Here is a 57,671-nt window from a genome sequence, read left to right on the forward strand (position 1 = left end):
AAAGCTGGTGACAGCATAGTCGAGTAATACTAATCATCCGAAGCTTTCAAAAGCAGAATACTGTTGTTTGTTCTTCAAAACTAACTTCTTTCAATAATATGTCATTGTTATAAGATTGAAACATAAAATATCGAGAGATAGAATCTTAAATAACATTAAAAATATTTAGGTGCCTATATCGGTGGTGTCCACCTCTTCCCATTCCGAACAGAGAAGTTAAGCCCACCAGAGCCGATGGTACTGCGGTAACACGTGGGAGAGTAGGTCGGTGCCAAATCTTAAAGAAAGCCTGTAAGTTAAACCTTGCAGGCTTTTCTTGTTTATACGGGTTTTGCTAAAATTAGCTATTGAGTTCACAGTTCCGATCTAAACATCTACCGGTGATCAGCGCATAATTATCACGGGCTATTCCTAAAATATTCAGATTTATTCTATCTGTTATTCGGAAATATTTCATTTAACAAATAATCTTTGGAAATCAGGGCATGTTATTTGCTTTTTCTTCATTATACAAGCAGAAAACCGGTTTTTGTGATTCCGGTTCTTCTCAGATAGGCAGATATTTGTTTATCTTTACACACAAATAAATTAGATATATAATGAGGTTTTTTGTAGAAAGAAGAAGGGAAGTAATGTTACATATCGAGAACTATATGCTCGAAGTAATGGACACTTACCTGAAACCAATTGATACAAACTGGCAGCCTTCAGATTTTCTGCCTGATTCTACGAGTGAGACTTTTTTCCAGGATTTGAAGTACTTGCGTGAGAACGCAGAAGGACTTTCTTACGATCTTGTTGCTGTTCTTATCGGCGATACCATTACAGAAGAGGCTTTGCCTACATATGAGTCCTGGCTATCCATGGTAGACGGTGTAAACAGGGACGAACAAGGTGGTTGGATGAAATGGGTTAGACATTGGACTGCCGAAGAAAACCGTCATGGTGATCTTCTAAATAAATATTTGTATTTATCGGGCAGGGTTGATATGCGTCAAATGGAGATCTCTACGCAGTATCTTATTGCAGACGGTTTTGATATCGGCACCGGAAACGATCCATATCGTAACTTCATCTATACAAGCTTCCAGGAACTTGCTACTAATATTTCACATAGACGCGTAGCTTCCTTAGCTAAGCAGAATGGTGATACCTCATTATCTAAGATGTGTGGTGTAATTGCTTCAGATGAGGCCCGCCATGCCAAAGCCTATAAAGATTTCATGAGCAAGATCTTCGCGGTTGATCCCAACGAAGCAATGCTGGCCTTTGAGGATATGATGCGTCATAAGATCGTTATGCCTGCACACTTCCTACGAGAAATGGGACTGAAGATCGGTCAGACTTTTGGTCACTTTACAGATGCCGCACAACGACTTGGCGTTTATACTGCCGTTGACTATGTGGAGATTATGCAGCAGTTGATCGAAGAGTGGAAGGTTGAGAGTATGGTTGACCTGAATGAGGCTGGTGAAAAGGCTAGAGATTACTTGATGGCTTTGCCGAACCGCTTACTTCGCGTGGCTGAACGTATGAAAAATCCATCAATGGAATATAAATTTAGCTGGATACACTCCTAATTTGTAGTTATCCATCCAGCCTAAACTTACTTTCCCAGTACCTTCTTTATTCGTTGGTAAATCTCCGAATTCTGACCTTTAGTGCAGGGTTGCCCTGATAAACAACATACGCATCCAGATTTTTAACTGCAGTTGAACCTGCAGTTAAAACTGCATGTGATGCAGCCCTTACTCCTGGGGTAACTAACGATTTTGCACCAATCCATACCCCATCTTCTAACACGATCGGCTTTGTGACCAAATCAAAGGTGCTTGATTTATAGTCGTGATTTCCAGTCATCAGCATTGCTTGTTGCGAGATGCACACATTTTTCCCGATACATACAAAATCAAGGTTGTCTATATAACAATCAGCCAACCAGGAATGATCTCCCAATTGTAGTTTCCAGGGATAGCGGATGTGAATGCCGGGTTTGATACGCACATCCTTCCCGATCTCGGCTCCGAATACCCTCAGAATTCCCACCAGAATACTACTAAATGGAACAAGCCCGGATTTAAAGCATAGTACATGAACGAGGTACCAGCAGTAAACCTTGGTACTTGATGCGCCGACTTTGAATTCCTTTTTATTGAATTTCTTCCTTAATGTTGTGTTCGACATGGCTGTTCGTATTAGGCTTAGCGTTCGTCCATGCATAAAGTATTATTACGACAATCAGGTAAATGCTAATGTTAAACATGGTATGGTGATCTATCCAGCTGTTTTTGCAGCTAGGTTTCCAGTAGATGCTGATTAGTACTAGTCTGGCAATATTGGTCGCCTGAATCATCATTAAACCGCTTATTAACATATAGAGCCTGCTTGCCAATCGCTTGGGATAGCTTATCACAAAAGCTGCGAAGAAGCTCATGATTCCATAACCGAGGCAACTATAAACCAGCTTGAACCCGCTAAAACCGATTACCCTCAGACTCAGTTCCGTCAGCTTAGTGCGGAAACCCAATATATCGAGCAGCGAGGCAGTTGTTTGAAGGGTAAATGCACGCCATTGCTGTATGTAGTTTGCGTGCTGCTCTAACCCAGGTACATAAATTCCATCTGGAGTTGTTAGTCCGATGAATAAAATATTGAAGCCATAAAGAATAAAGAATGATAGCAGGAATTTAATGATGAAAATACCCTCAGCCGGTAAGCTGACCTTCCGTGGTTTGATATTCTCCGCTTTTAGAATTTCCTCAATCTTGAGGTCAACGATTAAGCGAAACCAGAATCCTTGCAGGAAGTGAAAGATTATACCGGTACGTCCATCGAGAAACCCGCATTGGATGGTCATACGATAGCTGAAATACAGCAGGGGACGAAGGAACCTCGGTAGCTTCCACCACAGCATTTTTAAAATGGCCTTTCGCTCATCGGGGTTTCCTAACAACCTCGGTTTTAGGACCTGCGATCTAATCTTCATCATTCGATCTACCTCTTCCCGTGCAAGCAGGTCGCTATAACGGCCGTGCTTATCCAACCAGAACTGTATTTTACTTTCTTTAAGGTTCTCTTCAATGAGATAGCCTCGCTTCCATATTATGGTCTTGCCTGGTACAAGGAAGCGATGATCCATGTTTTCATTCAGGTCAGAGCAGCCCAGGCTTCGACGGAACATTTTGAGCATGTAGAGGGGATAGTAGCCACCATGACGTATCCACCTGCCTTGGTAATAGTTCTTCCGGTTGAAATAGATGCCATTTAAGTCAGGATCTTCGTCCGGATCGAAGTGTTCGAGCAGGTTCAGGAGTTCTGGGGAGAGTACCTGATCTGCATCAAGGGCCACAATCCAGGGCGTCGTAATTTCAAAGCAATGGAGTGCTTTATTCCATTGTTTGGGATGATTTTCAAATGGATGATATTGAAAGGTTGCTCCGTGAGCAAGGGAAACGTTCAAGGTGTTGTCGGTACTTCCAGAATCAAGGATAAACACTTCCGCTCCAAGGGGTCTGATGGACTCCAGTAGCCGGCCGATGTGCATTTCATCGTTGAACGATAATATTAAGAAAGAGAAAGCCGGGCTTGCTTTGAACATATTTAGTTGATTAGGTTTAGGGCAACTTCAAGACCTGAGCCTAAGGATGTTGCTGATCAGACTAGTTCTAATTCATCCTTGATAAGACCTTTTTATATAAGCTTAGGTAGTTTTCCATAATATCGGCGGTATTGAAATCTTTTCTGATTTGTTGGGGCGCCATGCATTTTATCCTTGACCGTTTGTCCTGATCGAGGTTTATGAGCGATAGCGTGCTTGCAATTTCCTTAGGTTCAGCTTTGCAAATCCAGCCTAGATCTGCTTCCTGAATGTAGTGTGCTAATCCGACCTGGTCTGAAAGCAATACGGATGTACCGGCAAGGAGGGCTTCAAGTACGACATTCCCGAAATTTTCATTGCTGGAGGTAAGGGTCAGCAGGTCATGCCTGTTCAGGAGTTCAAACTTGTCTACATCTTCTACCTGTCCTATCCAGCTGATGTTACTGCTGATCTTCAGGCTTCCTGATAGTTGTTTCAAGTAACGCAGGTAAGCGGCTTTGCCCATTCCTGCAATCGTAAGAGTCCATGGGAAATTCGTGATTGCCAGCGCTTCAAATAAAACTTCCAAACCTTTCTTAGGATCTATTCTGGAAAGAAAAATTAGCCTCAGTTGCTGCTCGTTCGGCTTTGATATAACGATTTCCGGGATCCTTTTGGTTAAGCCATTAATCGGGTTGCTAAAGGATTGGCAACGGTTTTCTACAGTGTCGAAGGTGAGGAGGTTTGGGATGATGCTGATATTGCCTGTCGGAAGGTATTGCAGCAGGTTCTTTGCTTCCAATGCCGTTGTTGCATGTAAATGTGCAGTCTGAAGGAGCAGGCGGCCGACTATGGAATGGACCAGATACTTAGCTGCTTTATGCCTGAATGATAGGGTGTAAGGCGTGATCATCCCCCTTGGCGATATTACCATGGGCATGCGATGGCATACCGCGAGTGCCGCAGAGAGTATAGCCACAAGGTTCCACCAGGAATGAATGTGGATGATCAGCTCTTGTTTATTTCGTCTTACGCTTTGTAGAAAGCGGTGTAGTGCAAAGAGGAGCGCTGGGGAGAAGTGTGTGTGATCCTTGCTGAGTCTGGAGTAATAATAAACATCAACACCATCAACATTCTGTTTGACTCCTGATTTAAAGTCTAATTCCCTGTTGCCGTTTGCAGTTGTTGTAAATACAAGAGCTTCAATTTTAGCACTCGGGACATTTGCGGCTTCGCAGAGCATGGCAATTGATCGTGTAGGTCCACCATAACAATAAGCGGGTTTATATGATGGTGTAATGTGCAGCACGGTAATTCTTTTGTTCAGCATCTTGAATAATTTAACAACTCAGCTATTATTAGGAGATCTTTGTATGATGATTGTAGCTGGGTATCAGCAAGCCCAGATACCTAAGGATATTGAAGATTATGAGCATCAGGATGCATCCATAGAGGATGTTATTCAGAATGAACTCAAAGTTGTTACCCCGCCATAACTGCTGAAACATTCCATTGAAAACGACGATGCAACCACCTTCATAGCCACCGAAAAGTCGTTCAGCCATATTGCACAAAGCCTGGCAGATACTACCATAGCAGATCATCGTGATTAAAATTCCAAGCAATCCAGCGCTGAGATAGCCATCTACAACGGTTCTCGTTTTTGCGGATGCATCCGAGTTGTTGCTTATTACACCGGCATCATAAACACGTTCCATCGATTTCTCCTCGGTATTAGGTTTTGAGGGCCAAAGTGCGCGGGGAATTAGCGCGTACAGCGCGTTCTGCAGGATTTCTGTATGGTAGAAAGGCCGGTGTTCAGGTACATGGGATACATATTTGCTAAACATATTGATTTCACTAAATCTGTTGGTCAGGAAGTCCCAGCTGTTCTGCTTCACTGCTTCCTGATGCTGATCTTCAACCATCTGGCTGTAAGCGTAGTTTGCTGCTTTTTCTATCGGTAGCTCAGCTTGCCAGGATTCTGCGCGGATGGTATTGGTCCAGATGGGCAGAAAATAGATGAAAACCAGGAGTAAGGGGAGGCCGAATCCGACGACAATGGATCTGTAATAAGGGTAAAGAATGAATGCCATTAAGATCAGATGAACAAAGAGGGCTTCCTTGTAGCCGGAATAAACTGCTTGATACAAAGTGAAACAAAAGAAGCAAATGCCGCATGCAGTAATTTTTGGTAGATGTTGTCGCAGGCCTATCAGGATCATGATTCCGGCAAGGAAGCTTGGAACCGGCGCCAGGAGTACTGAAAATTGATTCAGCGCCGCAAAAAAGGAGAGGCAATACACTGCCGATAGTATTACCACCAGGATCGGAATTAAGTGTTCTTTGATATCCGGGATCCAGATATAGGCAGCTGGGTTCCTTGGTTTCATTGCTATGATCATCCCCAGCACAAGGGAGGCATGCGCAAAAACGTACAACCTTTGACAATAGGCTAGCTGCAGGGTATGCTCGTTGACATTAAAGCCATCGTTTTGTATAGCTGACCAGAAGTAAAAACCTAGATGATCAAGAAAGTAAAATATTGAACTTACTGACATTAAACCTGCAAAGACCACTTGAATAAGAATCATGGGGCGCATGACCTGTATGCCTGCTGGAAGGTCTGAAGCCAGCGTTTTTACAGGGCCACGTAAGGAATAGAAAAAGATAAAGAACGAGCCGAGCCAGGCAAGTGCATAGGAGCACAAGGGGTTATGGCTGATGATGCAGGATAGGGCCCAGGGAAAATACAAGGGCAAGATCGTCTTCAGTTTATACGTCGCAAGGCCTTGATAATTAAGATATCCCATATATGGCTTCTATTTGATGTTGGAAGTTCCAGTACTTTATCCTTTCACTTGAGGCCTGTCCCATGTGCTCCAGTGTCCTTTTACTTGCGAGCATGATCTGCAGTTTAATGGTGAGGTCCCTAAGATCGCCGCTGGTAAATATCCGGCCATTGTTGTCATCGATCAGGTCCGCTGCTCCGCCTACCTTGTCTGAAGATAGGATTGCTTTTCCGGCAGCCATTGCCTCGTTTATCGCGAGTCCCCAACTCTCACCAGGACCGCTGGAGGGGATGCAGAATAGGTCGCAGGATTGATAAATTACTGGCATTCGTTGTTGGTTTTGAAAAGAGAGAAAGTGTATGCAAGCCTGGTTTGGAAGTACCAAAACATCTTTCTTTAAGGAATCTTCCAGGATTCCATTGCCCACAAAAAGCAGGTGTGCACCTGGAGGCGTAAGGCTTCCAAAGGCTTCTAGTAGCATTTCGGGTCTCTTTTTCGGAATCAGCTTGCCTGCAAAGAGTACTAATACCTCCGTGTTGGCGATACCCAGTGATGTTCTCAGTTTGACTGCCTGCAGTTGTCGGTTGGCAGCAAATCGCGTATTATCGACAGCATGCCGGGCGTAAATCAGTTGCTTACTTTTTAATCCGTAGTGTTCAAAGTAAGCCTTGTTGTTACTGCCAACATATAGCGCAAAATCAATCCTGGTATATACTTTTCTTAATAGGTATGACTTCAAAATCGAACGCCAAGGGCTTATCGGGTCCAAAATCGTAGAATCTCCTCTAAACAATACAGTGATCCTTTTGCTAAAATGCAGGATGATTTTCATGTGGCTTGTGTACGCCCAGCCGTATATCAAGATTGCTGTTGGACAGTAATCGTTAATGTCTTTTAACCGATGGCTGAAAAGATGCTCGTAGCCCTGCAGCATTGGGATATCCCAGTTGATGTTACGCCCGAAACCTTCATCAAACTTGTTTCCTGTAGCTATTGGAGCATAAAACACCTTTATATCCTGCTGTTGAGCCATCACCTGGAACAGGGGCGCATAGTATTGCACAGGGTGCTGACAGATTATGGCTAGCTTGCTTATTTTTGGAGTTTGCATACCTGGTTAAATAGTTGGGTTTGAAGCCGGGTTAAATGTTCTGACGTAAATTCCCTGAGCTCTGGAATTGAAATCTCTGTCGTAGATGCAGGTAGCGTCATAGCATTTTGCAAATACGCTTTGATACCTTGCACGATCTGCAAGTCGTCCTGATCTAAGCTGACGATCTTTACCTGAGAAAGTCCCGTCAGCAAGGAAGTGGTAGCAGAGGCTCGGTGGACAACAGCGAGTATTGGTCTTTGCGCCAGCAGGTATGGGAAGATTTTACTTGCCGTGTATTCGGCTTGCACTGAACCTGGAATAAACAACAAACTAGCCTTTCGAAGTGTATTCAGGCTATGATAATAGGGCAGACGATCTGTAGATTCGCTAAAAATATGGTTTAGGCCCTGTTTTTCAACTTCATTCTTAAGGGTTGATTTTCCTGTACCGTTAGCTGCATAGCTTGTCCCAAAGAGCCGGACCCGTAAGTTCTTAAATAGATCAGGATCCGATTGCAGACCCAAATCGATGGCCTGAAAGAGATGCTTAAAAGCCGGAAGAAGGTCATAGCCTCCACGGCCAACGTAAACCAGATGGAAGTTATTACCCTTACTCACAACAGCTGAATGCGCTTTGGCATTCTTCTTTGCAATTTCTAAGTCCATACGGTGCAATCCGAAAGGAATAACAACCGCAGGTACGTGTTTTAACCAGGGATATCTTTTCTGCAGCGTGGTGATGTAGCTGGAGGAGACGCTGATGATACCATCAGCAGCGCGCATTGCGATAGGCTCTAAAAATTTATTCAGCTGATAGGAAAACCAGAACTTCTTTGGGCGTTCCTGCTTCGGGCGATGTTTGTAATAGTCCGTATGCCAGGGATCCTGCAAATCAAACAAAATCTTAACTTTGAACTTCGACTTCCATCGGGCTGCAAGAACCAGAACTGGAAACTGGGTTGTGGAAAAGAAGATGATATCATAGTGCTTCTCCCGCAAAAGTTTGTTCGCGGCAAAAAGGTAATATAACATCGACCGGAGTGCAATGCTGCCAAGCCCAAGTTTTGATGTCCAGCGTTTATTCAAAGCTTTTACATAGTGAATCACCGTACCCTTCGGTAAGCTTTGCATCAATAGATTATCCGTTATAAAATCGGTATAACATGGGTATACCGCCAGGACTTCAGCATCCCAGCCATATTGTGCATAATAGGGCATGCTGGTCCTAATCCTATGAATGTCTGCTGCATTGATGGGAGCGAAATATGGCGAGATAATTAGCAGTTGCTTGTTCAATTGATGGTTTGTCTAATTTTGTTGATGAAATGCTGGCTTTCCCGGTCCCAGTTCAAGGTATGTTGCCCAAGCAGGAAGTTCGCTCGCTTGGTATGCCGCAGTTCCACATCATTATCTATATAGTACTGAATGGCCTGACCTAAGTCAACGGCGCAATCCTTTTTGTAACATATTCCGATTTGTGGGTATTGATCGTAAAATGTTTTCTGAGCCTTGGTGTCACTTAGCAGTACCGCCAGTCCAGCCTGTATGTAGGTGAATAACTTGTTGCTTAATGCAGCATCGTTGTTTGTGCAGTGTCCAGGCTCCGATGCTAACCCAATGTCGAACTTGCAGCAATACCGGAACAACCTACCTGGAGGTACAGGGGGATGAAAATGCAGTTTAGTTGGAGGTATACCATGCGTTGCTGCAAGATCAACGATTTGTTTGAGGTATCCGGTCCGGGGTTCCCCGAGCAAGTGTAACTCATAGCGTGGTGTTTTCAGGTATTTGAGTGCTTCAATGATCAGTTCAATGCCCCGGTTCGGTCCGATGGTTTGTGAGAACCAGAAAAGCTTTAATGTTTTTGGGCCATCAGGCAGCTCCTTTTTAAATGGCAGTGGCTCTAAGGGTAAAAGATTCCTCAGCACCATTGGCTGATATTGATAATGCGATTTATATAAGTCAGCTATTGCCGTACTACTTGTGCTGAAATAATCCAGCTGGGGAATGTAGCGGTCTTCCAGCATGACTTTGAGTTGGCGGATTAAACTTGAGGGGTTGGCCTCTGTTTCACCACGATGGTAGTCTTCAGCATCAAAGCCGGCCACTGCCTGCTGCGCCCTGGAAGCTTCAACTGCTGCCGGAAGAGCGGCTAAATTATGCGCAAGATAGAAATCGCCGATCGTTTTCTTAGCCGCTTGTACTAAGGGGAAAGTAGCCCTTGAGAGCGCATAAACTCCCACCTTGTTGTTCGAAGAAATTCTGGATAGGCAAAAGGCAAGTTTTTGAATTAACTTTGAAGTCATGTATGTTAACGGACTTTCTGTAGGGGAACCACCTACACGAATGATTTTCCATTTTCGTCCTTGCATGATGGCAACATCTGCAAGGCTGGCCCATTTATTCCAATAGCAGCAGAGTACGGTGACACGATACCCCTGAGCAGTTAAGCAATCCGCCTCTTTCACGAGCCGGGGATTTGTTGCAGGTTGACCACTAGTGATCAACACAATATGTTTGTAATACATAGATCCGCTTTGTAGTTTGGTTATCTTGTGGTTATTGTGATTTGACCTTTAATGGTGTGATTCTGCTAAAGCTAGGTACTGACCGGTAATCACAGAGATGTCGAACTTTGCCATGGCAGTATACCGGCAGTCTAGACGATTTATTCGTTGAAGCTTCTGGATGGCACTGCACATTTCGCCGGCGCCATTTACAATAAAGCCTGTTTCGCCTGGGGTCACAACTTCTGGTACGGAGCCTCTGTTAAAGGCGATCACCGGTGTACCGCATGCCATGGCCTCGATCATTACGATGCCGAAAGGTTCATCCCAATCTATGGGAAACAGCAATGCGGCTGATCTAGCCAGGTAATGGTTTTTCTGCTGGTCGTCAAGTTCACCGAGATAGATGATTTGAATACCGTCAATATGCTTGGCAATTTGGTTTTGAAAGTAGCGGATTGCATCTAGACTATCCGGAATATTTCCGGCGATCCACAACTCTCTGTTGGTGGTTTTAGCGACCTCGATGGCTATGTGTACACCTTTGATTTGCTCTAGTCTACCTAGGAACATTAGCGGCGCATCATCATCAACCGTATAGCTGGGCTCGTATTTAGAAAAGTCCACTGCGTTGTAGATTGTTCGCCAGTTGTTGAACTTGCTGGAACTAGTTGATATACTGCCATGGTTCTGCATGTTTAAATCTTTGGAGAAGCCGCGGTTTTGATCGCTGCAGGCAGTAAACCAGAAGTTTTTCGGGCTCATTAGGCGGAGCAGCTTGATGTTCCTCAGGGTAATTTTCCGCTGGTAGCTCATAATTTTTACAACTCGCTGTTGTAGCATCGGCAATAGGTAGAGCAGTCTGCCGAAGTTGTGTATTACATCATATCTGCCCTTAGCTGGAGTATGGTATATTCTATTTTCGATTATATGCTTCCAGACGTAAAGGACTTCTTTCCAGATCACCCATTTTGAACGATTGAGTTTGTTCGCTCCAAAATGGATGGTTTTTCCAGTGCAGCTGGAACCAGGACCGGCCAGTAAAGTGACCGCATGTCCACTGGCTTGATAGGCATTCGCCAGTAGGTACACAATGCGTTCTATACCGCCATATTTGACAGGGGGCACGGGTATTCCAGGATCCATGATGATGAGAATGTTCATGTCTTTACTTGCTTAGATGTGTTTATCCGGTTTAATAATTCCTCGACCTCAGCTGTATATTTTGAAAATGAAAATCGCCGGGTTACACGATCCTGCTGAAGGGTAGCTGCAGTATCATTGTACGTTTGTGTAAGATGCTTTCGTAGCGCAGCGGTTAGCTCCAGTTTGGAACCAGGATCTATAAGGGTGGCAAGTGCACCCTCCATGACAGCATCCATGGTACCGTCTTTATTGCCTGCAATGATGCTACTGCCGCAAGCTGCTGCCTCCAGGAAAACCAACCCAAAGCCTTCTTTACTGCTGGGCAGCACGAAGGTGTCCGCTAGTAGATGATGATCTGTGAGTTCTTCTTGGGTAATAAACCCTGGCATTATGACGACCCCCGTAAGTTGTAAAGCATCTACTTTCGAACGAAGACGTTGCTGCTCTGCCGCAGAGGGCCGCCCCGCCAGAATATATATCGTGCTTGGAAACTGTTCCAGTAGCGTCGGAAGGATCTCGAGCACCAGATCATAGCCCTTATCGTGTTCATAGCGATCTAATCTGGTTAGGGTAAGCAATACCTGGTGGTGTTGCTTCAGGCCATAGCGATCTAGCAGATAGCCTGGCTTATCAAAATGGGGTGGCACCTGGAAGAAGGGGTCAAGGCAGTTATTCAATACTTGTATCCTATTTAGGCTAACCTGATGTTTTGTCACAAACATCTTTTTTGTAAACCTGCTCACTGCCCAAACCTCGGTCTTTCGGTTTATGAAGCGGGCTTTCCAACGCGGCATCTTGCCCCAGACTTCTTTTCCATGTGCAAGTAGAACTATCCTTGTACGCGGCCAAAGGCGTTTGATTAACCAGGCTATGGGTAGCAAATTGGCATGGCCAAGCAAAACGACTTCGCTTGAAGCTGCATGCCGTAAAGCGTAAGCACAGAATCGCAAGCGCTGGTATGAAAAGCCTTTAAATGCACTTGCAGGTACATATTTGTCGTTGGAATTGTGCGGGCTATCACACAGTGAAAGCACCTGAAATAACCCAGCTTTCTTCATTTGAATATCATGAAGGGCTCTGGCCATCGATCTGCAGACCATCTGTACACCACCGGTTTGGCTGAATGTTGCGAGTGTAAGAAAAAGCATATCAGTTCGTTTTTGACTTGATCCTGTGCCACCATTTCTTCCTGCCAGTACCTTCTAGATAGCCCTGTAAGGTTTCTGGTATTTCTGAATCTTTGTAGCGGTTGTAGCTGTAGTACGGGCTATGCAGCTTGTCCTGATTAAACGCGTTTAGTACGATGTGAAAGTTCTTCAAGCCCAGTTCCTGTGAAAGTCGTTCAGGCACTTTCGCAGCATGATACCTGGACACGCCCGCGCGGATGATGAACAAGTTTACATCAGCAGCTTTGATCATTGGCATAGCATCTGATACCAATCCGATCGGCGCAGAGTCTATAATTATGAAGTCGTAAGTTAATTTGATCGTTGCCAGCAGGTTTGACATGCGCTGCCCATATAGTAATTCTGAGGGATTAGGTGGCACAGGTCCGCCGCTGATAAAGGAGAGTGTGTCTGAGTGCTGGATGATGATTTCTGCTATCTCGGCTTGATTGGATAGGTAGTTGCTGAGTCCAAGCTGATTATCCGCATTAAATGCACGATGTAGAATTGATTTTCTAAGGTCCGCGGCAATTACAATTACACGTTTGTCAATCAGGGAAAGTGCGTGCGCCAGGTTCAAGGCATTAAAGGATTTACCTTCACCGGATGTTTCTGAAGTGATACAAATGACTTTTCTTTGGACATCAGGTGCCAGAAAGCTGATGTTACTACGAAAGGAACGGACAGATTCTGCAAACATGGTATCGCCGTATGGCAAGAGAAGCTTTTCCGCGGAAGGCAGTGCGGCAGGATATTTCCGGATGATGCCAATGATCGGGATGTCTGTGAGCTGCGCCAGCGTTTCACGGTCGAATATGTATGGGTTTAATGCCCGGACAAGGAAGATTAACATAATTCCAGCAAGTAAACCAAGCAAAACCGCCATCTTATAGACATTGCGATCTATAGGTGCAATCGGTTTGAACTGGGCGGTCGCTTTATTGACAATTGTCGCGGCTGGTGTGATGGAGGCCCGACTTATCTGTGCTTCTAACTTTTTTTGGTTGAGATAGGCGTATACTTTTTGATTAACTTCAAATGTAGATTGTAGGTTGACAAAATCTTTTTCCGCGTTCGGCAGCCGAGTTAAGTCGGAGCCGTTCCTCGCAAGCTGTTTTTGCAAGAACAACTTCGCTTCCGTATTCTTTTGCTGTTGGGCCTCCAGGTTGCTTATCAGCGATTGCCGAATAATCCTAAGCTGCGCTTCCGTATCTGCCACCGTTTCTGAACCGGCCTTATAGGTACCCAGTTGACCTTGTTTTTTTAACAATAGCGCATTAAACTGGGTTAGGAGGTTACTGAGGAAGGGGTCTTTAAGATCCTGAAGATCAAAGCTGATCATAGCAGATTGGTCCTTTGAAGCCAGTTGTTTAACAAGCAGGTTTGTTTTTAGTGATTGAAAATCAAGATCAGCCTTCTGCCGTTCTGATGTCTCCAATCGTTCCAAAGCCTGGTTTGTAACGCTTGAAACATTTATCATTTTTGAACTCGTCTTAAACCGCTCCAATGCTGTTCCGGATGTGCCAACTACTTGCGCTAATCTGTGCTGTAGGGTATCAATAAACGAGATTGTCTGATTAGCGGATTGCGTCTTTTGTCGCTGATCATAATTGATATAGGATTTTAGGGTAGCATTTAATATGTCTGCCGCAAAGGCAGGATTTTTATCGGTCTGGGTAAAACTTAGGATATTGGTGTTTTTGTTTTCTGTCATCGCCAGTCCATTGTTAATCCTGGTTAGTAACTCATCTGGACTGTTGAAATGTAAGTTGTAGTGAACGCCAATTTGTGAGGGTTTAAACCGATCTGTTATCATGAATTCGACATTCCCGATTGCTAAGGTTCTATTGATCCTGTAGGTCCTTTTAAAATGCTTGTCATGGTGTCGAAAAGTCAAAACAAAGCGGTCGCTTTCAGTTGGTGTAACACGGTAATCACGTATTGACAGATCTCCTTCATGGGACTTCAGAACAATAACTTTAAAGGGAATCAAGGGATACAGTTCAATATGATTGATATAACCCTGTTTGTAAAAGGCTAAAGGATAGTTCAAGCTCGAGGCCGCATTCAGCAGGACTTCACGGGAGCGAATGACAAATTGCTCCGACTGTAACTTGTTGCTTCTTTCATAGACGTTTCTAACATTAATCAGCTCTGATATTTCCGACCGCTTTTCTTCAAACTTTAATGTTGCCTCCGTTGCGTATGATTTAGGTGTTAAGTTCAGGTAAATATAGCTCAGGGTCAAGCCTAACAGTACCATTGCAAGGAGCCAATACCAACGACTATAAATAATCGTAAATATTCGCCTGTAGCTGAACCTCAGGGTATTCTCATGCCATATCTTTCCTCCAGCTTCCATTATTTCGATAAGTTAATAATCAGTAGTATGGTGTTAAGCAGTACAAAACCGATTTGGAAAAAGGTCGTATATGCCTGTGCATTGTGCGCCTTTAAAGCCGCTGACCGGGGCTCCACATAGATGATATCTCTTGATTTCAGCCTTAGCTTTTGATCTTTTAAAAAGGCATAATTCGCCAGATCTACGATGATAACTTCCGGGTTTATCCGGTCCCCTCGGATGATCTTGACCAGATGTTTGTTTGCAATAGGCGTTAAACCACCTGCTTCTCCCAGTAAATCGATAAGCTCGTAATCTTCCCTGTTGATGATGTATTTCCCTTGTTTAGCTACTTCGCCGAGTAGCACCACGTACAGGTTGTTTATTCTTACGTCGATCAAGGGTTTTTTCAATTCCTTTTCTTTGTACTTAAGCTCAATCAACTCCGCAGCCTGCACCCGGTTTAACCCAGCTACCATCACCTTCCCAATTAAAGGCAGATTGATTTCACCAGATGCATTTACTTTGAAGGTGGCGTAGCTGTCGTTTTTTAGATCGTTCCTCAGGTTCTCCTTTCTAACTAGAATTGTAATGTCCTGCAAGTCCACAATAGCAAGTTCGTCCTCGGGTTTGATCAGGTTATAGTAATCCTCCGGACTGGGAGTAATTGGAACTACATAAGCTTTTCTGCTGGTATCTGCATCAAATGGTGTCTTGAGTATCACGTCCCGATTGACAAACCCACATGATGTTAGTAATGGCAAGAGAAGACAAATAATGCAAGTGACCTGGTAAGGTTGAGCGTGTTTTGATTGCATACTATTTGGTTAGTAATATAATACAATGTAAAAATATTATTTAATAAAAAACTATATTACATAGAAATTAATATTTTAACCGATATGAAAGTAAGTTTGATTACTGTTGTATTCAATTGTGAAGACTTTATTGAACAATGTATCCAGTCGGTACTTGCTCAAGATTACCAGGAATTAGAGTACATTATCATAGACGGAAAGTCTTCCGACCGTACGCCGTTGATCATTAAAAAATATGAAGATCAAGTCTCACACTATGTGTCAGAGCCTGATACCGGTATGTATCATGCCTTAAACAAAGGCATTGCCTGGGCAACTGGCGAATTGGTAGGCGTTCTAAATGCTGATGATTATCTCGCTGGTCCCACAGTTATTTCGCAAATGGTACTTTTTCTTAGCCGGCATAATGCCGATGCGGTTTATGGCAATCTGAATTACGTGAATCGACATAATACCAGGATTATCGATAGAAAATGGCGTTCAAATGCATTAAGCCGGCTAGATTTAAAGCTTGGTTGGATGCCTGCACATCCGACTTTATTTATTAGAAAAATATACTTCATGCGCTATGGAGGATACTCGCTTCAGCTCGGCACTGCGGCAGATTACGATCTCGTACTCAGATTTTTCTTTAAACATCGGCTAAGGGCTGTTTTCCTGGATCAGCTCATTGTGCATATGAGAACGGGTGGAATGAGCAACCGGAATGTACGAAATGTGCTGAGCGCAATTGGGAACGACTATCGGGCAATGGTTTACAATCAACTGCCATTTCCGGCTGCTGCCCTAGTTTTTAAGAAGCTTAGGAAGCTTAAACAATTCATCTAATTATCTTCTTATCGTTAATAATACAGAAAACCACCCGTACAAAGAGATGAATAGGAGAAAATGGGGTAATTTTACCACCTAGAATTTTGAATATGAATATCTCAATAAATGGTTTCGGCAGAATCGGACGCAACTTCCTGCGAGCTGCAATTGAACGTAACCTGAATGTTGTTGCAATTAATGACCTTACCGATCCCGCCACTTTAGCGCATCTTTTTAAATATGACACCGTACACCGTGGCTTCAAGGGGGAGGTTACTTATGATGACCAAGCCATAATTATAAACGATAAACGAATCCTGATCTTTGCGGAAAAAAATCCTGAGCAGCTGCCCTGGAAAGCCCTGCAAATTGATCTCGTGATAGAATCGACCGGGAAGTTCACGAACCAGGCCGGCGCTACACGTCACCTCAAGGCAGGGGCAAAACAGGTGATCATATCTGCGCCTGCATCCGATAAAGATATTCCTATGGTTGTACTAGGGGTGAATGACCACCTGGTGGATCTGCAGTCTCCGGTACTTTCAAACGCTTCATGTACTACAAACAATGTTGCCCCGATGATCAAGATCCTTGACGATAATTGGGGCATCTTAGACGGCTACATCACCACCATCCATTCCATGACCGGTGACCAAAGTTTGCATGACGCTCCGCATAAAGACCTCAGGAGAGCTAGGGCAGCTTCAGCATCGATTATTCCAACGACTACCGGAGCAGCGAAGGCAATCACAAACATTTTTCCGCACCTTGACGGTAAGCTGGGCGGGGCGGGTGTGCGCGTTCCTGTTTTAAATGGTTCATTGACAGACCTCACCTGCATACTTAAAAGCCCAACAACAATAGAAGCAATAAATGCTGCTTTCAAACAGGCTGCAGCTAATGAGCTAAAGCATATTATGGAATATACAGAAGATCCCATTGTATCGGTAGATATTCTTGATAATACGCATTCATGTATCTTTGATGCACAGTTAACCTCTATCGTAGGTGACCTGGTTAAGGTTGTTGGCTGGTATGATAATGAGTCTGGATACTCCGCCAGACTGGTTGATCTCATCCAAAAAATCGAAGAGTATGATAAAGTTTATCAAAGCTGAGAAAACACTTCCGCTGAGGAGTAAAGTGTTGAAAGGGAACATGCCTTTCGAACAATGCATTTTCCCGACAGATCACCATGGCTTCCACCTCGGCTATTTCCTAGATGAAAATATCGTCACAGTTGCTACGATTTTCGAGGAAGATTTCCCAGCCCTTGGGCCAGGCGGCTATCGCCTAAGAGGTATGGCAACTGAACCACAGCATGCCGGCAAAGGATATGGCGCTGCGGTAATAAAGTTTGCAATAGATGAATTGAAAAAGCGGGGTGCTGCTTATATTTGGTGCAACGCCAGGAGTTCGGCACTAGGTTTTTACCGGAAACTGAACTTCGAGATCCTCTCAGAAGAAAATGAGCTCTCCGGAATTGGAGCACATTATAATATGTCACTACAACTAAACAACATATGAATACAGTAGATCAATGTAATTTTAAAGATAAAAAGGCACTAGTAAGGGTCGATTTTAATGTTCCTTTGGATAAGGACTACAATATTACCGATGATAAAAGGATGCGCGCTGCTTTGCCAACCATCCACAAGATCATCAATGATGGTGGTTCCGTGATTCTGATGTCGCACTTAGGGCGTCCAAAAGGTGGACCTGAAGAGAAATATTCGCTTAAACATATTTTAGGTGACCTTTCGAGGATGCTGGATATCGAAGTTAAATTTGCAGATGATTGTATTGGTGAACAGGCTGTAAACAAAGCTAAAAACCTTAGCCCTGGACAAGTGTTGCTTTTAGAGAACCTCAGATTTTACAAGGAAGAGGAGAAAGGTGAACGTGCCTTCGCTGAAAAGCTTGCGAAGCTTGGAAATGTTTATGTAAATGATGCATTCGGAACAGCACACCGTGCACACGCTTCAACTGCGATTGTTGCGGAGTTTTTCCCTACAGCGAAGTATTTCGGTTACTTAATGGCTGAAGAGCTAAAAAATGCGGAGAAAGTTAATGAAGGTGCAGATAAACCATTTACTGCAATAATGGGCGGTGCAAAGGTTTCTGACAAGATCCTACTTATTGAGAGCTTGCTGAACAAAGTGGATAACTTGATTATCGGCGGTGGAATGGCTTACACCTTTGCAAAAGCACAAGGTGGTGAAATTGGTACCTCGCTGCTGGAAGAAGACCTAATGCCGCTTTGTCTTGAACTTGTTGATAAAGCTAAAAGTAAAGGTGTTAACCTGATCCTGCCGATCGACACAGTTATTGCTGATAAATTTGATAACAATGCTGCCAAAGATACTGTGGACTCCGGACAAATTCCTGCAGAATGGATGGGCCTTGATATTGGTCCAAAGACCGTAGCACTTTTTACGGAAACCATCAAGAATTCTAAGACGCTACTTTGGAATGGTCCAATGGGCGTGTTTGAGATGGATAACTTCGCTGTCGGAACTCGCGCTATCGCTGATGCCGTTGTTGCTGCAACGAAAGAAAATGCCGCTTTCTCGCTTATCGGAGGCGGTGATTCTGCTGCTGCAATCGCGAAGTTCGGTCTTGAAGATCAGGTTAGTTTCGTATCAACCGGTGGTGGTGCACTTCTGGAATATATGGAAGGAAAAGAATTGCCAGGTGTTAAAGCGATAAATGCATAACGAACACCGCTAAGAAGACTTCATTAAATGCACAAGCCCGACGATTTCGCCGGGCTTTTTTTGTGCAATTCTGAGAATCTTTGTGTGTGAACATCTGTGATTAGAAAAAACTATGCCAGTTCCTGATTACTTGGACAAGAATTCGCAATTATACGTTTTGTTTCTATTAAATAGATAGGCAGAAAACGCCACGATGTTCATAACTGAAACGATAAAATCATGTTCAATGGTTAATGATCTAAACTATCTGAAGATCACTTCAATATCAGCGCCTCATCAGCTGCAATTTTTTGTTTTTGCATCCTAACAATAAACTTACAGTAGTTGTTGTATTCGTTATATTGTTTGTAATTTCGTTGCGAAATATGAGGAAAAAACTACCCGCATTAGTCGTTCTGTTGTTATCATTTTTTCCCATGTTGGGAATCGCACAAGTTAACACTGAGCAAGTTGATCCCGGACCTTATGGAAGGGGAAGTAATATCACCGTTCCGAACCCACTTTCCGCAGGAACGACCAATTTTCAATCAAACAATACCTTCACTTTATATCTTTCTGATGCCACAGGTAACTTCCAGAATGAAAAGTTGATTGGGTCTTATGAAGGTTTTTTTTCCAGGTTTATCAATGGTGTTATTCCCACAGATGCTACACCGGGAACTGCTTACCGGCTGAGAATCAAAAGCAGCAGTCCTGAACTCATACATGAGTTTTCAACGCCTGTTCAGGTGCTGGCTGCACAGGGACCCATTGCGGGCGTCACTGCGCCTGCTAATCTTACCCTGGGGCAAGATGCATTTGGCTGGTGTACCGCCGCTAATAATAATAACGACAGGTCAATAATACTGAACGTCGCTCCAAATGCAGCGCCTAACCAAACGCTAACGTATAAAAATGAGGTCACCGGGGAGCAAGGGCCAACGCTATCACAGGAGACCGTCGGCTACAGGCTTAACGAAATCAAACGCGGGTATTACACCGTTCTTGTAACATCAACCCGCACTGAGGCTGGCCAAACCCTAAAATCTCAAAGATCTTATTTACTTTTAAATCAGCCTTCCAGCATCAGTTTCGGGGGAGAAGGTGTTGTTGCCTGTATAGATCCGGCGCTTGGCGTCGGCGTAGATGTTAACTTTAGCATTGGTACTGCAGGTATTCAGAACAACTACCCCGGTTCACTTTACAACGTAACCTGGGGCGACGGCGAAAATAATCTTTATACCCATGCTGATGTCATCAAGGCAAATGGGGTGCTTAAACACAATTACAAGAACTCCTCTTGTGGCGAGCCGCCTATTGATCTTGGAAATAGTGGTACACGATACAACTCCTTCAAAGTATCCGTAACTACTGGTACTACTTTTTGCCAGGCTGATCCGGTTTCGGTAACCATGTACGCGCAAGTCTTCACCAAACCCATTGCTAAAATTGACCCTGCAACGGTGACCGCAGCATGCATCAATACGCCCATTGTGCTAACCAATAGAAGCACTACAGGCAACTGCTCTAGCACCAGCTATGAATGGTATGTGGATGGTGAACTTACTTCTAATCAGGAATCTTTCGTGTATCCTGGATTTAGTAAAACAGGTAACCACACCATTCGATTGGTTGCGATTAACGATGCCGGAGCTTGTGACGCCACTGACGCTACCTGGACCATCTGTGTGCAAAACCCGCCAAAGCCAAGCTTCAACATCGACGGGAAAGTTGGTGCTACAGCATGTGTCGGCACCGTATTCAAACCGAACAACACCTCTTCTATTGATGAAAGCTGCAATACAAACAACAGCTTCAGATGGGAGATCACCGGAGGTCCTGTAAGCTATTTGAATGGTACATCAGCCACAAGCAAATCGCCTGAATTCAGCTTTAACGCAGCAGGCATTTACAAAATAAAGCTAGTTGCACTTACCGCATCCTGCGGAGAAGTTGCTACCGAAGAGCAGACCATTGTTGTGAATAGTACACCTATTGCGACGCTCTCGCCAGATGTTCAGCTTTGCAGTCTGGGTACCTATAAGTTCTGCGACTGTGTAACAGGACCTACCTTAACCAAATTCTCCGGCACACAACAAGAAACTGAAGGAACCTACACATGGACGGTTACCGGGGGTGAACATGAATTTGAGGCTTCCACTCCAAACACAAAGTTCCCCAACATCAAATTTCTGGAATATGCGACCTACACCGTGTCGGTAACCCACACAAACAGTTGTGGCTCTGTCACCAAAACTCAGAAAATCTCCTTTATTCCATCCCCAACAATAGAGATACAACCAATCAATGAGATCTGCTACGATGATCCGATTGCTTTAAATGCAGTGATTACGGGTGATGTAAGTACCCACACCTGGGTTGGTGGCAACGGTACCTTCAGTGTTGGTCGTAATGCATTGGTCACCAATTATATCCCAACTGCCCAGGAACGGGCAGCCGGCAGGGTAGAACTGATCCTTCGCGCTACAACAACCCTGGCCGCACCATGCGCAGTGATTGAACGTAGCATCGCGGTGATCATCAGACCAAAAGCAAGCATCACCAGCCCGGCCGCTATTGCAAACTGTAACAACGCGCCCTTGAACTATACCATCACGTCAAACCTGCCGGGAACAACCTACAGCTGGACCGCCACAGGCCCTGCAAGCGTTACTGGCTTTACCTCCGGAACGGGAAACGTGATTAACGATGTGCTGATTAGCGCCAATCCAAATGTAGATGCCGTGGTAACTTACACCATCACCCCGGTAAACAACGGTTGTCCCGGTGTTCCTTTCACCCTGAGCGCCACTGTTGGAAACATTCAAAATACAATTGCCAGCACTACAACCACCATCTGCAGTGGACAGGAGATCACCATTACCGGAAATGATCTATCTACATTGGTAGGGTACAGCTACGTTTGGGAACGTAGTATGGATAATGGGGCTACCTGGGCCGTGGTTCCAAATCAGACCCAGAGAGACCTTAAACTTACACTCACAGACACGCAGCTATTCAGACGTTATGTAGCGGGTGGGAACTGCTCGTCCATAAGCGAGCCGATTAAAATCACCGTATTACCTCCACTTGAAAACAATATCCTCAAAAACGTGCCAGCAGTTTGCGAGGGTTTTGCCCCGATGCAATTGACTGGTTCTGTACCTACCGGAGGAGATGGAAGATTCAACTACCAATGGCAGTCGAGCATTGATGGTGGCAGGACCTGGAACAACATCGATGCCGCAGTATTGCCGGCCTACCAGCCTGGAATACTTCCGGTGTCAACCTCGTTCAGGCGTCTGGTAAGTACCAATATCTGTTCCGGGCCTTTCCAAAGCATCAGTAATCCAGTTACCGTAACGGTCAATCCCAAGCCCAAAGCAGAGTTTACCTTTGTTGCCGATAAAAGCTGTGCACCTTTTCTGATCAACGCTCAGAACGTTGTTGCCAAGGCCTATCCAGACCGTAATGATGTATATTCCTGGTATGCAAATGATGTGCTGATTGGTACAGGCATCAGCTTTCCAAACTATACCATTACCACCGACAACACTTTCATCAACATCAAACTGGTGGTAAGTAGTCCCTTCGGTTGTACAACCGATAGCATGACCCATGTATTCAGCACACAGCAAACTGTCAAAGCTTCCTTCACGCAAAACCTTAAAGAATCCTGCGGCCCAGCGCAGGTAACTTTCCGTAATACCACACCTGCGTTGACAGGTTCCAGCTTTGAATGGGATTTTGGCAACGGGCAGAAATCGAATGCTGCTAATCCAACAGCAGCGGTATCATACCCGGAACATCCAGCAGGGCGGGACACTACCTACACGGTAAAACTTACGGTAAAAACAGCTTGCGGCGAGAACACCTTTACCTCAGAGGTTCTCGTGAAAGCATTGCCCCGGGCGGTATTTTCACCTAGCAAAACAAGCGGTTGTTCGCCGATGGTTGTGACATTTACGAATACCTCACCAGGAACCGGCAATACCTACTACTTCGATTTCGGCGATGGTACACCGCCGCTACGGAAAACCGACAATTCTCCAGTAACGCACACCTTTTTATCCGGCAGCATCAAAGAATTCGAGGTAACCATGATCACAGAAAACAGTTGCACCAGGAGTCTGCCAACCAAGTACACCATCCGCGTTTCTCCAAACACCATACTGCCAGAGCTGGTGGTAAACAGCAATGAGCTGGCTGGCTGTGCACCTTTTACCGTGAACTTTCATAATAATTCCAGTGGTGCTACTTCCTATATCTACGACTTTGGCGATGGCACAAAAGCAGGACCTACGCGTACTGCTCCGGAAACCGTTACCCACACCTTTACTAAAGGTGGTATCTATGTTGTAACACTTACCGCATCTAACGGCTGTTCTGATACCACAACAACAGAAACCATCACTGTCTATGACCAACCTATGCTGCAGATCGCTGCAGATCAGGTACAGGGCTGTCCTGGTCTAAATGTGAAATTCAAAAATCAAAGTGTAGGCGGAATATCCTACGTCTGGGATTTTGGTGATGGCACAACTTCTACAGCATTTGAGCCTGAACATGTTTACACTGGCGATCAGGAATTTTATACCGTAACGCTTACTGCTGTCAATTCGCTTGGCTGCAGCAACACCAGGGTCTTCAATCAGTACATCCACATCATTCCGCCTGCAGTGGCGAACTTTAACGTAGTTCCGGGAACAACCGTTAACATTCCGAACTATACTTTCCAGTTTGAAGATGAAAGTGAGAACAATCCGGACAGCTGGACCTGGGATTTCGGCGATGGAACAAGCTCTAACGCGAGAAGTCCGAAACACACCTATCCAGACACCGGCAGTTACAAAGTTACCTTAAGAGTCACCAACCAGTTCAACTGCTATACAGAGATGAGTAAAACGGTGAAGATCGTAGGTGTACCAGGCTACCTGTTCGTGCCTAACGCCTTCATGCCAAATAGCGGTACCGAGGAGCTACGAACCTTCAGGGCCAAAGGATCTGGACTGGCTTCCTATAGGCTGAGCATCTTCAACAAATGGGGCGAATTGCTATGGCAGACAGATAAGCTGGAAGACGGCAGGCCAGCAGAAGGCTGGGATGGCACATACAAGTCGATACTTGTCCCACAAGGCACCTACATCTGGAAGATCGATGCTGAGTTTATCAACAAGATGCCATGGAAAGGCATGAGTTACAATGGATCTGTGCCTAAGCGTACCGGTTCTATTAATTTAATAAGATAACAATGAAGAATAATTTCAGCCGGATCTTAATGGCTTGTCTAAGTTTTCTTTCGCTGGAGAGCCAGGCGCAAGATCATATATACTCCCAGTTTTTCAATGCCCCAATTTACCTGAATCCTGCCCTCACAGGCCAGTTCGAAGGAGACCTTAGGCTTAACCTCATTTACAGGAATCAGTTTACAGGCATGTCACAAAACCTGAATTACATGACTGCTTCAGCCGACCTTAACATACCTGACTTTGGCGGTGGGATAGGCCTGCTATTTAATCGCAGTAGTGAAGGTACTGCCTACCTGGTAAAAAACAACGTTGCCGCCACCTATTCCTACAGCGTAGGCGGAGATGACTTCATCGCATCCTTCGGCATCCAGGCTGGTTTTACAAACAGATCCATTACCTGGAACAAGCTTGTCTTTGCCGATCAGATTGATATGCGGCTGGGTTATATCCCAGGTAGTGTTTCCGCGGCGGAACTTCCTGATGTCTCGAACAAGTTCTTTTTTGATGCAGCAGGTGGAACCAACATCGTCTACAAATCCATGATGGTAGGTGCTTCATTTTTCCACATCAATCAACCTAACGAGTCATTTAGTGGCGCAGAAGCAAAATTGCCGGTACGTATGTCAGTAAATGCCAGTTACATGATCCCGCTCGTTTACAATGCGGGTTATACCAATTACGACGGTGCATTTCTAATTCCATCTATAATTTATCACAAGCAGCAGAAGTTATCTTCAGCCACCTTTGGAGCGCAAATTAAATATCGTAACCTCAATACCGGACTTTGGTACAGAACGGCGGGGCAGGGTGGACCAGACGCGATTGTGTTGTCGTTTATTGTAGATTTAGGAAACCGCAGATCCGGAGAGAAGTTTCGCCTGGGAATCAGTCATGACGCAACAACGTCCAGGCTTAACTATACCAATACCAGCGGCACCACAGAGGCGAGCATAGGTTACCAATCTTTTTTCAGGAACAGCGGCAACTACGAGAAGTTTAAAGGACTACAGAGCTACTATTTCTATTAATGATGGTACTACTTTGCTAATTGTCATCTAAGCTCCCTAATCGCTAAACCTTCACACCTTTCAATATCGGATTAAAGAAAGGCTATCTAACCAGATAGCTTTTTTCAATTCAAGGCAATTGGAACCTCATTTAGTGTTCTGATGTACGCTCCAACAGGCTGTCCGGTCGACCAGCTATTTCTTAATGGAGGCAGCTGTACTTCTCAAAAACAAACCGTTATAGCAAAAAAAAAGCTATCCGATTGGATAGCTTTTTCTATGTAGAGATTAGGAGAACTTATTGTTTGTTTTTGTTCTCTTCACCTTCCATTTGTTGTTTCAATTGAGCAAGAACATCTAAATCTCCTAGAGTTGATTTCTCAACAGAATCTTTAACTTTCTTTACTGCTGTATTAGAAGCTTTAGCTTCTTTTTTCTTGGTAGCTCTTTCTTCAGCAACTGCTTCAGCTTTAGCCTCTTCCCAGATACGGGCGTGAGATACAACGATACGTTTAGCATCTTTGTTAAACTCGATGATTTTGAAATCATTGGTTTCTTCAGCTTTGATGGTAGTACCGTCTTCTTTAGCCATATGTTTTGTAGGTACGAAACCTTCAACACCATAAGGTAAAGCAATAACAGCACCTTTATCAGTTACTTTCACAACTGTACCCTGGTGAACTGAATCAAGGGTAAAGATGGTTTCGAAAGTATCCCAAGGGTTTTCTTCTAATTGTTTGTGACCTAAGCTTAATTTACGGCTTTCTACGTCTAGTTCAAGAACAACTACATCTAAGGTATCACCAACCTTAGTGAATTCGTTAGGATGGTTAACTTTTTTAGACCATGAAAGATCAGAGATGTGAATTAAACCGTCGATACCTTCTTCAATTTCAACGAATACACCGAAGTTAGTCATGTTTTTAACTACTGCTGTGTGTTTGCTGCCGATTGGATATCTTTCAGCCACATTTTGCCAAGGATCTTGAGTTAATTGTTTGATACCTAAGCTCATTTTACGCTCGTCGCGGTCTAAAGTAAGTACTTCAGCCTCGATTTCGTCACCAACTTTCAAGAATTCCTGAGGGCTGCGTAGGTTTTGAGACCATGACATTTCTGACACGTGAATCAATCCTTCAACACCTGGAATGATCTCTAAGAAAGCACCGTAATCTGCAACAGTAACGATTTTACCTTTAACTTTTGAACCAACAGTTAAGTTAGCGTCAAGGCTTTCCCAAGGGTGTGGAGTCAATTGTTTAAGACCTAAAGCAATACGTTTTTTCTCGTCATCAAAGTCAAGAACAACAACATTGATCTTCTCGTCTAAACTTAATACTTCTTTTGGATGCTCTATGCGGCCCCATGAAATATCAGTAATGTGTAGTAAACCGTCTACACCACCTAAGTCGATGAATACACCGAAGTCAGTAATGTTTTTAACAGTTCCTTCCAATACCTGACCTTTTTCAAGTTTAGAAACGATTTCAACTTTTTGACTTTCTAAATCGTCCTCAATCAGGATTTTGTGCGAAACTACAACGTTTTTAAATTCGTGGTTGATTTTAACAACTTTGAATTCCATTGTCTTACCTACGTAGATATCGTAATCACGGATAGGTTTGATGTCAATTTGAGATCCTGGTAAGAAGGCTTCAACACCCATGATGTCAACGATAAGACCACCTTTAGTACGGCTTTTAACAAACCCGTTGATGATTCTGTCGTTTTCAAGCGCTTCATTAATAGATTCCCATGAACGTTGAGTTTTAGCTCTTTTACGAGATAAAATTAACTGGCCGTTCGCATCTTCAGGGGCTTCCACGAAAACGTCAACTGTATCGCCAATTTTTAAATCCGGCATATCACGGAATTCAGAACTTGATACTAAACCGTCAGATTTAAATCCTACGTTTAATACAACGTCCTTGTTGTTGATAGATACAACAATCCCACTGATAATCTCACCTTGATTGATTTGATTAAAAGTATCGGTATACATGCTTTCAAACTTTTGACGGTCTTCTTCTGTGTAATTACCGAATGCTTTGTCGTCTGCATCCCAGTCAAAATCCTGATCTGGTGTCGCTAATGATGATTTGATCGCTTCGATCGACACTGTATCAGCTTCTGATTCAATGTTTTCTTTCTCGGACAGACGAGCGTCTGCGCCTTGGAATTCGGCTTTTTTAGCCTCTAGTTCTTTTTCTGCTACTTGTTTTTTTGCCATTAAAAATTTAATCTCCTTTTTCCCGTGAGGGACTACAAAGATAGAAATATTTATTTTTAATGAAAGAAAATATAATAAAGTTCTTGATTTAGAACTTATTAACAATTAACACCCGATGTGGAATATGTACGAAAATACCAGGAAATTTGTCGCTTTTTAATGTTCTACCAGAAAAGGTTGCACCTTGCTGATCGCAAATTCCAGTTGCTCCTGTTCAGAGAGTTCGGTATTGTCTAATATGATTGCATCTTCAGCTCTAACCAGCGGACTTTCCTTACGTGTAGTGTCTGCATAATCGCGGTGTGCAAGGTTTTCAAAAACATCTTCCAGCGTCAAATCAGTATTTCCTTTTGCTCTAAGCTCATTGAAACGTCTTTCCGCGCGAATCTTTGGATCTGCAGTCATAAACAACTTTACCTGCGCATCAACAAACACTGCGGTACCGATATCGCGACCATCCATAACAATGTTCTTTGATTTACCCATGCGTTGCTGCTGCTTCACCATCTCCACACGTACACTTTTGTTTGCAGAAACTTCACTCACCCGTTCAGATACTGGCATCAGACGGATTTCCTCAGACACCTCTTCGCCATTTAAAGAAATGTGGGACTCGTAATCACGGGAGTGGAAATTCAGTTCGATGTGTTTCAACGCTTCCGTAACCGCTGCCGGGTCATTTACGTCAATGTTGTTTCTGAGAAAATAAAGGGTAACCGCCCGGTACATCGCCCCACTGTCTACATAGATCAGTCCGAGTTTCTTTGCTAATGCTTTTGCCAATGTACTTTTACCGCAGGACGAATATCCATCAATCGCTACTACCAGATTCTTTCTCATTGCTGCAAAGTTAAGCTTTTGCCCAATTTCCAGTCTAAATTGTTCAATAAAACTTAATTTTACCTTCATGATTCCTGAGAGACAGCAACTTTTAGAGCACGTTACTTTTAAGACTTCCAGAAGTGGGGGTAAAGGCGGGCAACATGTAAATAAGGTGTCTAGCAAGGTGGAGGTTATCCTGAATATCCCTGCAGCAGCTTTCCTGTCGGAGGAGGAGAAAACACTATTGATGACCCGTTTGGCGCACCGCCTTGACACCGGAGGGAACCTGCATGTCATTGCACAGGAGGATAGAAGTCAGTTGGCAAACAAGGAAACCGCAATTGAAAAACTTCAGGCGCTGATCACAAACGCACTTAAAGTTGAGAAGCCGAGAAAGCCGACCAAAGTGCCGAAAGCGGTTATTCGCAAAAGATTGGAAAATAAACAATCGACGGCACTTAAAAAGGAAATGCGTAAACGGCCGCGCTTGTTTTAAGGCAGCCGAGCGGTTCTACAACCTCGATATTCCTGGTTAATTAAACCGGTAATTGGCCGTGATGCTTCCGAATTGGTGCGCAGAAGCAGAACTCTTGATCTCCTTGGTTTTAAAGATCACGTTGAAATCCAGGCTGAGTCTGCCGGTACTATAGTTGACGCCAAGCTGTTGCGCAAAGACAACAGGTTTAACGCCATAGGTAACCGGACTATTGTTCGAAAACATGCTGCCTTGTACGGTAGCATCATACGCTACAAAATTAAGCTGCGGTTTAGTATAGAAGAAAAGCTCATGCCTTTGTCCACTAACCGTTGAACCTGCAGTACCCACCCTTGCGTCATAGCTGGCGGAGTTAAACAGCTGTTCCATATTCCCTGCCCTGAAAAGCACCGCTGCACCAGCGCCGCTAAAGGTTGTGCCTGCATTTGCATAGCCTTCAAAACTAAAATCTGTCTTTGTATTTTCTGCCCTTTGTAACAGTCGTACATACTGTACCGATGTATTTACCGCAGCCTCATTTTTGATCTGGTAATCCCAGCCCTCCGGTTCGTAAAAGCCTATGGTACGGTGCAGTAATTCCTGTCCATCTTGTGCCAGTGAATTCGGTCCGGTGGTACCGATCTGTACTGCCGCTTTCAACATCTGCTCATCGCTGCGGAACCAGCTCATTGCGCCACCAAGGAAAAGGTATCCTGCAAAGGGACGATCCTGAGTGGCAGGGTCTGGGCGAAAGCCTGAACGTGGATTAAAAATCATCTGCCCGGCAGACAACTCGATAATCTTCTTTTGCAAGCCTGGCTTCAATTTCCGCTCATCCGTTGCAAAGCGATAATTTAAGAATAAACCATTGGTATAGTATCTGTCAGACCCCTGCGCCAAATAAGAATCATTGTCGCTTTGGAAACCAACTTCGTGTTTGTACTGTTGGGCACTCGCTTGAAATCCTAAAAGGAAAACACCAATTGTGAATGCCAGAAACTTGCTTTTAGCCATAAAATGAAAAACCCGGATGAAATCCGGGTTAATTTAGTTTTTTGTATGCTGATATTAGTCTTGTTTTTTGTTTTTCACCGTAAGATCCTGTGCGTTTTTCACTTTCTCAGCGGTCAAAGCTAAATCAATCACCTCGCGCATCTCCGTCACATAGTGGAAAGTAAGGTCTTTGATGTAACTTTCTTTAATTTCCAGGATGTCTTTCTTGTTCGATTTACATAGGATAATTTCCTTGATGTTCGCACGTTTAGCAGCAAGGATCTTTTCCTTGATACCACCAACGGGAAGCACTTTACCTCGAAGCGTAATCTCACCGGTCATCGCCAGATTAGGTTTAACCTTTCTCTGCGTAAATGCGGAAGTTAAGGCGGTCAGCATGGTAATACCCGCTGATGGTCCGTCCTTCGGCGTAGCACCTGCCGGCACATGTACATGCACATCAAAGTGGTCAAAAAGCTCGTAGTCAATGCCAAACTGTTCCGCATGGGAGCGGAGGTAAGCCAGTGCAATCACTGCCGATTCCTTCATTACATCACCAAGATTTCCGGTTAAGGTCAATTTTCCTTTACCAGGACTCAAGCTTGCTTCTATAAAGAGAATGTCGCCGCCAACCGAGGTCCATGCTAAACCTGTTACCACACCGGCAACTTCGTTGCCTTCATAAAGATCCTTATCAAATACCGGAGCACCTAAAATGCGTTCCACGTCTTCACTGGTCAAGGTCGGTTCGTAGCTTTCTTCCATGGCGATTTTCGTCGCAACGCCACGAACAAGGGATCCGATTTTTTTCTCTAAGGAGCGTACACCAGATTCCCGGGTATAATCTTCAATCACCTTTTCGATCAATCCTGGTTTAAGCACAATATCCTTGCTCTTAATACCATGTTGTTCTTTTTGTTTAGGTAAAAGGTATTTACGGGCAATTTCCACTTTTTCTTCGATCGTATATCCATTAACCTCAATAATCTCCATACGGTCTAATAGCGCAGGTTGTATGGTGTTAAGGGAATTTGCGGTAGCGATAAAAAGCACGTTAGAGAGGTCATAATCCGCCTCCACATAATGATCATTGAAAGCATTGTTCTGCTCCGGATCCAGCACCTCCAGCAAAGCAGAAGATGGGTCACCACGATGATCGGAACCAACTTTATCAATCTCATCCAATACAAACACCGGGTTTGCTGCCGCGGCCTTTTTCAAGGACTGAATGATTCGGCCCGGCATTGCACCGATATAAGTTTTCCGGTGACCGCGAATTTCGGCCTCATCTCTAACACCGCCGAGGGCAATTCTCACATACTTGCGGTTCAGCGCCTTTGCAATAGATTTACCGAGCGAAGTTTTACCAACGCCCGGAGGGCCTACCAGACAGATGATCGGCGCTTTCATATTGCGCTTCAGCTTCAATACGGCAAGATATTCTATAATGCGCTGTTTAACTTTCTCCAGACCAAAATGATCTTTATCCAGCACACGCTGCGCACGTTTTAAGTCGAAATTGTCTTTTGTAAATTCATTCCATGGCAGGTCCAGCAACAACTCCAGATAGTTCATCTGGATCGAGTAGTCTGGCGCTGCAGGGTTCATCCGCCCAAGCTTTTCAAGCTCTTTGTTAAAATGTTCTTTTACTGCGGCAGTCCATTTTTTCTTGTTTCCGCGGGCTTCAAGCGCATTGTACTCCATATCGGTGGAGTTGCCACCCAATTCTTCCTGAATGGTTTTAAGTTGCTGGTTCAGAAAATAGTCCCTTTGTTGCTTATCCAGATCGGTACGAACCTTAGACTGGATCTGGTTTTTAAGTTCCAGCATCTGAAGCTCAAGGGTCAGCAGCTCCATCACCTTTTCCGCACGGTCGCGCAAATTGGCCATCTCCAGCATTTTCTGCTTGTCGGCCATTTCGGCATTCATGTTTGAAGAAATAAAGTTGATCAGAAACGATGTACTTTCGATGTTCTTCAGTGCCAATCCTGCTTCACTCGGGATATTGGGAGAAAGCTGTATGATCTGGGCCGACATCTCCCGGATGGAGGCGATCAAGGCTTTAAATTCCTTATCCTTTTTGTATTTGGCTTCGGCAAACTTGGTAACTTTAACTTTGATGTAGGGCTCGGATTGTACCAGTTCTTCCAGGTTAAAACGTTGTTTACCCTGAATGATCACGGTCGTGTTACCATCGGGCATCTGCAAAAGCTTGATGATGTGGGCAACAGTACCTACGCTGTTAAGCTGCTCGAAAGTTGGATCTTCAATAGAAACGTCTTTTTGAGAGACAACGCCAATAATCCGATCACCTTTATATGCTTCCTTAATTAACCTGATTGATTTATCCCGCCCAACAGTTATTGGTATCACGACTCCCGGAAAAAGAACTGTATTCCGCAATGGTAAAATGGACAATACTTCAGGGGTATCTTCACCGTTCATATCATCCTCGTCCTGCTGGGACATTAAAGGAAAAAATTCGGTATCCTCATTTATTATTGGAAGTGCATTACTAAAATCAAATTGATCTTTTATACTCATTAAATTAGGCTCTTTTAAAAACGACAGTATGACAGTGTGTCGTTTGATAATATTAGATTTCGTAGTGAGAACATTAAATTCAACTCTTATGCCAAAGAAGAATAAAAGCGATAGTCTGTTAAAAAGTCCGAATTCTAAAAAATATTCCAAAATTAACATATTTTGAAATATTAAGCGTTAAGTGTAATATTGCTACCAACGGGGAACAATTCCTTGCTTAGCGTTCCAACTTATCTTTATTTATAATTAATGAAATATCTTAAACAGACCTTAATCATCTTATTTCTTAGTGCAGCTGTTAATAGTTTTGGTCAGGGTGGAGGTTACTATAACCTCGGAATGCAGCTGATGATGAAGAATGATTTCAAAGGAGCAATCACGCACCTTGAAAAGGCTGAAGCTAAAAGTCCTGATAATCCGAATGTTTCAAGATTACTCGGCTACGCTTACTTCCAGTGCAAAGAATATGAGAAATCCATTACGGCTTACAGCAAACTTATCGCATTGAAGCCTACAGATAATTCTGCATATTATTACCGAGGCAAAGGTAGGTTGAATATTGCTAACGATCCGAAGGAATCGCTGAACACCATGCGCGATAATTTCTACTTGTCTGCGATCAAAGATTTCAGCAAAGCGCTTGAACTTAACGGTGAAGAAGATGTGCAATTACTGCAAAACCGCGGCATCGCCTATAAAGACTATGCGATTTTTAAATCCTTTAAGATTAAGAAATCAGCGGATAAGGCTGCCTGCAACACTTTGTTCAACAACGCGATCTCCGATTTCCAGAAAATTCTGGTGTTGCAGCCGCAACGTAAGGACATCATCGATCTGACAAAATACGTTAAAGCACAAATTGCAAGCTTGAAATAAAAGACCTTTCCCATTTTACCTTGAGGCTGCCTTTTACGGGTGGCCTTTTTTGTGTTGGTACAAACACATACCAACACCAGATTAAATATAGACCAAATGCACATTACACGCACATCTCCTGTGCGGTTGATGTGCGTGTGATGTGCGTTTGATGTGGGTCAGGTGTGCGTTTGATCCGAAGCTGTCCTATCCTTGTCTTGTCCTAATATAGCTATACGTGTTCAGCTGTTAAATCAAAATTTGCTATACACTTTCGATTTCTTATCCCGGCTTAAACTATACAACCTCGCGCCGGCGTAAAATAAAAAGAGCCACGTCATAAACGCGGCCCTGGTTTTATAATCTTCCTGTAATCTGGTATCGTTTGGGAGACATCAGCTTAATTTGCTGTGACTTCTTGATCTCGTATAGGCTGTCGGGATAGTAACGCAGCGTATCTGATGAACGATATAAGTAGTTGCTGTTTTCCAGAACAATCACGATGCCTGTTATGGCTTCGTTCTTTTTGAAAATCTGCAGGCGCTTAACAGGCACTTTCTCATTTGTGGAAGTGTACAGTAAACCAGCCTCGTTCGTTCTGGTGTTGAATGCGCCTTTCCATGCCGCTTTATTGATGTCTGCATCTACAAATGCGGAAAGTTCCTTGTCCCAATTGCTGATCTTTACCTGCTTTCGTTCGGCACTGTCATTGACAATCACGGTCTTGTCAACCGTGTTTGCACGACGGCTTAAGGAAGCCGCTTCTTTGCCGAAATAGCCTTTTAGATCAAAGTATTCGAGCTTTGTGCTACGCTGTTCCTGCTCGGGTGTTCCGCAGGACAATAAAAAAACGGCAAAAAGCAAGGCGTACTTCCTCATTACACCAATACGTTTCCGGTCATGATTGCAGGCGGTTCGATGCCCATAATTTTTAAGATCGTCGGTGCAACATCGCCCAGTTTACCATCTTTGATCGATTTGAAATCATTGTCGATCAGTATACATGGTACCAGGTTAGTGGTGTGTGCGGTATTTACCGAACCATCATCGTTCAGCATATACTCGCTGTTTCCATGGTCAGCAAGCAGGATGAAAGAGTAGCCGTTTTCAATACCTTTCTTTACAACAGTTTCAGCACAACGATCAGCTGTTTCAACAGCTTTCACTACGGCATCAAATACACCGGTATGGCCTACCATGTCTGGATTGGCAAAGTTTAGACAGATGAAGTCTGCCCAGCCTTTTTCGAGTTCTTCCGTAATTGCATCTGTGATGCCTTGCGCGCTCATTTCGGGTTGCAGGTCGTAGGTGGCAACCTTCGGCGATGGGATCATGATGCGCTTTTCATTCTCAAACACCTGCTCACGGCCGCCTGAAAAGAAAAAGGTTACATGTGGATACTTTTCCGTTTCCGCAATGCGAATCTGGTTTTTATGGTGCTTGGCGAGTACCTCACCAAGGGTTTCAGTTAAATCATCTTTGGTGAAGATCACGTTCACATTCGAGAAACTTTCATCATATGCCGTCATGGTTACATAATGAAGCGGCAACTTGTGCATCTCAAATAATGGGTAGTCTGTCTGGCTTAAAGCAGAGGTAATTTCCCTTCCGCGGTCGGTTCTATAGTTGAAGCAGATCACGACATCACCTTCTTTGATGGTTGCCACCGGCGAACCGTCATTGTTGGTTACCACAATCGGATTGATGAACTCATCAGTAACGCCATTTTCGTAAGACTTCTCGATAATACTTTCAGGATCCTGTGTAGCAAGGCCGGTACCTTTAGTAAGCAGGTCATACGCTAATTTCACCCGTTCCCATCTCGAATCGCGGTCCATTGCATAGTAGCGGCCAATTAGGCTGGCAAGTTTCCCTGTGGAATTTGCTAGATGCGCGTTAAGATCTTTAATAAAGCCCAGCCCCGACTTTGGATCCGTGTCACGGCCATCCAGAAAGGCATGTACAAAAACATCGTTTACTTCACTTTCCTTTGCGGCATCACAGAGTGCTTTAAGGTGGTTGATGTGGGCGTGAACACCACCATCAGATACCAATCCGATGAAATGCACGGCTTTATGATTTGCTTTTGCATAGTTAAAAGCATCCACCAAGGTTTCATTTGAAAATAAAGTACGGTCAGAAATGGCCTTGTTGATACGTCCAAGTTCCTGGTAAACCACTCTTCCGGCACCAAGGTTCATGTGTCCAACTTCAGAATTGCCCATCTGTCCTGCGGGTAAACCCACTGCTTCACCTGAAGCTTCAAGCTTTGAATTGGGGTAGGTCTTTAACAGCGAATCAAAGAAAGGTGTATTTGCCGCATAGGCAGCATCAGATTCATCTTGTTTACCGTAACCCCAGCCATCAAGAATCAGGAGCATTACTTTTTTATTATTCATTTGTTTCTTTTTATTTTGTAAGAAAGTTCTGGTCTTGTTCAACAAATATAAAGCAATTGAGTTCTGTTGAACGATAGAAATCCATTTTGTGAAGGCCAGATGGCATAATTTGTGGGGTAAAGCTTATATTAGCGAAAATTAAACATGATCAGGTCACTTCTTCCAATTCTTTTCGTTATTACTGGATTGTTTATACCCTTACAATTCCAGAGTAACCTTGTTGGTGAAGTTTCAGGCCATTTCCGTACCGGAAATTCCAAAGAAATTGCAAAGCATTTCAATGCTTCTATCGAGTTAAATATTGCCGAGGAAACAGATACTTATTCTAAGGCGCAAGCCGAGCAAATTTTAAGAGACTTCTTCAATAAAAACATGCCTGTAAATTCTACAGTCATTCATTTGATCAATACAAATCCAAACTATCAGATCGGTATTTTGTCTGTACTTACTAAAACGATTAAATACAGAGTTACGGTTACTTTCAAAAAGACATCGGGGGAATTTCTAATCACCGAGTTGAGAATAGAGGGTGACAAAACTTAGCTGTATTACGCTAAAAATGCTATTTTTGGGTAAATATTAATGTTTTGGACAAACAGATTATAGAGCTATTCATCAAAAATGCCATCGCCGAAGATCTTGGCGACGGTGATCATACATCGCTTTCTACCATTCCCGCTGATGCGGTTGGCAAAGCGAAACTCATTATAAAAGAAGAGGGTATCCTTGCAGGGCTGGAGCTTGCCTTGGCGATTTTTAACCATATCGATCCATCTTTACAGATCAATGTTTTCCTGAAAGACGGCGCTGAAGTAAAATTCGGTGATATCGCCTTTACGGTTGAAGGTAACACCCATTCTATCTTACTGGCCGAACGATTGGTATTAAATTGTATGCAGCGCATGAGCGGCATTGCGACGAAAACAAACCGCATCGTGAAGGTACTGGAGCCTTACCATACCAAGGTGCTCGATACCCGTAAAACCACCCCTGGTTTGCGATACTTAGAAAAGCTTGCGGTTAAGATCGGTGGCGGTGTGAACCATCGTATTGGACTCTATGATATGATCCTGATTAAGGACAATCATGTAGATTATGCCGGGGGCATCGCAAATGCGATCCATGCGGCAAATGATTACCTGAAACAAAAGCAGAAGCAGCTGGAGATCGAGATTGAAGTTCGCAACTTCGATGAACTGGAAGAAGTGCTGGCAACCGGATCGGTTAACCGGATTATGCTGGATAACTTTAAACCTGATGCACTTAAAAAGGCAGTGGAAAGAATTGGCGGGCAATACAAAACAGAAGCGTCGGGTGGCATTGTGGAGTCGGAGATTCCGGCATATGCAGCAACCGGTGTAGACTATATTTCTATGGGCGCATTAACGCATTCCGTGAAAAGTTTAGACATGAGCTTAAAGGCGTTTTAAGAATGTTATCGATATATTCTATTTCTGCTGTGATCCTGGCCTATCTGTTTGGGTCCATCCCAACTGCGGTATGGCTCGGCGGTGCCTTTTATGGTATCGATGTTCGGGAGTACGGTAGTGGAAACGCCGGTGCAACAAATGTTTTTCGTGTGCTTGGTAAAAAGGCCGGCCTTGCTGTAATGATCATTGACATTGCAAAGGGCTACACGGCAACCAAACTGGCGTATTTTATAGGACTTTCCGTAACTGGGCCGCATAATTCTTCGCAATTTATCAACTATGAACTGGCGCTCGGCGTTACCGCGGTGATGGGCCACTTGTTTCCAATCTTTGCTGGCTTTAGGGGTGGTAAAGGCGTTGCTACGCTTTTTGGAATGATTTTGGCAGTTAACTTCCCGGCAGCTATGCTTTGCGTTCTGGTCTTTACCGTTGTTTTATTGGTTACAAAATACGTTTCACTTGGTTCAATCTGTGCTGGATTTACCTTCCCGCTCAGCATTGTGTTCGTATTTCACTCCTCCGTTAAATCGGAGGTCCTTTATGGTATGTGCGTCTGCGTGCTCATCCTGATCACGCACCAGAAGAACCTCGAACGACTGTTAAAAGGCAAAGAATCCAAAGTGTATTTGTTCAAAAGCAAAAACAACTAAATCAAACATTAATGAAAAAAATGAAACTATCAGGCCTTGCTCTTGCAGTGCTGCTGTTCGCGAATGCGTGTTCTACAGTGCCCTTGACCGGCAGAAATCGCTTGAGTTTTGTGAGTGAAACGGAGATGCAATCTGCCGCTGCTCAAAGTTATAATTCACTGCTTAAGGATCCTAAAACAACGGTTCTGAATAATGCAGATGCCACAAGGGTAAAAAGAATCGGCCAGCAGATTGCCAATGCAGTAACCAAATACATGAATGCGAATGGCTATGCAGAGCAGATCAAAGGCTTTAATTGGGAATTTAACCTGATCAAGAGTGATGAGGTGAATGCCTGGTGTATGCCTGGCGGTAAAGTTGCCGTATATACCGGCATCCTGCCTGTAACGAAGGATGATGCAGGTTTAGCGACGGTGATGGGTCATGAAATTGCCCATGCTATTGCACAGCATTCTTCGGAAAGAGCTTCTAAGGCTGCAGTTGCGGAAGGTGTTGGAAGTTTGATCGGCGCTGCTGCGGGAAACCAATCTGCGACAACACAGACCGTGATCAACCAGGTTTATGGCATCGGTGCACAAGCTGGTGTACTTTTACCAAACTCCAGAAAACAAGAGCTTGAAGCTGATCATCTTGGATTGATCTTCATGTCAATGGCGGGTTATGATCCTGCAACTGCCGTTTCTTTCTGGCAGCGTATGGCTTCTGCCAGCAATGGTTCCAAACCGCCTGAGTGGATGAGCACGCACCCTGCAGATAATACCAGGATCGCTCAGATCCAAAAGGACTTGCCAGAAGCGCAGAAATACTATAAATCTACAACGGGTAAACCGGTTAAATAAAGTATAAAGGGACTGCTACTGCGGTCCCTTTATCGTTTCTATGATTGCTGAAGCTTTCAGCAAACACTCTTCATATTCTTTCTCCGGACTTGATGCTGCGGTAATTGCACTTCCAACTTGAAAGGAGAGATACTGATGATCTTTTGCGTAAAGCATACTTCTGATGACTACGTTGAAGTCGAAGTCCCCTTCAGGATTCAGGTATCCCACAGCGCCAGAGTAGGCGCCCCGTTTGCTTTCTTCATATGTTTCAATCAGCTGCATGGCTCGCACTTTAGGTGCGCCTGTCATCGACCCCATTGGAAAAGTATTGCGGATCGCTTCTATAACATTTATTTCCGGGTCAATCTCACAGGTGATGGTTGATATCATTTGATGTACCTGTGCGAAGCTGTATACCCCAAACTGCTCTGTCACCTGCACAGATGCAGGAACCGCACTTTTGGTAAGATCATTCCGTACCAGATCTACAATCATCACATTTTCCGTTTGCTCCTTGAGGTCGGACTTTAGTTTTGCTTTGATGTGCTCATCTTCCAGCGAATCCTTACTTCGCTTTGCTGTTCCCTTAATCGGCTGCGAGATCAACTTTGTTCCTTGTTTGCGCAGAAAGCGTTCCGGACTTGCGCAGAGCAGGTACTTGTCTTTCAGTTTCAGGTATCCGGAAAATGGGGTAGGGGAATTCGCATTTAGGCGTTGGTATGTTGCCAGTGGATCAATGGCGTTGTTAGTTGCATAAAACTCCTGGCAGAAGGTTACCTCGTAAACGTCACCACGGGCGATATGCCCCTGTAGCTTTTGAATTTTTTCCAGATACTGGGGCTTTGCTATTCGGGGCTGGATCTCGATACTCCGCTCGCTTGTTGGAGGTGCTGGGAGAACAGTCTGATCAATATGTTCCAAAATTTCAGTACTCCCGAGAGCAACACGTAAGTTTCCGCCTTCTGAGATGATCAGATGTTCAGGGCTGAAGAAACATAGGTCGGGAAAGTTAAGGCCATCAGCGTTGGTTGAATGCAGGGATTCCAGCTCATTCTTCAGGTCATACCCAAAGATACCGAATAACCAGTCTCTATTGTCTGCATAGCATTCCCGGAGTCGTTTGAAGGCATTACCGCCCTCGTCTTCAACGAGCACCCGGGCCCCTGCAGCGATCAGCAGATCGTATTTGCCATAAGGGTCGGCATAGCCGTTCGAATCCAAAACACAGCAGTACGAAAAGCCATCAGCCCATCGTAGTGCTTTGTGTTTAAAGTCTTCTGTTAATCGCATAAATTCCGGATAAACAAAAAAGGGCGGTCAAAAACCACCCTTCAAATTTAATATTTCTGTTGTATTATAATGTTAAGGTTTGAACCCTGTCTGGACCTACAGAAAGAAACTTCACCGGCACATTAAGTTCTGCTTCTAAGAAGGCAATGTAGTTGGCCAAGGATGCAGGAATTTCCTCATTCTTGGTGATTTTGGTGATATCTGTTTTCCAACCCTCAATAGCTTTCAACACTGGTGTCGGTTTGATCGAGATGATGTCGTAAGGCATATAGTCAATCGTTTCACCATTGTACTCGTAGTGTGTACAAGCATAGATCGTATCAAAACCGTCCAGAACATCAGCTTTCATCATGATCAGTTCTGTAACACCATTCAACATGATCGCATATTTCAAGGCAGGAATATCGATCCATCCGCAACGGCGTGCACGTCCGGTTGTAGCACCGAATTCATGACCTACCTGACGAAGTGTTTCGCCGGTTTCATCATCAAGTTCAGTTGGGAAAGGACCACCACCAACACGGGTACAGTAAGCTTTGAAGATTCCGTAAACGCTACCGATCCTGTTTGGTGCAATACCAAGTCCGGTACAAGCACCGGCAGTAGTGGTGTTGGATGAAGTTACAAAAGGGTATGAACCGAAGTCGATATCCAGTAATGTACCTTGCGCACCTTCTGCTAACACTGTCTTACCTTCTTTCAGGTAGCCATTAACAAAGTGTTCGCTATCTACGTGTGGAATGGTCTTAATGTATTCTATGGCCTCAAAGAAAGCTGCTTCTTTTTCTGCAAGATCATACTCGAACTCATAGTGAGACAGGATCTCTTTATGTTTTTGTACAAGTTTATTGTAGCGCTCTCTGAAGTCTGGAAGGGTAGTATCACCTACACGCAGACCGTTACGACCAGTTTTGTCCATGTAAGTCGGGCCAATACCTTTTAGTGTAGAGCCGATTTTGTCCTTTCCCATTTTCTGCTCATTGGCAGCATCCAGTAACTGGTGGGTAGGCAAGATCAGGTGTGCCTTTCTGGCGATAACCAATTTGTTTTTGGCTACCGGATCATGACCTGCAGCTTTCAAATTGTCCAATTCACGTTTTAGAATAATTGGATCGATCACAACCCCATTTCCAATCAGGTTCATGGTTTTCTCGTTGAAAATACCCGACGGGATGGTGTTCAATACAAACTTTTTGCCATCAAACTCTAAAGTGTGACCAGCGTTTGGTCCGCCTTGGAAACGAGCGATTAAATCATATTGCGGACTTAGCACGTCCACAATCTTACCTTTGCCCTCATCGCCCCATTGCAGGCCCAGAAGCACGTCTACTTGCGTCATTATTAAAAATTAGTGAGATTATATTTATAAATTAATTTGCGTGTTGAACATCGGCATTCACGACCGGAAGTGACTTGGCTTTGCAATCGAAGCAAACGCCATATAGATTTAAAGAGTGATGTTTGATATCAAACTTTAAAAGATCGCCCACCATACTTTGGATCTGGTGAATGCGTGGGTCACAGAATTCCACCACCTTACCGCAGTCGATGCAGATGATGTGATCATGTTGGTGATAACCGTAAGATTTTTCAAATTGAGCCATGTTTTTACCAAACTGGTGTTTGGTAACCAGGTCGCAGGAAACCAGTAATTCAAGGGTGTTGTATACTGTAGCACGACTAACCCGGTATTTCTGGTTTTTCATGTGGATATACAGTGTTTCTACATCGAAATGATCGTCCCTTGAATAGATTTCTTCAAGAATAGCGAAGCGTTCAGGGGTTTTTCTCAAACTCTTATTCTCAAGGTAAGCTTCGAAAATCTTCCTTACCAGCTCGCTGTTGTGGTTTGTTGACATACTTTTTAAACTCCTTTCAAAGGTACCAAATTTTAGATAAAGTTTAGATTTATTGATACTTTAAGCGTCAAATCTGGTCACACCAGTAACACCTTTTACTTCCAGCAGATTTTGAATAAGCTTATCCAGGTGTTCCTTGTCATTTACATAAATCATTATGGAACCATCGAATATACCGTTGTCGGTGTCGACCGTAATGGATCTCATGTTCACTTTGAAATCATTGGAGATCACCTTTGTGATGTTGTTGATCAATCCCATATCATCAATACCAATGATGTGCAGGCCGGTTAGGAAGGTTAATTCTTTCTGTTTATTCCATTTGGCTTTCACAATACGGTAGCCATAATTGGCCATCAGCTGTGCGGCATTAGGGCAGGTGGTACGATGGATCTTTATACCATCATTGATGGTTACAAAGCCAAAAACGTCATCACCGGGGATCGGATTACAGCAAGGGGCAAGGGTATAGTCAATGCGCTGCATGTCCTCCCCAATAAGCAGGATATCTGATTCCGGGCCTTTAACCTTGCTTAATAATGCTTCGATCTGTTGATTGTCGTTGCGTTCAGCACCACGGTTTTCAATTTCTTTTTCGCTAACTACATAGTCTTTAAGGTCTTTAAGTTCTATTTTACCCTGGGCTACAGAGATAAATAGTTCCTGCGTGGAAGGCAGTTTAAAGAAGTAGCTAAGCTTATTCAGGTTGTCCGTATTGTAGGTGATCTTAAGCGATTTCAGCTTGCGCTCCAGCATTTCCTTACCTTCTTCCGCGATTTTGCGTTTCTCTTCTTTGAGTGAACTTTTGATCTTGGACTTGGCTTTTGCAGTAACTACGATATTCAGCCAGTCTTCCTTCGGCATCTGCTTGCTGGAAGTGATGATTTCAACCTGATCGCCATTCTGCAGCTTGTAGGAAAGTGGTACCAACTTGTGGTTCACCTTTGCACCGATACACTTTGCACCAACGTCCGTATGGATCTCGAAAGCAAAGTCCAAGGCTGTAGCACCCTGGGGCAATTGTATCAAGGCACCTTTAGGTGTGAAGATGAAGATCTCATCAGAGAAAAGGTTCATCTTGAAGTCGTCCAGGAAGTCGAGTGCATTCGCTTCAGGATTGCTCAACATCTCACGCACTTTCATGATCCACTGGTCAAGGCCGTTATCAGAACTGGATTCTTTGTATTTCCAGTGTGCCGCAAAACCTTTCTCCGCAATCTCGTTCATACGCTCGGTACGGATCTGTACTTCTACCCACTGCCCTTTAGGACCCATTACCGTTGTGTGCAGGGACTCGTAACCGTTCCCTTTAGGAGAGGACACCCAGTCGCGCAACCGGTCCGGATTTGGGCGGTAAAGATCCGTAACAATGGAGTACGCCTTCCAGCATTCGGCCTTTTCCTGTTCAGGTGCGCTTTTCAGGATGATCCTTACTGCGAAAAGATCATATACCTCTTCAAAAGGGATATTCTTTTTCTTCATCTTGTTCCAGATGGAATGGATGGATTTTGGACGGCCGTAAATATCAGCATTCAATCCTTGCTCTTCCAGTATTTCCCGGATTGGCTCTACAAAGTTTTTGATGAAGAGATTACGCTCCGCTTTCTTTTCATTCAGCTGCGTAGCAATGTATTTGTAGGTATCTGGCTCCAGATACTTCATGGAAAGGTCTTCAAGTTCAGACTTGATGGCGTAAAGCCCAAGGCGGTGGGCCAGGGGCGCATACAGGTAAATGGTTTCTGAAGCAATCTTCAGTTGCTTTTGCCGCGGCATAAAATCCATGGTGCGCATGTTATGCAAACGGTCAGCAAGTTTGATCAGGATCACCCGTACATCATCAGCAAGGGTCAACAACATTTTACGGAAGTTCTCTGCCTGTAGAGAGCTGTTATAATCAAATACCCCGGAGATCTTGGTGAGTCCGTCGATGATCTTAGCCGTCTTTTTACCAAATTCCCTTTCAATATCCTCCAGGGTCATGTCGGTATCTTCCACCACGTCATGCAGCAATGCGCAGACGATGGAAGTTGTACCCAGCCCGATCTCTTCCGCAGCAATCTGCGCAACGGCGATAGGGTGGTATATATAGGGTTCTCCAGATTTCCGGCGCATATCTTTATGGCTTTCCAGTGCCATGTCAAATGCCTTACGGATTTCCTTCTTGTCACCCCTTTGCATGGTCGGCTTGCACGCACGCAGCAGGGCCCGGTATCTTTTCAGGATTTCCTGCTTTTCAGCTTCCAAATCAATCACCAACGTGTTCTTCATTTGTATTATTTTCGTAGTATCGGATTTCATTATGTATTAAACACTTATATTCGGATAGATGGTATGCTATCTGACAATCTATTAACAAATTAAAGTGCTGATGCCAAACCTAGTATATTTATTTAGGTTTAACTTTGTGGGATTATAAATTTATGAAATTTTATAGGTTAATTTTTCTGCTGATTGTCATTATTACAGGCTCGGAAAACGCTTCTGCGCAGCTTACAGACCAGGTAAAGTTTCCGCCAAGGGGTAAGAATGACACACTTAAAGTGGCCGGAACAAACGTCGATGGCGAAATGATTCCCTGGATACCGCTTCATGAAGTTGCTATCTATGGGGTCAGGATCTTCAAGACTCCAGAAGAACGGGCCGCTTTTAACCGCTTGCGTTATAATGTGCTGAAAGTAATGCCTTATGCCTTGTTTGCCAAGCGACGTTATGAGCAGCTGGAGAAAGATATTGCGCTAACCAGCAATAAAAAGGAACAGAAGAAGCTGATCAAGGCTTGTGATGCTGAGATCAAGCAGATGTTCAACAAAGAAATTAAAGAACTTACCATAACACAGGGAAAAATATTGACAAAGCTTGTGGATCGGGAGCTCGGACGTACTACATTTGACATCGTTAAACAAACAAAAGGCGGTTTGACCGCATTTGTATACCAGTCGGTCGCACGTGTTGTGGGACATAATTTGAAGAGCACCTACGACCCACAGGAGGATAGGGATATTGAAGCGATCATTGCTTCCTCGGGTTATTACAGATAAGAAGCATGATAGAACAGCCTCAAAGTATTCACCAATTCAAGGTAAACCTGCTAAATGGAACCAACGTAAATTTAGATACCTATAAAGGGAAAGTTCTTTTGATCGTAAACATTGCTTCTGCATGTGGTTTTGTGGCGCAGCTGCAGGAACTGCAGGAACTTAGGGAAACTTATAAGGACAGAAACTTTGAAGTCCTGGCATTTCCATCCAATGACTTTGGCCGGCAGGAGCCTCTAGAGGGTGAGGAGATCAGCAACTTTTGCCAGGCAAATTATGGTGTTTCCTTTCCCATATTCGAGAAAATGATGATCCGTGGTGCGCATGCACATCCCCTGTTTAAATTCCTGGCAGATAAAAAGCTGAACGGCTCGCTCACATCAACACCGCGCTGGAACTTCCATAAATATTTGATCAATCAGAATGGGGAGCTTGTCGACTATTTCCTTCCATTTACCAAGCCATTGGCCTCAAAAGTTAAAAAGAAAATCCTGCGCTTGTTGTAGCCAGGTATACACATTGAATTCATGAAACTAGATATACTCGTTTTTGCTGTACACCCCGACGACGCAGAGTTGGGCTGTTCAGGAACCATCTTAAAGAATATTGCTGCGGGAAAAAAGGTAGGGATCGTAGACCTGACACGGGGCGAGCTCGGTACTCGTGGCACCGCAGAAACACGGGATCTGGAAGCTGCAGATTCAGCGAAGATCCTTGGCCTGCATGCCCGGGAAAATCTCGGTATACGCGATGGCTTTTTCAGAAATGATGAAGCGCATCAGCTGCAGATCATCCGGATGATCCGTAAACATCAACCGGAAATTATCTTGAGCAATGCACTTCGTGATCGCCATCCGGATCATGGAAGGGCAGGAGACCTGGTAAATGATTCCATTTTCCTATCCGGCTTGGTAAAGATCGATACACAGCTTCAAGGGATCCCTCAACAACCCTGGCGGCCAAGGTTAAGCTTACAGTATATTCAGGATATGTACATTAAGCCCGATATCATTGTAGATATTACGCCGTTTATAGATCAGAAAATCGCTTCCATAAAGGCCTTTAAAACACAGTTTTATAATCCAGACCACCATGAAGCGGAAACCTACATTTCTTCCCCTGAGTTTTTTGAAAGTGTACTTGCACGTGCAAGGGAATTTGGGAAATCTATCGGTGCCACGTTTGCAGAAGGCTTTACCTCCCGCAAACTGCTTGGTGTGGATGACATATTCAACCTGAAGTAGGTTACTGCTGGCTGGGGTTATCTGTTAAGCTAACGTTACCCATTGCACTTTTTTCATATAACTTGATCCAGGAGCTGTTGAATGCCGGGGAGAAGTTTTGTTTGCCTCCGGTAACCGTTGTAGGTACTTTGCTGCCTTCCAGGAAAAAGTAAACTTTGGTGTTCCCACCTTTATGGTGCGGTTTGAAATTGCCGTAGCTGATCATTTCTGAAGATAGAGTGTCTTTCATGGTCACGGCAAATACATACTGTATGGGGCCTGTGTTGTTGTCATTTCGATATCGTGCTACTTCTTTAAAGCCGCTTTTAAGGTCTTCAATGCCCGGTTGTGTGAATGTTCCTTTGATCATCCAACCCACCAATAGCAATACCAGTACACCGATAACGATGTTTATTCTTTTGTTCTTCATTTGTGTGTTTCAATCGTGACTATAATTCACGAAGTATCTTTTCAATAACGTGCATGCCTTCGTCTATGTGACCTTTTTCCATGTTCAATGCCGGCCGAAAGCGTATACTCTGCTTCCCACACCCTAAAAACATCACCTGATGTTTGAGACCTGTGTCTATAAATTTATTCCGGAGCTCAGTACTTGGCAGATCGAAGGCGCAAAGCAAACCCCGGCCTCGTACATTACTCAATTGTTCAAACTGTTTGCCAAAGCTTTCAAGATGATCCAGAAGGTAGCGACCTACCACTGCGGCATTTTCGCAGAGTTGATCTTCCTCGATGATATTTAGAACCTGTGTACTTCGAACCATATCCACCAGATTGCCGCCCCAGGTTGAATTGATTCTGGAGGACACCCGAAATACATTGTTTTCTACTTCGTCTACTTTTCTGCCAGCAAGAATGCCACAGACCTGCATCTTTTTACCAAAAACAAGGATATCAGGCCTTGCCTGCTCCGAATAATGCTGGTGACACCAGAACTTGCCCGTAAGACCAACGCCGGTTTGTACTTCGTCATAAATGAGAAATGCCTCATGCTCGTCCGCCAGTTTCTTGAGTTCAATCAGAAATGCTTCTCTGAGGTGGTTGTCGCCACCTTCTGCTTGAATCGGCTCAACGATAATGGCGCAGATATCATCTTTATGTTCAAAGAATGCAGCCTTGATCTGTCTTATCGATTGTTGTTCGGTTTCTACCGCTGTATTCAGGTTGTCACCGCTCAGCGGGTACCTTATTGTTGGCACGGTAACCCTGGGCCAGTCGAACTTCGCAAACCATTTGGTCTTCTCGACAGAAGTATTGGTGAGGCTTAAGGTATATCCACTGCGACCGTGGAAGGCTCTTTCGAAATGAAGGACCTTAAATCCTTTCTCTTTCTTATAGCCTTTCGCAAAGTTCTTTTGTACTTTCCAGTCCATTGCCACTTTTAGCGCATTTTCAACCGCCAATGCGCCACCTGCGATGAAAAAGGCGTGTGGCAGATAGTCGGGTATACCGCATCTGCTAAAGGTCTTCAGGAATTCCGCATATTGTTGTGTATAAACATCAGAGTTGGAGGGGTTGGTCATCGCCGCCTGCAGCAGGTTCTTTTTAAAACCCTCGTCATTAAGCATCTTTGGGTGGTTGTAACCCAGAGGAACGGATGCAAAGCAGGTGAAGAAATCAAGGAGTCTGCGGTTATATTTGGAATCGTAAATATAACACCCTTCACTTTTCTCCATGTCGAAGGTTAGATCCAGGCCGTCAGCTAGAATGTGTTGGCTCAAGATATCTGCTACATGTTGTGGATCAACTGATAATTCATACATAGGCAAGTTTCTGGTTCTCTCAAATGTAACGAAAAGGCATTACGATAGCAACTGCATGAAAGGTGTGATCAAAATCACCTCAAAATGTGTTTCTTTACATGAAAGATGCCGCTAGATTGTCGATCTTTAGGAATAAGCATTTCTGGTTTAACGACGAAAAACTACTTGATCATGGAACAGATATTAATAACAACAGATTTCTCGGAAAACGCCGCTGCCGCAATTCGATTCGGTTTACAGCTCGCGACTCAAGGCGGATTTAAGCTGGTATTTATGCATGTTACGGAGATTTTGAAACCCGTAAAATGGACAGAGGAATTTTTCAGGGACTTTGAACAGAAGGAACTTGCCGGATTGGAGCAGCAGCTCAAAGCACAGGTCATGGAGGTATCGGCAGGTACAGGCAGTACGGTCATCGATCCGAAGTATGTGGTGCACAATAGTTCTTCCGTGTCCGTAAACGTTGTTCATTATGCAGAAAAGCATAACATCAAATACATTTGCATGGCCCGCAAGGGGGGAGGACATTCTATGAGGCTTTTTGGGTCTGTAGCCTCGAACTTAATTGAAAAATCCAGTGTACCTTTTATTGCGGTTCCCGAAAATTATCAGGTAAGTAATATTGATACTGTATGTTATGCTTCGGACCTTGCTAATTTAAACGATGAGCTGAAGGAGGTGCTGGAATTTTCGAATGCAGTTAAAGCATCCGTAGAATTACTTCATTTCAGTAGCCCGGTTGATGAGATATCGGGAATGCAAGATCTTGCTGAGCTACAAGAAAACCTTGCCGGGCAGCAGGTGGTAGCACATATTGAAGCGCTTGATTTCGAGAAGCCGCTTGCCGAGCGCCTCGGAGAGGCCGTTGAGCGGTTTCATCCCTCGATCTTGGTCATGTTTACCCGTCAGAACCGAAGTTTCTTCGAGCGCTTATTTCTGTCCAGTGTATCGGCAGAATTTGCAGCAGCCTCGGCTATACCGCTGCTGGTATATAGAAAAAAGATATAGGCGATCAATTTGCTGCGAATTTTCAAAGTTTAAGGGCTACCTGTGCATACGTTTTCTCAGATTGCGCATTAATTGTTAATTAATGTTAAAGGCTTTGTTTACGAAGAACTTGTGTTTAAATTAACTTCTGCAAGCAAGATCGGCTTGCAGGAAAACTGATTTACATGACATATTCTCGCATCAACAACCTTACCGGCTGGTTTTGTTTTCTAATTGCATTGGTAACCTACATCCTCACGCTGGAACCCAATATGAGCTTTTGGGATGCTGGCGAATTTATTGCAGCTGCACATAAGATGCAGATTGTGCATCAGCCCGGAGCTCCTTTATTTCTGATGATCGAGAAGTTCTTTTCCTTGCTTGCCTTGGGCGATGAAACCCGCGTAGCCTATTTTATGAACCTCGGCTCTGCCCTGGCAAGTGCATTCACCATACTTTTTCTCTGCTGGACCATCACCGCGCTTGCTAGAAAGCTGCTGGTTAATCGCCGCTCGGCGCCTGGGAGGGAACAAACGCTAATGATCATGGCTGCGGGGATTGTTGGCGCAGTCGCCTATACTTTTTCCGACAGCTTCTGGTTCTCCGCAGTGGAGTCGGAAGTTTATGCGCTTTCCTCACTGTTTACGGCTATTGTCTTTTGGGCCATGTTAAAGTGGGAGGCTGCGGCGGATGAACCTGGCTCGGACCGATGGTTGCTTTTCATCGCCTATATGATGGGTCTATCCATCGGTATACACCTACTGAACCTGCTCACCATACCAGCGCTGGCCTTCATCTATTATTTCCGGAAGACAGTCCAGCCCTCAAGAACAGGTATGCTGAAAACGCTGATCATTGGTATTGTTATCCTTGCGGTTATCCAATATGGAATTATCCAGTACCTGGTTGCTTTCGGCGCATATTTCGATTTGTTCTTCGTTAATACGCTTGGCATGGGTTTCGGGACGGGCGTGATCGTATTTGCGCTGCTGCTTATTGGTGGACTGGTCTATGCTATCCGATATTCAATCCGCACCCGGAAGCGACTGCTGAATCTCGGACTGCTAGCTGCTTCTTTGCTGATCTTTGGCTATTGTTCATTTGCCATGATCGTAATCAGAGCACAGGCAAATCCAAACTTGAACAACAATGACCCCGATAATGCCTTTTCCTTTCTGGGCTACTTGAACCGGGAACAGTACGGCGACAGGCCGCTGCTATCTGGACCGAACTACAATTCGCAGATCACCGAAGTTAAAGAGACTTCAACGCTTTACCGGAAGGGCCCCGAACGCTATGAGCCTGCAGGAAAAAAGATCGTATATGGCTATGACCGGACCACCTTATTGCCGCGGATGCACGGAGACCGGAACGGTCATCCAGACTTCTATAAGGAATGGATGCGTTTTGATGACAGCCATTTTCCCACGTTAATTGACAACATAGGTTTTCTTTTCTCCTACCAGATCGGTCACATGTATTTCCGCTATTTCCTCTGGAATTTCGTAGGACGGCAGAATGACACCCAAGGCTTTGGGAACTACTTCGAAGGCAATTGGTTGAGCGGAATTAAGTTTGTAGATGGCTTACGGCTGGGTAATCAGGAGCACTTGCCGCCTTCGATCACCGAGAACAACGGATACAATCGTTTCTATTTTCTACCCTTGATCTTGGGAATCATTGGGATGGTTTGGCACTTTAAACGTAGGAAAGATGATGCGGGCATTGTGGCATTGCTTTTCTTCTTCACCGGAATAGCCATAGTATTGTATCTGAACCAGACACCACTTGAACCCCGCGAGCGGGATTACGCGTTCAGCGGTTCATTTTATGCTTTTTGCATCTGGATTGGCCTAGGTGTTCTGGCACTTTGGCAATGGTTGGGCAAAAAGTTGAATGGCAGGTTAGCCGGACTTTCGGCTATCGTGCTAGGCTTGTTGGCCGCACCTGTATTGATGGCGGCAGAAGGCTGGGACGATCATGACCGCTCAGGCAGGTTAGTGGCTCATGATCTATCGAAAAATTACCTGGAATCGCTTGCGCCAAATGCCATCTTGTTTACCTATGGTGATAATGACACCTATCCGTTGTGGTATATTCAAGAGGTAGAGGGAATCCGCCCCGATGTACGTCTGGTTAACCTCAGCCTGTTCGATGCGGAATGGTACATCAATGGCATGAAACGGCCGCAAAATGCCTCAGCACCCTTGCCGATCTCCATGAAGGAAACACAGTATGCCAAGGGTACCCGGGATGTCATGTACTTTCAAGATTACAAAATAGCGGGAGATGTAGAGCTAAAAACCATAGTAGATCTTTTATTGTCAGACAATCCGGATGACAAGCTGCAGCTCCAGGATGGGACATGGGAAAACTTTCTACCAACAAAAAACTTTAAGCTTACTGTAGACCGGGCTGCAGCTTTAAAGCATAAAGCGGTCACTCCAAAAGATTCCAGTCGCCTGGCGCCTGCGTTAACCTGGACTTATAACAAAGGTTTTGTTACAAAGGGGACTTTAGCAATGTTGGATATGCTGGTACAAAATAACTGGGAGCGCCCAATATACTTCACCGCGGGCATGCCTCCAGAACAGTTCAATGGCTTAAACAACTATCTTTATAATGAAGGGCTGGTTCTCAGACTTACACCACTTCAGCCGGACACCGCAAGACAAAGACCCTTAACCAACCCGGATGCTTTGTTCGATAATCTGAACTCGAAATTCATGTTTGGCAATTTGAAAGCTGCAAAGTATATAGACCCGGAATCCCGCAGGCAAGTATCTAACTTAACAAACATTTTTAATACGGCGATCAGCGGTTTGCTTGACGAGGGAAAGCCTGAAAAAGCAAGAATACTCCTGAAGAAGTACTTCGAAGTGATGCCTGAAGATATACAAAGTATGTATACCGCAGGCGGTAAAACGATGCTGGCAGAAAATATGTATGCCTTAAATGATGCCAAAGGCGCAGCTGCCATGATCAGGCAGACTGCGGATTATATTGAGAAAGAGCTCATTTACGTTGCAGATGTATGCACGAGCAAAAACAGTTTCGTCGGTGGCCAGGAAACCCAGCTTGCTTTTTCACTTTGGAACCAAATGATTCAAACCGCAAAAATAAACCATGATGATGTGCTTGCTGCAGAACTGGAACAGCGGTATAAAGGTTTGGAGGCACGCTTTTCAGCATTCTTTGGAACTTAAGATCAGGAACTGCAGGTAAAGCAGCTACTTCTTGCCGGTAGCTGCCCAGAATATTCCAGCATAGAGATGATTTAGAAATGCGGGCTCAGAGAAGTTAGTTGGCAAGTGACCCAGGCCGGTATAAAAGGCACGTCCGCCATCAAACTCATGGTACCATGCAATAGGATGTGATTTCCCCATTCCAGCGCCTTTTCCTCTGCCACCCCAGTCTGCTTTAGGATTGTAGGTCGACTCATCTACGCCTAGGATATAGTTTAGTCCGCTTACTTTCTCCGGTCCGTACTCGTACCATTCTTCCGTCCAGAGCTTATCATTTTCAAACCCCTGCAATCCTGGGAACTTGGGATCCATGATTTTTGTCTTTGCAGTTTGCACTTCCGGGTGAATTTGAAACATCCTGCCGACCAGTTTATTGTACCATGGCCAGTCATATTCCGTATCGGCAGCACTGTGGATGCCAACAAAGCCCTTGCCGGACTGAATATATCTTTCCATCACCTGTTGTTGCGCAGTATCGAAGATATCACCTGTGGTATTTAAAAAGATTACCGCCTGAAATTGCTTAAGGTATTCGTCCGTGAATCCACCAGGATTTTCCCAAAGCACAACATCAAAGAAGTTCCTGGCGCCGAGTTGCTGGATGGCAAGTACACCTGCATGAATGGATTCATGATGCCAGCCTTTGGTCGTGGTAACTAAAAGCACCTTGAACTGCTTTTGAGCGAACGTGTTTGTAAGGAAAATAAATTGAATAGCTACAAAGAGCAAAAAGATTTTGGAACGGTTCATTTGGTTAGTTTTGGTGACTATGAAGATAGTGATTTGTCGTAAAACAAAAAACGCGCTTGCTGGGCGCGTTTTGTACTTTATTCATGAGAAGCTTGTTCGTCCTGATCATCAATCTCCTCGTCTAATAAGGTGCCGTGTCCATCAGCATATTCGACTTCGTTTTCTGTGTATTCCAGGTCGCCGTTTTCGGTGTTCGGCTTGCCTTCAGATTGTTCATTCAGGTTGTCGTCTCTTTCAAGGTCTTTTTGATCTGTTCCGTTTTCCATAGTTCAGGTTTTTAGAGTAAAACAGGCACTGTGGCACATATGTTTTTACAAATATGCTCCGGTTATGATGATGCATCACGAAGAGGTGGCTGGACCAGATGAGTTTATAGGTTCCTCACATATAATATATAATCTGTGTTCACAGGTTCTATATTATTTGCCCTCAAGGCCGTTGCAATCTGAGCACGGTGATAGCTGCCGTGATTTAGTACATGGATCAGTATGTCGTGTATATTGTTTGAAAATGGATCTCCAGTGCTGGTGACATAAGAGATCACACGTTCTAGATCCTGGTCCCCTTCCATAATGGCCCACAATTGCCTTGCACTTCGTGCATGAAGGATCAGGCAATCCGCGAGTGGTCGCTCTTCCCAAACGCCAACAACAGGCTTTTCACCTTCAATCCTGCTGAGCCATATGGATTCTGCATTTACGATATGCTGCATCAGCTTCAAGCAGGTTTGCGGAACTTGGGGTAGTGCTTCCAGATACTTCAACAGGCGATCCATAGCCCAGAAATGGTAATCGGATAAGCGTTTTAGTGTAGTGTCCATAATCGTTATTTAATGATTTGCTGTAACTTTTCTCTCATACCCAATAGCCCTAGTAATCCGCCGGTATGCAGGGCAACAACTTTTGCGTTCCTGTCTATCAGGTCTTTATCTGCAAGGTCGAAGATCGCAAAGAACATCTTGGCCGTGTACACCGGATCGGTAAGCAGGCCATAATTGCTGGAAAAGTGATGTAGAAATTCTAGCAAAGCAGGTTGTGTTTTCGCGTATCCACCAAAATGGTAGTCCGGATGCAACGTCAGCTGTTTATCTACAGCAACATATTTACCCATCTCCGTACGGATGAACATACCGCCCTTGAGGACGGGGATTACGTGTAATGCTGTATGTAGGTCATGAGCCAAAATGCCCTGCAGCAGCCCGGCAGCAGTTGTACCAGTGCCTGCAGCACAGAAGAGCAGATCGGCCTCAAATGGCAGTTCAGTGATAATCTCGGCACAACCTTGAACGGCTTCTGCCGAAGCGCCACCTTCATCAATGAAAAGGGCCTCTGGCCTGGCTCCGAAATGCTGATCAAAGAGCAGCAGTTTGTCTTTATAGCTTTCGCGGTCGGTGAAGATCAACTGCATGCCAAATAGCCTGCAGAGCAGCAGCATTTCATTCTCCACAGGTTCTCCACGAACAAAGGCAGTAGACTTAAGTCCAGCGCTGGCTGCGGCACTAGCCGTAGCAACCAGGTGGTTCGAGAAAGCACCACCAAAAGTTACCAGATGTGTCTTACCTTCCCTATTTGCCCGTTTAAGCAGGTACTTGAGCTTACGCCACTTATTTCCTGAAATATATGGATCAATTAAATCGTCCCGTTTAACATAGAAGTTGTTGAGTAGGGGGTGATCGATCTTTTGAAGCGGACTGTATACCTGTTCAAACATGAAGTAAAGATAATTCCTGCAGGGCAAAATATTGAGGGTTCGCAGCCAATCCGCTCCAATTTCTTTTACAAGAATGTAATTCTTAAAGTTTAGTTTTGCAAAATGGAAAATACCAACGTAGAGGCAGACTTAGACGAGCAGGATTTATACGAACATTTCAACATTGTTGTCGATAAAGGTCAATCACTGTTGAGGATTGATAAGTTCTTGATGGGCCGGATTGAAAATGCCTCAAGAAATCGTGTTCAGAATGCCATTGATGCCGGAAATGTACTCGTTAACCAGAAGACTATCAAGGCGAGTTATAAAGTTAAGCCTGCGGACGAGATTTCCATTGTATTTGCCCATCCGCCACGTGATACGGAAGTTTACCCGGAAGACATCCCGCTGGACATTGTTTATGAAGATGCCGATTTGCTCGTGGTAAACAAACCTGCTGGCATGGTAGTGCACCCTGGTTACAACAATTATCATGGTACACTTGTTAATGCACTTGCTTTTCACTTTGAACAATTACCACAGCTTCCAGGAAATGAGGGCAGACCAGGCCTGGTTCACCGAATCGATAAGGATACTTCGGGTTTACTGCTGATCAGCAAGAACGAAATTACCATGACCAAGCTTGCCAAGCAGTTCTTTGATCATACCATCACCAGAAAATACATTGCACTCGCATGGGGCGACATTGAGGAAGATGGCACCGTAACCGGGTATATCGGCCGCAGTGCCAAGAACAGGATCGTAATGGATGTTTATGACGATGAAGAAAAAGGTAAGTGGTCGGTAACACATTATAAGGTACTTGAACGTTTAGGCTATGTAACCTTGGTAAGTTGCGAGCTTGAAACCGGGCGCACCCACCAGATCAGGGCACATATGAAGCACATTCACCATCCTTTGTTTAATGATGCGAATTATGGCGGTGACAAGATCCTGAAAGGTACCACTTACGCTAAGTACAAACAGTACGTGCAAAACTGTTTTGATCTAATGCCAAGACAAGCGCTGCATGCACAGACATTAGGATTTATTCATCCTACAACAAAAGAATATATGGAATTTGAAGCCCCATTGCCAGCGGATTTTGCTGCAGTGCTTCATAAATGGAGAAACTACATCGTACAGCCACAATAATAGATGCAAGAATATATATTACACAACGACAACTTCATATTATCTAATCAGCCGGTACTTCCGGTATCTAACCGCTCCTTTAAGTTTGGAGATGGTCTTTTTGAATCCATGCGGATGTGTAATGGTAAACTGATGTACCCCGAGCAGCATGCCGACCGCCTGATGGCAGGTATGAAGGCTTTAAAACTTGACGGCAGCAGTCTCATGGATGAATACTTCCTCAAGCAGAAAGCCGTGGAGTTGGTGAAGCGGAACCGCTTACGTGGTGATGTACGTTTGCGCCTGTCAATTTACCGCGAAGGGGATGGATTGTACACCCCGGAAAGCAACTCCGCTGGTTATGTCCTGGAAGCAACACCACTGCCGGATACAGATTATCAGCTCAACAAAAGGGGGTTGATCGTAGATGTTTATGATGAGATCACCAAACCGATCAATAAACTTTCAAACTTCAAAACCAGTAACGCACTACTGTATGTAATGGCCGGTTTACACAAGAAACAGAATAATCTTGATGACGTATTCATGCTTAATCAGGAAGGCTTCTTATGTGAAAGCATGACCTCCAACATCTTTGTCGTTTATGAAAAACAGATCTATACACCAGCGCTGTCTGAAGGCTGTGTTTCCGGGGTCATGCGAAGTGTGGTGATGGAAATCGCCAAGTCTAAGCGTATCTCCATAACCGAAGCACAGCTAAACCCTGAAGTGCTTAAACAAGCAGAGGAAGTATTTATTACCAACGCCGTGGGCGGCATCAGATGGGTAATGGGTTACGGTCGTAAAAGGTATTTCAACGAAAATGCTAAAATGCTAAGTGCACTGCTGAATGAGACCATTCCGCTTTAGCGCAAGCTAGAGCACTACGTATATAGCAGCGCCAACTCAGAAAGCACGGTAATATCAATTAAAGGGTTGGCGTTATAAGCGCATACCCCTCAGAAATTCGCCTACCTGCATTCTTTTCTTGCCTTCGTACTGAATGTCTTCAAGGGCAAGATACCCGTCTGCCGCAGCAAACTTCAGGAAGGTTTTGCCATCGGTTACAAAGCTACCGGCATCTTCCTTAGGGTTGCCTGGCTGTAACGCTGCCTTAAAGACCTTTAAATTCTTGCCCTGCAGTTTCGTGAAAGCAGTTGGATAGGGGCTTAGTCCACGGATGTGATTATGGATCTGTTGTGCTGGCTGATTCCAGTTGATCTCGCAGAATTCTTTAAAGATCTTGGGTGCATGTTTTTGCTCGGCAGTAATCGCCTGCGCAACTTCCTGGTAGTCATTCCGCTCAATAGCGTCAATGGTTTTTACCAGTAATCTGGCGCCGGTTTCCATCAGCTTATCATGCAAATCCCCCGCAGTTTCATCTGGACCTATGCTAACCTGTTCTGAAAAGATCACATCACCAGTATCAATTTCGTGTTTCAGGAAGAATGTTGTTACACCAGTTACGGTTTCCCCGTTAATGATGGCATGGTTAATTGGCGCGGCACCTCTGTAGTCTGGTAAAAGCGAGGCATGTAGATTAATGGTTCCTTTTGGCGGCATGTTCCAGACTACTTCCGGCAGCATACGGAAGGCCACGACAACCTGTATCTCGGCCTGCAAAGCCTCAAGCTCGGTGAGAAATTCAGGATCCTTTAACTTAAGGGGTTGCAGGACCTTCAAACCCTTTGCTACAGCGTATTGCTTTACCGCACTTTCATGGATTTTCTGACCTCTTCCTGCCGGTTTATCTGCTGCAGTAACCACTGCTGCGATGTCATGTCCTGCTTCCAGTAAAGCATGCAAAGAAGCGACCGCGAAATCGGGTGTACCCATGAAAACTATTCTCATAATCCTGTGTTGTAAATGCGCAATAAAGAACAAACTTAAATCAATTTTCCTAAAAAACATGGTAGAGACGGAGGAAGAGATCAAAATGAGCGGATTGGTGTACCTAACTGATCAGATGCCAGGAATATACAGGAAAGGCGAACCCGGTAACTTTTACTACGAAGACAAAAGAGGTAACCCGATTGCTGACGAGAAGACCCTGGAGCGAATAAAAGCCCTGGTATTGCCGCCTGCATGGACCAACGTCTGGATCGCAAAGAAAAAGAACGCCCACCTGCAGGCTACAGGGATTGATGCAGCCGGACGTAAACAATATCGCTACCATCCAAAATGGACATCCAGACGCTCCGACAGTAAATACTTCAGGCTGCTAGAATTCGGTAAAGCGCTGCCGGAAGCCAGAAAAC

The 57,671-nt window shown here is 44.4% G+C and carries 49 protein-coding genes and 1 rRNA gene (1 of these 50 running past the window's edge); 22 read left to right on the forward strand and 28 right to left on the reverse strand.

What is annotated here, in order from left to right; genetic code table 11:
* The first annotated feature begins 165 nt into the window (after positions 1-165).
* Positions 166-277: ribosomal RNA gene (gene rrf, locus ACTHQF_RS10575) — 5S ribosomal RNA — on the forward strand.
* Positions 278-599: 322 nt separating this feature from the next.
* On the forward strand, positions 600-1,580 hold the full coding sequence (locus tag ACTHQF_RS10580; protein ID WP_440430184.1) for an acyl-ACP desaturase: 981 nt from the start codon (positions 600-602) through the stop codon (positions 1,578-1,580).
* 46 nt (positions 1,581-1,626) lie between these two features.
* Here ACTHQF_RS10580 and ACTHQF_RS10585 read toward each other — a convergent pair whose 3' ends face one another.
* The 11 genes from ACTHQF_RS10585 to ACTHQF_RS10635 form a co-directional block, all read right to left on the reverse strand.
* Entirely contained in the window at positions 1,627-2,184 is a 558-nt protein-coding gene (locus ACTHQF_RS10585; RefSeq protein WP_440430185.1) for a WcaF family extracellular polysaccharide biosynthesis acetyltransferase, read from the reverse strand.
* Complete coding sequence (gene xrtY, locus ACTHQF_RS10590; RefSeq protein ID WP_440430186.1) at positions 2,150-3,598, reverse strand: exosortase Y; 1,449 nt, start codon at positions 3,596-3,598, stop codon at positions 2,150-2,152. Before xrtY ends, ACTHQF_RS10585 begins: the two co-directional genes overlap by 35 nt.
* A 67-nt stretch (positions 3,599-3,665) precedes the next feature.
* Positions 3,666-4,907, reverse strand: a complete 1,242-nt coding sequence (locus tag ACTHQF_RS10595) for an XrtY-associated glycosyltransferase XYAG1 (protein WP_440430187.1) — start codon at positions 4,905-4,907, stop codon at positions 3,666-3,668.
* A 28-nt stretch (positions 4,908-4,935) separates the two neighbouring features.
* Complete coding sequence (locus ACTHQF_RS10600; RefSeq protein ID WP_440430188.1) at positions 4,936-6,390, reverse strand: exosortase Y-associated Wzy-like protein; 1,455 nt, start codon at positions 6,388-6,390, stop codon at positions 4,936-4,938.
* Positions 6,377-7,480 carry a glycosyltransferase family 4 protein gene (locus ACTHQF_RS10605; RefSeq protein ID WP_440430189.1) on the reverse strand — a complete coding sequence of 368 codons (1,104 nt, stop codon included), beginning with the start codon at positions 7,478-7,480 and terminating at the stop codon, positions 6,377-6,379. The genes ACTHQF_RS10600 and ACTHQF_RS10605 overlap by 14 nt, the downstream gene beginning before the upstream one ends.
* Positions 7,462-8,757 carry a glycosyltransferase gene (locus ACTHQF_RS10610; protein ID WP_440430190.1) on the reverse strand — a complete coding sequence of 432 codons (1,296 nt, stop codon included), beginning with the start codon at positions 8,755-8,757 and terminating at the stop codon, positions 7,462-7,464. The genes ACTHQF_RS10605 and ACTHQF_RS10610 overlap by 19 nt, the downstream gene beginning before the upstream one ends.
* Complete coding sequence (locus ACTHQF_RS10615) at positions 8,754-9,989, reverse strand: glycosyltransferase family protein (protein WP_440430191.1); 1,236 nt, start codon at positions 9,987-9,989, stop codon at positions 8,754-8,756. The genes ACTHQF_RS10610 and ACTHQF_RS10615 overlap by 4 nt, the downstream gene beginning before the upstream one ends.
* 48 nt (positions 9,990-10,037) lie before the next feature.
* The gene (locus tag ACTHQF_RS10620; protein ID WP_440430192.1) at positions 10,038-11,132 is read right to left on the reverse strand and encodes a glycosyltransferase; all 1,095 of its coding nucleotides are present in this window, start codon (positions 11,130-11,132) and stop codon (positions 10,038-10,040) included.
* Complete coding sequence (locus ACTHQF_RS10625; protein ID WP_440430193.1) at positions 11,129-12,262, reverse strand: glycosyltransferase family 4 protein; 1,134 nt, start codon at positions 12,260-12,262, stop codon at positions 11,129-11,131. The genes ACTHQF_RS10620 and ACTHQF_RS10625 overlap by 4 nt, the downstream gene beginning before the upstream one ends.
* Before the next feature lies 1 nt (position 12,263).
* Complete coding sequence (locus tag ACTHQF_RS10630; RefSeq protein ID WP_440430194.1) at positions 12,264-14,642, reverse strand: GumC family protein; 2,379 nt, start codon at positions 14,640-14,642, stop codon at positions 12,264-12,266.
* Entirely contained in the window at positions 14,642-15,346 is a 705-nt protein-coding gene (locus ACTHQF_RS10635) for a polysaccharide biosynthesis/export family protein (RefSeq protein WP_440430195.1), read from the reverse strand. The genes ACTHQF_RS10630 and ACTHQF_RS10635 overlap by 1 nt, the downstream gene beginning before the upstream one ends.
* A 177-nt stretch (positions 15,347-15,523) precedes the next feature.
* Between ACTHQF_RS10635 and ACTHQF_RS10640 the strand changes: the two genes are divergently transcribed.
* The 6 genes from ACTHQF_RS10640 to ACTHQF_RS10665 all read left to right on the forward strand — a co-directional run bounded on the left by ACTHQF_RS10640 (position 15,524) and on the right by ACTHQF_RS10665 (position 25,222).
* Entirely contained in the window at positions 15,524-16,267 is a 744-nt protein-coding gene (locus ACTHQF_RS10640; protein ID WP_440430196.1) for a glycosyltransferase family 2 protein, read from the forward strand.
* 92 nt (positions 16,268-16,359) lie between these two features.
* A complete protein-coding gene (gene gap / locus ACTHQF_RS10645; protein ID WP_440430197.1) occupies positions 16,360-17,367 on the forward strand; it encodes a type I glyceraldehyde-3-phosphate dehydrogenase in 1,008 nt (335 codons plus the stop codon).
* Positions 17,345-17,776 (forward strand): GNAT family N-acetyltransferase, encoded by a 432-nt coding sequence (locus tag ACTHQF_RS10650; RefSeq protein WP_440430198.1) that lies wholly within the window; start codon positions 17,345-17,347, stop codon positions 17,774-17,776. Before gap ends, ACTHQF_RS10650 begins: the two co-directional genes overlap by 23 nt.
* The gene (locus ACTHQF_RS10655) at positions 17,773-18,966 is read left to right on the forward strand and encodes a phosphoglycerate kinase (protein WP_440430199.1); all 1,194 of its coding nucleotides are present in this window, start codon (positions 17,773-17,775) and stop codon (positions 18,964-18,966) included. The genes ACTHQF_RS10650 and ACTHQF_RS10655 overlap by 4 nt, the downstream gene beginning before the upstream one ends.
* Positions 18,967-19,382: 416 nt before the next feature.
* Positions 19,383-24,194 (forward strand): PKD domain-containing protein, encoded by a 4,812-nt coding sequence (locus ACTHQF_RS10660; protein ID WP_440430200.1) that lies wholly within the window; start codon positions 19,383-19,385, stop codon positions 24,192-24,194.
* A gap of 2 nt (positions 24,195-24,196) precedes the next feature.
* Positions 24,197-25,222, forward strand: coding sequence for a PorP/SprF family type IX secretion system membrane protein (locus ACTHQF_RS10665; RefSeq protein WP_440430201.1), 1,026 nt, complete (start codon positions 24,197-24,199; stop codon positions 25,220-25,222).
* A gap of 277 nt (positions 25,223-25,499) precedes the next feature.
* On the opposite strand, the gene rpsA is transcribed toward ACTHQF_RS10665, so the two are convergent.
* Positions 25,500-27,431 carry a 30S ribosomal protein S1 gene (gene rpsA, locus ACTHQF_RS10670; RefSeq protein WP_440430202.1) on the reverse strand — a complete coding sequence of 644 codons (1,932 nt, stop codon included), beginning with the start codon at positions 27,429-27,431 and terminating at the stop codon, positions 25,500-25,502.
* A gap of 156 nt (positions 27,432-27,587) precedes the next feature.
* Entirely contained in the window at positions 27,588-28,271 is a 684-nt protein-coding gene (gene cmk, locus ACTHQF_RS10675; protein ID WP_440430203.1) for a (d)CMP kinase, read from the reverse strand.
* A 67-nt stretch (positions 28,272-28,338) separates the two neighbouring features.
* Here cmk and arfB point away from each other — a divergent pair, with 67 nt between their 5' ends.
* Entirely contained in the window at positions 28,339-28,749 is a 411-nt protein-coding gene (arfB, locus tag ACTHQF_RS10680) for an alternative ribosome rescue aminoacyl-tRNA hydrolase ArfB (RefSeq protein ID WP_440430204.1), read from the forward strand.
* Between the two features lie 36 nt (positions 28,750-28,785).
* Here the strand turns inward: arfB and ACTHQF_RS10685 are convergent, their stop codons facing one another.
* A complete protein-coding gene (locus tag ACTHQF_RS10685; protein ID WP_440430205.1) occupies positions 28,786-29,742 on the reverse strand; it encodes a lipid A deacylase LpxR family protein in 957 nt (318 codons plus the stop codon).
* Between the two features lie 54 nt (positions 29,743-29,796).
* Positions 29,797-32,265: an endopeptidase La gene (lon, locus tag ACTHQF_RS10690; RefSeq protein ID WP_440430206.1), complete on the reverse strand. Its 2,469-nt coding sequence runs from the start codon at positions 32,263-32,265 to the stop codon at positions 29,797-29,799.
* Positions 32,266-32,514: 249 nt separating this feature from the next.
* Between lon and ACTHQF_RS10695 the strand changes: the two genes are divergently transcribed.
* Positions 32,515-33,141, forward strand: a complete 627-nt coding sequence (locus ACTHQF_RS10695; RefSeq protein ID WP_440430207.1) for a tetratricopeptide repeat protein — start codon at positions 32,515-32,517, stop codon at positions 33,139-33,141.
* Positions 33,142-33,477: 336 nt separating this feature from the next.
* Here the strand turns inward: ACTHQF_RS10695 and ACTHQF_RS10700 are convergent, their stop codons facing one another.
* Both ACTHQF_RS10700 and gpmI read right to left on the reverse strand, forming a co-directional pair.
* Positions 33,478-33,999: a hypothetical protein gene (locus tag ACTHQF_RS10700; protein ID WP_440430208.1), complete on the reverse strand. Its 522-nt coding sequence runs from the start codon at positions 33,997-33,999 to the stop codon at positions 33,478-33,480.
* Positions 33,999-35,519: a 2,3-bisphosphoglycerate-independent phosphoglycerate mutase gene (gene gpmI / locus ACTHQF_RS10705; RefSeq protein WP_440430209.1), complete on the reverse strand. Its 1,521-nt coding sequence runs from the start codon at positions 35,517-35,519 to the stop codon at positions 33,999-34,001. Before gpmI ends, ACTHQF_RS10700 begins: the two co-directional genes overlap by 1 nt.
* A gap of 144 nt (positions 35,520-35,663) precedes the next feature.
* Between gpmI and ACTHQF_RS10710 the strand changes: the two genes are divergently transcribed.
* From ACTHQF_RS10710 to ACTHQF_RS10725, 4 genes are read left to right on the forward strand one after another with little or no spacing between them, the layout of a single operon-like run.
* Positions 35,664-36,062, forward strand: coding sequence for a DUF4783 domain-containing protein (locus ACTHQF_RS10710; RefSeq protein ID WP_440430210.1), 399 nt, complete (start codon positions 35,664-35,666; stop codon positions 36,060-36,062).
* 44 nt (positions 36,063-36,106) lie between these two features.
* Positions 36,107-36,949, forward strand: a complete 843-nt coding sequence (nadC, locus tag ACTHQF_RS10715; RefSeq protein ID WP_440430211.1) for a carboxylating nicotinate-nucleotide diphosphorylase — start codon at positions 36,107-36,109, stop codon at positions 36,947-36,949.
* Positions 36,950-36,951: 2 nt separating this feature from the next.
* Positions 36,952-37,599 (forward strand): glycerol-3-phosphate 1-O-acyltransferase PlsY, encoded by a 648-nt coding sequence (gene plsY, locus ACTHQF_RS10720; protein ID WP_440430212.1) that lies wholly within the window; start codon positions 36,952-36,954, stop codon positions 37,597-37,599.
* A gap of 11 nt (positions 37,600-37,610) precedes the next feature.
* Positions 37,611-38,438, forward strand: a complete 828-nt coding sequence (locus ACTHQF_RS10725; protein WP_440430213.1) for a M48 family metallopeptidase — start codon at positions 37,611-37,613, stop codon at positions 38,436-38,438.
* Between the two features lie 15 nt (positions 38,439-38,453).
* Here the strand turns inward: ACTHQF_RS10725 and ACTHQF_RS10730 are convergent, their stop codons facing one another.
* The 4 genes from ACTHQF_RS10730 to ACTHQF_RS10745 form a co-directional block, all read right to left on the reverse strand.
* Complete coding sequence (locus tag ACTHQF_RS10730; RefSeq protein ID WP_440430214.1) at positions 38,454-39,710, reverse strand: anthranilate synthase component I family protein; 1,257 nt, start codon at positions 39,708-39,710, stop codon at positions 38,454-38,456.
* 64 nt (positions 39,711-39,774) lie between these two features.
* Positions 39,775-41,049 (reverse strand): adenylosuccinate synthase, encoded by a 1,275-nt coding sequence (locus tag ACTHQF_RS10735; RefSeq protein WP_440430215.1) that lies wholly within the window; start codon positions 41,047-41,049, stop codon positions 39,775-39,777.
* A gap of 31 nt (positions 41,050-41,080) precedes the next feature.
* A complete protein-coding gene (locus ACTHQF_RS10740) occupies positions 41,081-41,569 on the reverse strand; it encodes a Fur family transcriptional regulator (protein WP_440430216.1) in 489 nt (162 codons plus the stop codon).
* Positions 41,570-41,629: 60 nt separating this feature from the next.
* Entirely contained in the window at positions 41,630-43,837 is a 2,208-nt protein-coding gene (locus ACTHQF_RS10745) for a RelA/SpoT family protein (protein ID WP_440430217.1), read from the reverse strand.
* Positions 43,838-43,989: 152 nt separating this feature from the next.
* On the opposite strand from ACTHQF_RS10745, the gene ACTHQF_RS10750 reads away from it, so the two are divergent.
* The 3 genes from ACTHQF_RS10750 to bshB1 are packed head-to-tail and all read left to right on the forward strand — an operon-like array spanning position 43,990 to position 45,848.
* On the forward strand, positions 43,990-44,607 hold the full coding sequence (locus tag ACTHQF_RS10750; RefSeq protein ID WP_440430218.1) for a DUF4294 domain-containing protein: 618 nt from the start codon (positions 43,990-43,992) through the stop codon (positions 44,605-44,607).
* A gap of 5 nt (positions 44,608-44,612) precedes the next feature.
* On the forward strand, positions 44,613-45,110 hold the full coding sequence (locus ACTHQF_RS10755) for a glutathione peroxidase (protein WP_440430219.1): 498 nt from the start codon (positions 44,613-44,615) through the stop codon (positions 45,108-45,110).
* 21 nt (positions 45,111-45,131) lie between these two features.
* Positions 45,132-45,848, forward strand: coding sequence for a bacillithiol biosynthesis deacetylase BshB1 (gene bshB1, locus ACTHQF_RS10760; protein WP_440430220.1), 717 nt, complete (start codon positions 45,132-45,134; stop codon positions 45,846-45,848).
* A gap of 1 nt (position 45,849) precedes the next feature.
* Here the strand turns inward: bshB1 and ACTHQF_RS10765 are convergent, their stop codons facing one another.
* Both ACTHQF_RS10765 and lat read right to left on the reverse strand, forming a co-directional pair.
* Positions 45,850-46,257, reverse strand: a complete 408-nt coding sequence (locus ACTHQF_RS10765; protein ID WP_440430221.1) for a hypothetical protein — start codon at positions 46,255-46,257, stop codon at positions 45,850-45,852.
* 19 nt (positions 46,258-46,276) lie between these two features.
* Positions 46,277-47,608: an L-lysine 6-transaminase gene (lat, locus tag ACTHQF_RS10770; RefSeq protein WP_440430222.1), complete on the reverse strand. Its 1,332-nt coding sequence runs from the start codon at positions 47,606-47,608 to the stop codon at positions 46,277-46,279.
* Between the two features lie 171 nt (positions 47,609-47,779).
* Between lat and ACTHQF_RS10775 the strand changes: the two genes are divergently transcribed.
* Positions 47,780-48,616 (forward strand): universal stress protein, encoded by an 837-nt coding sequence (locus ACTHQF_RS10775; RefSeq protein WP_440430223.1) that lies wholly within the window; start codon positions 47,780-47,782, stop codon positions 48,614-48,616.
* Between the two features lie 164 nt (positions 48,617-48,780).
* A complete protein-coding gene (locus ACTHQF_RS10780; protein ID WP_440430224.1) occupies positions 48,781-51,801 on the forward strand; it encodes a DUF2723 domain-containing protein in 3,021 nt (1,006 codons plus the stop codon).
* Positions 51,802-51,825: 24 nt separating this feature from the next.
* Here ACTHQF_RS10780 and ACTHQF_RS10785 read toward each other — a convergent pair whose 3' ends face one another.
* From ACTHQF_RS10785 to ACTHQF_RS10800, 4 genes are all read right to left on the reverse strand, one after another.
* Positions 51,826-52,590 (reverse strand): ThuA domain-containing protein, encoded by a 765-nt coding sequence (locus ACTHQF_RS10785; RefSeq protein ID WP_440430225.1) that lies wholly within the window; start codon positions 52,588-52,590, stop codon positions 51,826-51,828.
* A 77-nt stretch (positions 52,591-52,667) separates the two neighbouring features.
* The gene (locus ACTHQF_RS10790) at positions 52,668-52,856 is read right to left on the reverse strand and encodes a hypothetical protein (RefSeq protein ID WP_440430226.1); all 189 of its coding nucleotides are present in this window, start codon (positions 52,854-52,856) and stop codon (positions 52,668-52,670) included.
* Positions 52,857-52,960: 104 nt separating this feature from the next.
* Complete coding sequence (locus ACTHQF_RS10795; protein WP_440430227.1) at positions 52,961-53,410, reverse strand: DinB family protein; 450 nt, start codon at positions 53,408-53,410, stop codon at positions 52,961-52,963.
* Between the two features lie 5 nt (positions 53,411-53,415).
* Positions 53,416-54,300, reverse strand: coding sequence for a 1-aminocyclopropane-1-carboxylate deaminase/D-cysteine desulfhydrase (locus ACTHQF_RS10800; protein WP_440430228.1), 885 nt, complete (start codon positions 54,298-54,300; stop codon positions 53,416-53,418).
* Positions 54,301-54,402: 102 nt separating this feature from the next.
* Between ACTHQF_RS10800 and ACTHQF_RS10805 the strand changes: the two genes are divergently transcribed.
* Both ACTHQF_RS10805 and ACTHQF_RS10810 read left to right on the forward strand, forming a co-directional pair.
* Positions 54,403-55,434, forward strand: a complete 1,032-nt coding sequence (locus ACTHQF_RS10805) for an RluA family pseudouridine synthase (RefSeq protein WP_440430229.1) — start codon at positions 54,403-54,405, stop codon at positions 55,432-55,434.
* Positions 55,435-55,437: 3 nt separating this feature from the next.
* Positions 55,438-56,283 carry an aminotransferase class IV gene (locus tag ACTHQF_RS10810; protein WP_440430230.1) on the forward strand — a complete coding sequence of 282 codons (846 nt, stop codon included), beginning with the start codon at positions 55,438-55,440 and terminating at the stop codon, positions 56,281-56,283.
* A gap of 72 nt (positions 56,284-56,355) precedes the next feature.
* Here the strand turns inward: ACTHQF_RS10810 and fmt are convergent, their stop codons facing one another.
* Entirely contained in the window at positions 56,356-57,264 is a 909-nt protein-coding gene (gene fmt, locus ACTHQF_RS10815) for a methionyl-tRNA formyltransferase (RefSeq protein WP_440430231.1), read from the reverse strand.
* A gap of 58 nt (positions 57,265-57,322) precedes the next feature.
* Between fmt and ACTHQF_RS10820 the strand changes: the two genes are divergently transcribed.
* A protein-coding gene (locus ACTHQF_RS10820) for a DNA topoisomerase IB (RefSeq protein ID WP_440430232.1) crosses the window boundary here: on the forward strand, positions 57,323-57,671 show its beginning. 719 nt of this gene lie beyond the right edge of the window; 349 of the gene's 1,068 nt are visible here — the first part of the coding sequence; it begins with the start codon at positions 57,323-57,325; the stop codon falls past the right edge of the window.

Source organism: Pedobacter sp. SAFR-022 (assembly GCF_051965375.1).
In the GTDB taxonomy this organism is placed as follows: domain Bacteria; phylum Bacteroidota; class Bacteroidia; order Sphingobacteriales; family Sphingobacteriaceae; genus Pedobacter.

What these genes read in the sequence shown, in the direction of transcription:
- ACTHQF_RS10580 (WP_440430184.1), top strand. Translation starts at nt 600, where the DNA reads ATGAGGTTTTTTGTAGAAAGAAGAAGGGAAGTAATGTTACATATCGAG.
- ACTHQF_RS10585 (WP_440430185.1), bottom strand. Translation starts at nt 2,184, where the DNA reads ATGTCGAACACAACATTAAGGAAGAAATTCAATAAAAAGGAATTCAAA.
- xrtY (WP_440430186.1), bottom strand. Translation starts at nt 3,598, where the DNA reads ATGTTCAAAGCAAGCCCGGCTTTCTCTTTCTTAATATTATCGTTCAAC.
- ACTHQF_RS10595 (WP_440430187.1), bottom strand. Translation starts at nt 4,907, where the DNA reads ATGCTGAACAAAAGAATTACCGTGCTGCACATTACACCATCATATAAA.
- ACTHQF_RS10600 (WP_440430188.1), bottom strand. Translation starts at nt 6,390, where the DNA reads ATGGGATATCTTAATTATCAAGGCCTTGCGACGTATAAACTGAAGACG.
- ACTHQF_RS10605 (WP_440430189.1), bottom strand. Translation starts at nt 7,480, where the DNA reads ATGCAAACTCCAAAAATAAGCAAGCTAGCCATAATCTGTCAGCACCCT.
- ACTHQF_RS10615 (WP_440430191.1), bottom strand. Translation starts at nt 9,989, where the DNA reads ATGTATTACAAACATATTGTGTTGATCACTAGTGGTCAACCTGCAACA.
- ACTHQF_RS10620 (WP_440430192.1), bottom strand. Translation starts at nt 11,132, where the DNA reads ATGAACATTCTCATCATCATGGATCCTGGAATACCCGTGCCCCCTGTC.
- ACTHQF_RS10625 (WP_440430193.1), bottom strand. Translation starts at nt 12,262, where the DNA reads ATGCTTTTTCTTACACTCGCAACATTCAGCCAAACCGGTGGTGTACAG.
- ACTHQF_RS10630 (WP_440430194.1), bottom strand. Translation starts at nt 14,642, where the DNA reads ATGGAAGCTGGAGGAAAGATATGGCATGAGAATACCCTGAGGTTCAGC.
- ACTHQF_RS10640 (WP_440430196.1), top strand. Translation starts at nt 15,524, where the DNA reads ATGAAAGTAAGTTTGATTACTGTTGTATTCAATTGTGAAGACTTTATT.
- gap (WP_440430197.1), top strand. Translation starts at nt 16,360, where the DNA reads ATGAATATCTCAATAAATGGTTTCGGCAGAATCGGACGCAACTTCCTG.
- ACTHQF_RS10650 (WP_440430198.1), top strand. Translation starts at nt 17,345, where the DNA reads ATGATAAAGTTTATCAAAGCTGAGAAAACACTTCCGCTGAGGAGTAAA.
- ACTHQF_RS10655 (WP_440430199.1), top strand. Translation starts at nt 17,773, where the DNA reads ATGAATACAGTAGATCAATGTAATTTTAAAGATAAAAAGGCACTAGTA.
- ACTHQF_RS10660 (WP_440430200.1), top strand. Translation starts at nt 19,383, where the DNA reads ATGTTGGGAATCGCACAAGTTAACACTGAGCAAGTTGATCCCGGACCT.
- ACTHQF_RS10665 (WP_440430201.1), top strand. Translation starts at nt 24,197, where the DNA reads ATGAAGAATAATTTCAGCCGGATCTTAATGGCTTGTCTAAGTTTTCTT.
- rpsA (WP_440430202.1), bottom strand. Translation starts at nt 27,431, where the DNA reads ATGGCAAAAAAACAAGTAGCAGAAAAAGAACTAGAGGCTAAAAAAGCC.
- cmk (WP_440430203.1), bottom strand. Translation starts at nt 28,271, where the DNA reads ATGAGAAAGAATCTGGTAGTAGCGATTGATGGATATTCGTCCTGCGGT.
- arfB (WP_440430204.1), top strand. Translation starts at nt 28,339, where the DNA reads ATGATTCCTGAGAGACAGCAACTTTTAGAGCACGTTACTTTTAAGACT.
- ACTHQF_RS10685 (WP_440430205.1), bottom strand. Translation starts at nt 29,742, where the DNA reads ATGGCTAAAAGCAAGTTTCTGGCATTCACAATTGGTGTTTTCCTTTTA.
- lon (WP_440430206.1), bottom strand. Translation starts at nt 32,265, where the DNA reads ATGAGTATAAAAGATCAATTTGATTTTAGTAATGCACTTCCAATAATA.
- ACTHQF_RS10695 (WP_440430207.1), top strand. Translation starts at nt 32,515, where the DNA reads ATGAAATATCTTAAACAGACCTTAATCATCTTATTTCTTAGTGCAGCT.
- ACTHQF_RS10700 (WP_440430208.1), bottom strand. Translation starts at nt 33,999, where the DNA reads ATGAGGAAGTACGCCTTGCTTTTTGCCGTTTTTTTATTGTCCTGCGGA.
- gpmI (WP_440430209.1), bottom strand. Translation starts at nt 35,519, where the DNA reads ATGAATAATAAAAAAGTAATGCTCCTGATTCTTGATGGCTGGGGTTAC.
- ACTHQF_RS10710 (WP_440430210.1), top strand. Translation starts at nt 35,664, where the DNA reads ATGATCAGGTCACTTCTTCCAATTCTTTTCGTTATTACTGGATTGTTT.
- plsY (WP_440430212.1), top strand. Translation starts at nt 36,952, where the DNA reads ATGTTATCGATATATTCTATTTCTGCTGTGATCCTGGCCTATCTGTTT.
- ACTHQF_RS10725 (WP_440430213.1), top strand. Translation starts at nt 37,611, where the DNA reads ATGAAAAAAATGAAACTATCAGGCCTTGCTCTTGCAGTGCTGCTGTTC.
- ACTHQF_RS10730 (WP_440430214.1), bottom strand. Translation starts at nt 39,710, where the DNA reads ATGCGATTAACAGAAGACTTTAAACACAAAGCACTACGATGGGCTGAT.
- ACTHQF_RS10735 (WP_440430215.1), bottom strand. Translation starts at nt 41,049, where the DNA reads ATGACGCAAGTAGACGTGCTTCTGGGCCTGCAATGGGGCGATGAGGGC.
- ACTHQF_RS10740 (WP_440430216.1), bottom strand. Translation starts at nt 41,569, where the DNA reads ATGTCAACAAACCACAACAGCGAGCTGGTAAGGAAGATTTTCGAAGCT.
- ACTHQF_RS10745 (WP_440430217.1), bottom strand. Translation starts at nt 43,837, where the DNA reads ATGAAGAACACGTTGGTGATTGATTTGGAAGCTGAAAAGCAGGAAATC.
- ACTHQF_RS10750 (WP_440430218.1), top strand. Translation starts at nt 43,990, where the DNA reads ATGAAATTTTATAGGTTAATTTTTCTGCTGATTGTCATTATTACAGGC.
- ACTHQF_RS10755 (WP_440430219.1), top strand. Translation starts at nt 44,613, where the DNA reads ATGATAGAACAGCCTCAAAGTATTCACCAATTCAAGGTAAACCTGCTA.
- bshB1 (WP_440430220.1), top strand. Translation starts at nt 45,132, where the DNA reads ATGAAACTAGATATACTCGTTTTTGCTGTACACCCCGACGACGCAGAG.
- ACTHQF_RS10765 (WP_440430221.1), bottom strand. Translation starts at nt 46,257, where the DNA reads ATGAAGAACAAAAGAATAAACATCGTTATCGGTGTACTGGTATTGCTA.
- lat (WP_440430222.1), bottom strand. Translation starts at nt 47,608, where the DNA reads ATGTATGAATTATCAGTTGATCCACAACATGTAGCAGATATCTTGAGC.
- ACTHQF_RS10775 (WP_440430223.1), top strand. Translation starts at nt 47,780, where the DNA reads ATGGAACAGATATTAATAACAACAGATTTCTCGGAAAACGCCGCTGCC.
- ACTHQF_RS10780 (WP_440430224.1), top strand. Translation starts at nt 48,781, where the DNA reads ATGACATATTCTCGCATCAACAACCTTACCGGCTGGTTTTGTTTTCTA.
- ACTHQF_RS10785 (WP_440430225.1), bottom strand. Translation starts at nt 52,590, where the DNA reads ATGAACCGTTCCAAAATCTTTTTGCTCTTTGTAGCTATTCAATTTATT.
- ACTHQF_RS10790 (WP_440430226.1), bottom strand. Translation starts at nt 52,856, where the DNA reads ATGGAAAACGGAACAGATCAAAAAGACCTTGAAAGAGACGACAACCTG.
- ACTHQF_RS10795 (WP_440430227.1), bottom strand. Translation starts at nt 53,410, where the DNA reads ATGGACACTACACTAAAACGCTTATCCGATTACCATTTCTGGGCTATG.
- ACTHQF_RS10800 (WP_440430228.1), bottom strand. Translation starts at nt 54,300, where the DNA reads ATGTTTGAACAGGTATACAGTCCGCTTCAAAAGATCGATCACCCCCTA.
- ACTHQF_RS10805 (WP_440430229.1), top strand. Translation starts at nt 54,403, where the DNA reads ATGGAAAATACCAACGTAGAGGCAGACTTAGACGAGCAGGATTTATAC.
- ACTHQF_RS10810 (WP_440430230.1), top strand. Translation starts at nt 55,438, where the DNA reads ATGCAAGAATATATATTACACAACGACAACTTCATATTATCTAATCAG.
- fmt (WP_440430231.1), bottom strand. Translation starts at nt 57,264, where the DNA reads ATGAGAATAGTTTTCATGGGTACACCCGATTTCGCGGTCGCTTCTTTG.